Origin of the sequence: Bradyrhizobium monzae (assembly GCF_021458635.1) — a bacterium.
Taxonomy (GTDB): domain Bacteria; phylum Pseudomonadota; class Alphaproteobacteria; order Rhizobiales; family Xanthobacteraceae; genus Bradyrhizobium.
In genome coordinates this window covers 571,584-616,952 of the sequence record NZ_JAIRDQ010000004.1, presented here as the reverse complement: position 1 = coordinate 616,952, position 45,369 = coordinate 571,584, and the positions used below count along the sequence as shown (strand labels likewise).

The window sequence follows — 45,369 nt, the reverse complement described above, 5'->3', positions numbered from 1 at the left end:
TGTCTATCCGCGAATTCAAATGAGCGTTGGAATCGTGGAGAGATACCCCTCACCCGTCTCGCCGCTTTGCGGCGAGCCACCCTCTCCCACAAGGGGCGAGGGTTTGCACCGTCTACGCGGCAGGCCTACTCATGCCGATGCCCGTGCTTCCGCACCTTGGCCGGCTTGCCCTCTCCGGTCGGGATCATCACCACACGTCCATAGCGCACGCCGCGCTCGGCGATGATGCGATCGGCAAAGTGCCTGACCTCTGCGGCATCGCCCTTCAGCGCCGTCATCTCCATGCAATTGTTGTCGTCGAGATGGACGTGAAGCGTTGCCAGCGCGAGGTCGTGATGGCCATGGAATTCCTGCACCAGCCGCTTCGAGAGATCGCGCGCCGCGTGGTCGTAGACATAGACGAGACCGGCGACGCAGGGGCCGCTCTGTGCCGTGTTCTCACTCGATTGCTGCAGCCCGGCGCGGGCGAGGTCGCGGATGATTTCGCTGCGGTTCTGATAGCCGCGGGCTTCGGCTGCGGCGTCGATCTCCGCCAGCAAATCGTCCTCGATCGTGATGGTAATCCGCTGCATCAGGTCTCCTCCGCGTACCGCCGAACGAACCTGTTCTACACGGATTTCGTCACCCTCACAGCCGCGTCGCGCGCAGCCGCAGCGCATTGCCGACCACGCTGACCGAGGACAGCGCCATCGCGGCCGCCGCGATGATCGGCGACAGCAGCACGCCGAAGGCGGGATAGAGGATGCCGGCGGCGATCGGGATACCGGCGGCATTGTAGATGAAGGCGAAGAACAGGTTTTGCCGGATGTTGCTCATCGTCGCCTGCGACAGCTTTCGCGCACGGACGATGCCGGTGAGATCACCCTTCAGCAGCGTGACGCCGGCGCTTTCCATCGCCACGTCCGTGCCCGTGCCCATGGCAATGCCGACCTCGGCTGCCGCCAGCGCCGGTGCGTCGTTGACGCCGTCGCCGGCCATCGCGACGCTGCGGCCGGCCCTTTGCAGCTTCGTCACCACCGCGCTCTTCTGGTCCGGCAGCACCTCGGCCTCGACATCGGCGATGCCGAGCCGGCGCGCGACGGCTTCGGCCGTGGTGCGGTTGTCGCCGGTCAGCATGATGACTTTGATGCCTTCGGCGGCGAGCGCCTTCAGCGCCTCCGGGGTCGAAGCCTTGATCGGGTCGGCGATGGCAAACAGGCCGGCGAGGTTGCCATCGATCGCCATGTTGATGACGGTGGCGCCGTCGCCACGCAGCCGCTCAGCCTCCGCGCCGAGTGGCTCGGTATTGATGCCGATCGAAGCGAAATATTTGGCGTTGCCGAGCACGATGACCTTGCCGTCGACCTTGCCGGTCGCGCCCTTGCCCGTCGGCGAATCGAATTGCTCGACCTGGCCGAGGCCAAGCTGCTTCTCCTCGGCCGCGCGCACGACCGCGTCGGCGAGCGGATGCTCGCTGGCGCGCTCGACGCTCGCTGCAAACCGAAGGATATTATCCTCGGCAAAGCCGGCCGCAGGCACGATCGCGACCACCTTGGGTTTGCCTTCGGTCAGCGTGCCGGTCTTGTCGACCACCAGCGTGTCGATCTTCTCCATCCGCTCCAGTGCCTCGGCGTTCTTGATCAGCACCCCGGCCTGCGCCCCGCGGCCGACGCCGACCATGATCGACATCGGGGTCGCCAGCCCCAGCGCGCAGGGGCAGGCGATGATCAGCACGCTGACGGCGGCGACGAGGCCGAAGGCGAGCCGCGGTTCCGGCCCGAACCAGGCCCAGGCAGCGAACGCAACGATGGCAACGGCGATGACGGTCGGCACGAACCAGCCGGCGACATGGTCCGCCAGCCGCTGGATCGGCGCGCGCGAGCGCTGCGCGTCGGCGACCATCTGCACGATCTGCGACAACAGCGTCTCGCGCCCGACCTTGTCGGCGCGCATGATGAAGCTGCCCGACTGGTTGAGCGTGCCGGCGATCACCTTGGCGCCAACCTCCTTGGTGACGGGCATGGATTCACCGGTCACGAGCGATTCATCGAGCGAGGAACGTCCCTCCAGAATGACGCCGTCGACCGGCACTTTCTCGCCGGGACGTACGCGCAAGGAATCTCCGGCATGGAGCGTATCGATCTCGACTTCGTGTTCGTTGCCATCGGCATCGACGCGCCGCGCGGTCTTTGGGGCGAGCTGCAACAACGCCTTGATCGCACCCGAGGTCGCATCGCGGGCGCGCAACTCCAGAACCTGCCCGAGCAAAACCAGGACGGTGATGACCGCGGCAGCTTCGAAATAGACGGCGACTGCGCCCTCATGGCCGCGGAACGTGGCAGGGAAAATCTGCGGCGCGATGGTGCCGATCAGGCTGTAGACATAGGCAACGCCCGTGCCCATCGCGATCAGCGTGAACATGTTGAGGTTGCGCGTCAGCAGCGACTGCCAGCCGCGCACCAGGAATGGCCAGCCGGCCCAGAACACCACGGGCGTGGCGAAAACGAGCTGGATCCAGTTCGACAAAGTCGGGTCGATCCAGTTGTGTGGACCTGCGAGATGGCCCCCCATCTCCAGCACCACAGGCGGCAGCGCCAGCGCGCCGCCGATCCAGAACCGCTGCGTCATGTCGGCGAGTTCCGGATTGGGCCCGGTCTCCAGGCTCGCGACCTCCGGCTCCAGCGCCATGCCGCAGATCGGGCAGCTGCCGGGTCCGACCTGGCGGATTTCCGGATGCATCGGGCAGGTGTAGATCGTGCCCGCCGGCATCTCCGGCTCGGGCGCGTTTTCTTTTGCAAGATACTTCGCAGGATCGACTGCGAACTTGGTGCGGCAGCCGGCCGAGCAGAAATGGAAGGTCTCGCCGTGATGCTCAAAGCGGTGCTTGGAGGTCGCGGGATCGACCGTCATGCCGCAGACGGGATCGAGGACCTTCGTCGCGGCTGCACCAAGGTCATGGGCGTGGTGATGCGCGTGATCGCCGTGGCCGCCGCAGCAGGACGAAGCCGCAGGCTTCTTAGCGGGCGCCGCGGTCTTGGCGGCGCAGCCGCATCCGGAATGCCTGTCCCCGTCGTGATGATGGCTGTGGTCCGCGTCGTTCATTCCTGCGCTCCGGCCTTGTAACCTATACCCGGTAGGGGTATATAGGCGTCATGCGCAAGGACATCAAGGCATCCGTCGGAAAACGTCTCGGCCGGATCGAGGGCCAGGTTCGCGGCCTCTCGAAAATGGTCGAGGATGACCGCTACTGCATCGACATCGTCACGCAGATCTCGGCGGTGCGCGCTGCGCTGCGCCGGGTCGAGGAAGAGGTCTTGAAGGATCACGTCGCCCATTGCGTCGAGCACGCGATCGCCAGCGGCGACAAGTCGGATCAGCGCGAGAAGATCGCGGAGCTGATGGCGGTGATCGGGCGGGCCGAGCGGTAGGTTCTTCGTCATTGCGAGCGCAGCGAAGCAATCCAGAATCCCACCATAGTGACAGTTTGGATTGCTTCGTCGTTTCGCTCCTCGCAATGACGGTGGCGAGAGTGATGCCTTAAGCCGCGATCTCCTGCGTCTGCTTTTGCGCGCGACACATCGCGAGCTCTTTCAGCAGTACAAAATGCTCGGAAGAGGTGACGTCTATCTCCGCAGGTTGCGCGCTTACTTGCTTAGCCGAAGCCGGCGCCTCTTCGTCAATCGCTTCAGGAACGAGCGGCGGCGCACGGAGCGTTTCTGGAAACACACCGAATGAGCCCGCTACCTCCTCGAGCGGCTTTTGCTTGTCGGCCCAGTGCAAGGCTGTGTAGTCGAAGCCATGCACGATGGTGGGTTTGACCACTTCGAAATAGGGCGAGATGTCGAAGTCGCGGGGCATATAGAGCGAGGAATCGCGGATGTGCAGGATCTCGCGGCGGGCGGCGCGGCTGCCGGCCTTGGTGATCTTCGGCAGGATCGGATAGCGCACCGCGTCGAACGCCTGCGCGATCAGCGCCGAGCAGATGATCTTGGTCGGATCGCCCGAGCCGATCGCGATCATGCGCCGCCGCCAGCGCTGCGGGATCGGCAGCGGAAACAGGAAACGCATCAAGTCGATGATGTTCTTGGTGTCGTAGCCGAAGCCGATGCGGTTGATCGCATAGCGGCACACCGTGGTGCGGTCCTCATAGGACAGCCCGACCGGGCGGCACACGCGGGTGTGATAGGGAAAATATTTCGACAGCGGCGCGGAGGTGACGCCTTCGCCGATATTGGCCTCGATCAGCACATGCGGCTCGCCGTCGGGCTCCTGTGCGCCCTCGACCGGACCGACGTAGAGCGCGGCATGCGACCAGGTCGACTGCGTCAGATATTTGATGATGCCGGAGATGCGGTTGTTGCCTTCGACCAGCATCACGTCGCCGGGCTGGATCACGCCGCGCAGGTGCTCGGGATCGCTCGGCGTGAACGGCTCGTAGCCCGGCACCTCCTTCGAGAGGTACGCGGCTATCACCTTGCCGACTGAATCTAGAACCGTCCCCATGAACTCCCCCGGGCCTTTCTGGCCGTCTTTTTTTCCATCTGTATCATGGTCGAAACCTGTTGCAATTCGGTTCATGGGTCTGTGAGGTCGCGCACGATTGATTCACCATGATGGTTGCTGTGCAACATCAGATGCGGCAAGGTTCGTGGGCTGTTCCCGTTCGTCGCAAGTCCCCGGAAACCATGCCATGACAATCACGCGCCGCGGCTTCCTATCGGCGTCGGCAGCCTTTGCCGCAGTGCCGGTCCTGGGCGCAACTGCCGCACCGCTGCCGCGCGAGGCTGACATTGTCGTGATCGGCGCGGGTGCGGCCGGCATCGCTGCAGCGCGGCGCGTCATGGCGGCCAATCGCAAGGTCGTCGTGGTGGAGGCGGCGTCGCAAATCGGCGGGCGCTGCATGACCGACAGCACCACCTTCGACGTGCCGTTCGATCGTGGCGCGCGCTGGATGCACAATCCCGACACCAACCCGATGATCCGGCTCGCGCGCAGTGCCGGGCTCGATGTCTCCCCGGCACCGTCGGGCCAGAAGATGCGCATCGGCCGCCGCAATGCGCGCGCGGGCGAGACCGAGGAGTTTTTGGCCGCGCTGGTGCGCGCCAACCGTGCCATCGACGAGGCCGCGCGCGGCAAGCTCGATACGTCCTGCGGGTCGGTGCTGCCAAAGGATCTCGGCGATTGGGCGGGCGCCGCCGAGTTCGTGCTCGGTGCGAGCTTCGCCGGCAAAGACCTGAAAGAGCTGTCGGCGATCGACAAGGCGCGTGCGCAGGATCGCAACGCCCCGATCGCCTGTCGCCAGGGTCTGGGCACCTTGATAGCCAAGCTCGGCGAGCAGGCGCCCGTCGTGCTTTCGACCCCGGCAAGCCGGATTGTGTGGAGCAATCGCGACGTCAGCGTGGAGACGCCAGGAGGCAAGATCGCCGCGCGCGCCGCCATCATCACCGTCTCGACCAACGTGCTCACGAGCGGCGCGATCAAGTTCGCGCCTGACATCCCCAAGCGTACGCTCGATGCCGCGTCGAAGCTCGGTCTTGGCAGCTACGATCACATCGTGCTGCAGCTGCCGGGAAATCCGCTCGGGCTGTCGCGCGACGACATCCTGATCGAGCAGAGCAACTCCACGCGCACCGCACTGATGTTCGCCAATATCGGGGGATCCTCGCTGTGTTCGATCGACGTCGGCGGTTCGTTCGGCCGCGATCTCTCCGAGCAGGGCGAGAAGGCGATGGCGGCCTTCGCGAAGGAGTGGATTACCAAGCTGTTCGGCAGCGAGGTGGCTGCGAATGTGCAGAAGACCGCCGTGACGCGCTGGAACGCGTCACCCTATGTGATGGGCGCGATGTCGGCAGCCTCCCCCGGCGGGCAGTTGTCGCGAAGAGTCCTGACCGAGCCGATCGGCAACATGTTCCTCGCCGGTGAAGCCACGCACGAGACGCTCTGGGGCACGGTCGACGGCGCCTGGGAAAGCGGCGAGCGCGCCGCGGACGCCGCGCTCCGCAAGATCGGTGCGCTGAAGGATGAGCCGGCCGAGGTGCCGAGGCCGTCGACGAAGCGGCGTCGCGCGCCGCGGCCGTAGGCGAACTAGCGCAAAATACCGTCCAGCACCGGCAGTCCGGCGATCACCGCGATCGCAATCAACGCGTAGCAGATGCCGCGGAATACCGCTTCGCTGGCGCGGCCGAACAGTGAGGCGCCGAAGGCCACGCCGATCGCGTAGACCGGGCCGACGATGAGCGAGAGCAGCAGCGACTCGCGCGAGATCAGGCCCGTCGTGGCATAGCTGACCATCGAGAAGAAATCCGAGGCGCCGAAGAACAGCAAGATGTTGGCGCGCGCCACGATCGATTCGATCGGACGGCCGAGCCAGTAGCCGACAATCGGCGGCCCGCCGGTCTGCGCCAGTCCGCTGCAGAAGCCGGAGAGGCCGCCGATGCCGACCGAGAGCCAGGCGTGGTCCTTGCCGCGATAGCGCCAGCCCGACAGCAGCAGCAGAAGAAGCGCGGCGACGAAGCAGGAGATGATCCAGCGCGTGGTGACGGGTTCGAGCACGCTGAGGAAATAGGTGCCGACGGGCACGCCGACCAGTGCGCCCAGCACGATCACGGCGGTCGCCTTGCGGTCGGCCTTTCGCCACGCGTCGGGCAGCAGCGGTGCGGCCGCGACGAAATCGATGACGAGCAGAAGTGCGGCGACCAGCCGTGGCCCGGCGATACTGCTCGCCAGGGGCATGAAGATCAGCGCGGAGCCGAAGCCGGAGAAACCGCGCGCGGTGCCCGAAACGAAAGCGATGGCGCAGAGCGCCATCGCAATGGTGAGGCTGACGTCCTTGGGAAGGAAGTCCGTAAAGCTCATCCCCGCAACGTGCCGCCGGTCTTCTTCGTGACCTCCGCCACGATCCTTGCGGCGACGGCCTCGATCTCCTGATCGGTCAACGTCTTCTCGCGCGGCTGGATCGTCACCGCGATGCCGATCGACTTCTTGCCGTCGTCGATGCCCTTGCCCTCGTAGACGTCGAACACGTTGACGCCGGTGATCAGCTTCTTGTCGACGCCCTGCGCGGCGCGCACGATGTCGCCGGCTTTCAAGGCGCGATCGACGATGAAGGCGAAGTCGCGCGACACCGGCTGGAATGTCGAGAGCTCGATCAACGGCTTGGCGCGAGTCGGCTTCTTCTTGGCCTCCGGAATGCGGTCGAGGATCACCTCGAACACGACAAGCGGGCCGTCGGCGCCGAGCACTTCCAGCGCGCGGGGGTGCATCTCGCCGAAAGTGCCGAGCACGTTCTGCGGACCGATCTGGATCGTGCCGGAGCGGCCCGGATGCAGCCAGGCAGGACCGCCGGCGACGATCTGGAGCGCCTGCATCGGCGCGCCGGCGGCTGCCAGCACCGCGAGCGCGTCGGCCTTGGCGTCGAACACATCGGCCTGCGCCGAGCCCGACCAGTGCCGTCCCAATCCGTCCGGCGACGCAAGGCCGCGGCGCACGCCGCTCGCCGCCATGAACTGATCCTGCGGGCGATCGCCCTTGAACACCTGACCGACCTCGAACAGCACGACGTCGCCAAAACCGCGGTCGGCATTGGCCTGTGCGGCTGCGACCAGGCCCGGCAGCAGGCTCGGCCGCATGTCGGAAAGATCGGCGGCGATCGGGTTGGCGACCTCGAGCTCGCGCTGGCCGCCGCCGAACAGTTTTGCTGCAGGCTTCGTGATGAACGACCACGTCACGGCTTCGGTCATGCCGCGGCTCGCGAGCGCGCGCCGCGCGCGGCGGGTGCGAAGCTGCAGCGGTGTCAGCATGGGTTTGCGCGCGTCCTCGCCGCGCTCGAACGGCGTCATCGGCACCTTGTCGACGCCGTAGATGCGGACGACTTCCTCGACGATGTCGGCCTTCCCATGCACGTCGGAGCGCCACGACGGCACCGCGACCTTCACGACGGGACCCGGACCCGCCATCATGAAGCCGAGATGGGAGAGGATACGCTTCATCTCGACCTGCGGCACTTCGATGCCGGAGAGACGCTTGACCTCGGTGAGCGGGAAATCGATCACGCGATCGTCGCCGAAAGTCTTGCCGACCACGACGTTCTCTGACGGCATGCCGCCGCACAGCTCCAGCACCAGCTTGGTGGCGAGCTCCAGTCCCGGCACCATGAAGGCCGGATCGACGCCGCGCTCGAAGCGGTAGCGCGCATCGGAGTTGATGCCGAGCTTGCGGCCGGTCTGGGCGACGTTGATCTCGTTCCACAGCGCCGATTCGATCAGGACATCTGTGGTGTTTTCGTCGCAGCCCGAGGCTTCGCCGCCCATGATGCCGGCGAGCGACTCGACGCCGTGCTCGTCCGCGATCACGCAGATCGAGGGATCGAGATTGTAGGCGCGACCGTCGAGCGCGAGCAGCGCCTCGCCGCTGCGGGCGCGGCGCACCACGAGATTGCCCACCACCTTCCTGGCGTCGAACACGTGCAGCGGACGCGCGCGGTCGTAGGTCATGAAGTTGGTGATGTCGACGAGCGCATTGATGGGGCGCAGCCCGATCGCGGTCAGTCGCTTCTGCAGCCATTCCGGCGACGGGCCGTTCTTCACGCCACGCACGAGGCGCAACGCAAAACCCGGGCACAGCGCGGTGTCCTCGACCGTGACCTTCACCGGGCAGGGGAATTCGCCCTTGATCGGCTTGATCGCGGCGTCCTTGAATTTGCCCATGTCGGCGGCGGCGAGGTCGCGCGCGATGCCGTGCACGCCGGTGCAGTCCTGCCGGTTCGGCGTCAGATTGATCTCGATCACGGGATCGCCAAGGGCTGCCCATTCGGCATAGCCGGCGCCGATCGGCGCGTCCGCCGGCAATTCCATGATGCCGTCGTGGTCGTTGGAGATCTGCAGCTCGGCCGCCGAGCACAGCATGCCGCGGCTCTCGACGCCGCGGATGGTGCCGATGCCGAGCGTGATGTCCTTGCCGGGAATGTAGGTGCCGGGCGGCGAGAACACGCTGACGAGCCCCGCGCGCGCATTCGGCGCACCGCACACGACCTGCACCGCCGCGCCACCGTCACCGGTGTCGACCATGCAGACGCGCAGCCGATCGGCATTGGGGTGCTGCTCGGCCGAAATCACCTTCGCAATGCTGAAGGGCTTCAGCGCCCTCGCCTTGTCCTCGATGTTCTCGACCTCGAGCCCGATCATGGTGAGCTTGTCGGCAAGCTTTTCCAGGGGCTCGTCGGTGTCGAGATGATCCTTCAGCCAGGAGAGGGTGAATTTCACGAGCTCAGCCCTCCGGCAAGTGTCGGCACTTCGAGCGGTTTGAAGCCGTAATGGTTGAGCCAGCGGACGTCGCTGTCGAACAGTTGGCGCAGATCGGCGATGCCGTATTTCAGCATGGCGATGCGGTCGATGCCCATGCCCCAGGCAAATCCCTGGTACTCGTCGGGATCGATGCCGCAGGCGCGCAGCACGTTCGGGTGCACCATGCCGCAGCCGAGGATCTCCATCCAGTCCTCGCCCTCGCCGAAGCGGATCTCGTTCTTGTCGCGGCGGCATTGCAGGTCGACTTCCAGCGACGGCTCGGTGAACGGGAAGAACGACGGGCGGAAGCGCATGTTGATGTGATCGACCTCGAAGAACGCCTTGCAGAACTCGTGCAGGATCCATTTGAGGTGGCCGAGATGCGAGTGCTTGTCGATGACGAGGCCTTCGACCTGGTGGAATTGCGGCGTGTGGGTCGCGTCCGAATCGATGCGGTAGGTACGGCCCGGGCAGATCACGCGGATCGGCGGCTTCTGGGTGAGCATGGTGCGCACCTGCACCGGCGAGGTGTGGGTGCGCAACAGCATGCGCGAGCCGTCCTCCTTCGGATGGAAGAAGAACGTGTCGTGCATCTCGCGCGCCGGATGGCCTTCCGGAAAATTCAGCTTGGTGAAGTTGTAATCGTCGGTCTCGATGTCAGGACCTTCGGCGACCGAGAATCCCATGTCGGCGAAGATCGTGGTCAGCTCGTCCCAGACCTGGCTCAACGGATGGATGCGGCCGGCTTCGGCCTGGGCATCGCGCAGCGGCAAGGTCACGTCGACGGTCTCGGACGCCAGCCGCGCATCGAGCGCCGCGGACTTCAGCAGGTCGCGCCGTGCGGCGAGCGCCTCGGTGACCTTGTCCTTGGCCTGGTTGATCGCGGCGCCTTGCGTCTTGCGCTCGTCGGGCGACATCTTGCCGAGCGTGGCGAGCAGCGCCGAGATCGAGCCCTTCTTGCCGAGGGCTGCGACGCGCACCGCTTCGAGCGCGGCTTCATCGCCGGCGGCGGCGATCTGGTCGAGGATGGATGTTTCGAGCGTTGCGAGGTCGGACACAGTCAAATCCTTGCTGCCAAATTCGGCTGGGTTGTCGCCGCCCGAAGGCCGTAACGTCAAGCAAAAAGCCGGTCATTTCGGGCGTAGGACCAGCTGGGTTGAACCTCGCGCGGGGGCCGGGCACCAAGGGGATACGAGGAGACCTTTGCGATGCTTTCGAAATCCTGCTTGGCCGCTCTCGCCATCGTTCTGTCGGTCGCAGCCCACCCGGCGCGCGCCATGGTCTGCATGGACAAATCCATGACGCTGGACGAGGTCGCCGACACCATCAGCGCCCAGAAGAGTTGCGAAAGCGCGATGAAGGTCTTCAGGGATTGCGAGCTGACCGCGAGCGGCGACGTCGAGCTCGGTGCCGCCGTCGAGAAGAAATGCGAGGCGGATTTCAAGCCCGGCCTCAACGCCGCCGAGAGGCAGGCCTACAAACGCGAGATGCGGGTGTGCGACGGCAAGTACCGGAACAAGTCCGGCACCATGTATCTCTCGTTCATGGCATTCTGCCGGGCGGAGGTCGCCCAGCGTTACTCGCAACGCGCGCTGAAGGCTGCGGGCCGGAAGGCCCGCTAGCGCAGGCCTTAGGCTGCGAGCGCAGCTTTGGCCTTCTCGGCAATCAGCTGGAACGACGCGGGCTCGTTGATCGCGAGATCCGACAGCACCTTGCGGTCGACCGTGATGCCCGACTTGGCCATGCCGTCGATAAACCGGCTGTAGGTCAGGCCGAACGGACGAACGGCAGCGTTGATGCGCTGGATCCAGAGCGCGCGGAAGGTGCGCTTCTTGCGCTTGCGGTCACGGAAGGCGTACTGCATCGCCTTGTCGACGGCCGGCTTGGCGGTGCGGATCGTGTTCTTGCGGCGGCCGCGGAAACCCTTGGCGGCCTTGTAGACTTTCTTGTGCTTGGCGTGAGCGGTCACACCGCGTTTGACGCGAGACATGACAAAAATCCTTCAGAGATGACTTGGTTTTCGGATCGCCGCGAAAGACGCGACGCGGATGGCAATGATCGTGGACGCGATCAGGCGTTCGGCAAGAAGTACTTCTTGACGTTGTCGCCGTCGGTCTTGAACAGCACAGCAGTGCCGCGGAGCTGACGGATCTGCTTCTTCGTCCGCTTGATCATGCCGTGACGCTTGCCGCGATGGGCGAACATCACTTTGCCGGTGGCAGTCACCTTGAAGCGCTTTTTAGCGCCCGATTTGGTCTTCAGCTTGGGCATTTGGCTCTCCTAATGGCCACAGAGTTCCGCCCGCGAAGGCGGCTGGCCGTCAAAAATGCTCGTTAGAGCGTTGATTGTGCTCAGGTTTTGCGAACAAGCGAGAAACCCGCACAGAACACCGCCACGGCAGCCCTTAATCAGCCGGGCGATGAAGGTCGGCCTTATGGCAGAGGACGAGCCAATTGGCAACGATGAACCGCCAGAACCTGGCCGCCGACTATTGGGGGTTACCACCTCATTGTTCACGCCGTCCCGTCCGGAGCAGGACCAAAATGGCCCATTTTTCCCAATCGCTCTTGTCTGTCGTCGCCCGTCCGCGCCACCTGGCGCTGTTCGCCATGCTCGCTGCCACCGCCGTCCCGTCGACGGCCGATGCCCGCATCAGCGGCTATGACGGCGTCTGGAATGTCACCTTCGCCACCACCCGCGGCAATTGCAGCTCGGGCTACAGCGTCCCCTTCACCGTGACCGGCAGCCGGGTGTCGTCCGCCGGCGGCGGCCGGGTGTCCGGCAGGGTCAATCGTGGCGGGGCCGTTGCGGTCCAGGTCTCGGTCGGCGCCTCCCACGCCAGCGGCGGTGGCCGGCTTGGCGGCGCGGCCGGGGGCGGCTCGTGGAAGGGCATCATTTCCGGTGACCAGTGCAGCGGCACCTGGCAGGCGACGCGGACCTGAAAACAAAACGGCCCGCCGGAGATCCGGACGGGCCGTTAAAATTTCAGCTGTAACGAGCCGTCGTCAGCGCGGCGCCAGGACCATGACGACCTGACGGCCCTCGAACCGGGCGTCCTGCTCGACCTTGGCGAGCTCGGCGACGTCGGTCTTGATCTTGTCCAGCAGCTTGGTGCCGATCTCCTGGTGCGCCATTTCGCGGCCGCGATAGCGCAGGGTGATCTTGACCTTGTCGCCCTCTTCGAAGAACCGCAGCATCGCGCGCATCTTCACGTCATAGTCGTGATCGTCGATCATCGGGCGGAGCTTGATCTCCTTGATCTCGACGGTCTTCTGACGCTTGCGGGCTTCGGCGGCTTTCTTCTGGGCGGAATACTTATACTTCCCGTAGTCCATGATCTTGCAGACGGGAGGGCTGACATTTGGCGAAATCTCGACCAGATCCATGCCCGCTTCCTGGGCCAACTTGATAGCCATCATCGTCTCGACCGTGCCTTTGTTGTCACCGGTCTGGTCGATCAGCTGGATCTGCGCATTGCGAATATCATCATTGATGCGCGGCCCGTCTTTGCTGGCAACGGGCGGGGCTCTATTGGGACGGCGAATGGGTGGTTCTCCAAGGTTGTGGAAGGAAGCGGCTATTTTGAAGGAAGATGCGTTTGCCGGCAAGCAACTCGCTCGTGCGAGAGGCGAAAAACCCTCAAATGCGAGACATTTTGGCCACGCCCATCGGCACGGTGCTCGACATAGACACCTTGCCCCTGTTCCGCAAGCGTCCCAAAGGGACAATGCCAACATAGGGTTGCGTCGCGGGGCGCGCCCGAACAGCTCAAACCGCACAACCAGAGTAAACGTTCCATGACCCCAGCATTTCCCGATGCCGTGCTCGACTTTATCGATGTGGGCGAGGGCTCGTCAGCGCGCCGGATCGCGGTGCGCCGTCGCGCCGGCCAAGGGCCCGGCCTGGTCTGGCTCGGCGGCTTCAAGTCGGACATGCAGGGCGGCAAGGCAGTGGCGCTCGACGGCTGGGCCGGCGAGCATGGCCGTGCCGCGGTCCGGTTCGACTATTCCGGTCATGGTGAATCCGGCGGCGATTTCGCCAACGGAACCATCGGAAGCTGGCTCGAGGACAGCGTCGCGGTGTTCGAGCGGTTCTGCACCGGTCCGCAAATCCTGATCGGTTCCTCCATGGGCGGCTGGATGGCGCTGCTGCTCGCGCGCGAGATCAGGAAGCGGCAAGACAATCAGCAAGAGAATCAGCAAGCGAAATCCTCGCTCGCCGGTCTGGTTCTGATCGCGCCGGCGCCGGATTTCACGGAAGAGCTGATGTGGAAGACCTTTTCGCCCGAGGTGAAGAAGGAGATCGAGACCAAGGGGTTTTGGCTGCGGCCGTCCGAATATGGCGACGGCACGCCCTATCCGATCACGCGCAAGCTGATCGAGGAGGGGCGCAACCATCTCGTGCTCGGCAGCGCCATCGATCTCGGTTGCCCCGTCCGCATCCTGCAAGGCGCCCAGGATCCCGACGTGCCGTGGCAGCATGCGTTTGCGCTGACGCATCGCCTGCCGGCCGACGACGTCGTGCTGACCATGATCCAGGACGGCGATCACCGCCTGTCGCGCCCGCAAGACATCGCGCGCATTCTTGCCGCGGTGGCGGAGATCGGGTGAAGTGGGCCAACAAGAAACACCGGGAGGCAATGCAATGACCACCACCGCGATGCTGCGTGCTTTTTGTGATGCCGTCGAACAACGCAACGGCCGTGCCTTTGCCGACCTGTTCACCGAGGACGGCGTCTATCACGACGTGTTCTATGGCGCGTTTGCGGGCCGCGACAAAATCGCAGCGATGGTCGACGACTGGTTTTATCGCACGGCGACGGATTTCCGCTGGGACATGCATGATCCCGTCAGCAACGGCGCCACGCTCTATGCGCGCTACACCTTCAGCTACAAATCGACCCTGCCGGAAGCGAACGGCGCGCGCGCGATGTTCGAGGGCGTCGCGATCATGACGCTGCGCGACGGCAAGATCGCCGGTTATCACGAGGTCGCCAACACCGCGCCGGCGTTTGTCGATCTGAAGTTTGCGCCGGAGCGGATTGCGAAGATCGTCGGCAAGCAAGGTGCGGAACTGAAGGCGCGGCCGGAGATGAAGCGGCATTTGGGCTGACGGCAGAGCCCCTACGGCGGCGGTGGCTTCGCCATCGGCTTGCGTTGCGCCAGTGCTGCGACCGTCGCGGTGCCGATCGCGCCCTGCTCGTCGTAGAGCCAGCATTCGCCGATCGCGACGCCGTCGGTGGCCTGGTGGTTGACCACGTCGAAACCGATCCAGTTCGTCACCGGCAAACGGTGCAGATAGATCGTCACGTCGCTGTTGATGTAGCCGAGCCCCTTGTCGCCGGCATTGGCGAATGGGCTCGCGAAATCGGCGCCGGTGGCGACGTGGACGAACGGCGTCATCGGCACGCCCGCCACGAGCTCGCGCACCTCGCTCATCCAGAGCCGGCGCGGTCCGAGCGAGCCCATGTGGCCGACGATCGGCCGTGTCGTCCATTTGCCGTTCATGCCGAGCCTGGGATCGGTCGGCTTTGGAATATCGTCCGGCTTCGGCACGTCCCAGTTCGGCGGCGACCAGACATTGCCGTCGGGGTTTTGCGTCCGCCGCAATAGCTGGCACGAGGCGCGCGCCATGCTGACGCCGCCGGAGACGAACTCCGCCTCCACCACGCGGATGCGCAGGCCGTCGCGGACCAGCCGCGTCGTCACTTCGATCGGCTTGTCGATCGTCGGCAGCCGAAACATGTCGACGGTCAACCGCGCTGGCACGAATTCAGGCCCGGAATGGCGCTCCTCGATGGTGAAGCCGAGCAGGCCGATGATGACGCGTCCGTGCAGCGATTTCGGATCCCACGGACCGTTGGCCACTTCCGTCGGATGGAATGTATCGCCGTCGCGGGTGAAGAAAGGCATGTTTTTCATGACGCGCGACCTTGAAGGAATGGGTGGGGAAATCAAGCCCGCCACTCCTCGCGCACGCTCTCGTCTTGCTCACTGCTCGCCGCAGTCAGCTTCATCGCGTCAAACTCATCCCGCGACAGCAACTGCGCCAGCGCCCACACCGCCGCCCCGCGCACCAGCGGGCTCGCATCAGCCAGCAATCGACGCGCTTCCTCCGCCAGCGCCATCTCGCCGGAGTTGCCGATCGCGATCAGCACGTTCCGCAAGAAGCGATCGCGACCAATCCGCTTCACCGGGGACTTCGCGAACAGCGCGCGAAAGGCGGCTTCGTCGAGCCGTGAAAGTTCAGCAAGACCGGGCGCACGCAATTCATCACGCGCGGCGAGTTTTGCTTCGCGTCCTTCCTGCGCAAACTTGTTCCAGGGACAGGCGGCGAGGCAGTCATCGCAGCCATAGATGCGGTTGCCTATCGCTTTGCGAAACTCGCGCGGGATCGGCACCTTGTTCTCGATGGTGAGATAGGAGATGCAGCGCCGCGCATCGAGCTTGTAGGGCGCGGGGAACGCCGAGGTCGGGCAGATGTCGAGACAGGCCTGGCACGAGCCGCAATGATCGATCTCGGCACCGTCGCGCGGCAGTTCGAGTGTGGTGTAGATCGCGCCGAGAAACAGCCATGAGCCGAACTCGCGCGAGACCAGATTGGTGTGCTTGCCCTGCCAGCCGAGATGGGCCGCTTGCGCGAGCGGCTTCTCCATCACCGCCGCGGTGTCGACGAATACTTTCACTTCGCTCGGTGCGGTCGCGACCAGCCAGCGCGCCAGCGCCTTCAGTCGCTTCTTGATGAGGTCGTGATAATCGTCGCCCTGCGCATAGACCGAGATCGCCGCGCGCGTGCGCTGTGTCAGGATCGCAAGCGGATCCTGGTCGGGGCCGTAATTGACGCCAAGCATGATCACGCTGCGCACGTCGGCCCACAGCCCGCGCGGATCGACCCGGCGCTCCGGCTGGTTCGCAAGCCAGTCCATGTCACCATGGCCGCCGGAGGCGATGAATTCGAGGAAATGCTGTCCAGCGTTCTCGATCGTGCCGGGCTCGGTGATCCCGATGCAGTCGAAGCCGAGCGCACGCGCTTCGCGTGCCAGCGCCGCCTTCAGTTCGGTCGGATCGGAGTTCAGAAATCCAGGTCCACGTAGGTCCGCGACGCCGGCACGCCCGCCAGCCATTCGCTCAGCAGCGGACGGAACGACGGGCGGGATTTCACCCGCGCGTACCACGCCTTTGCCGCGTCGTCCTCGCTCCATGGCACGTCGCCCAGATAGTCGATCGCCGAGAGATGCGCCGCGGCGGCGAGATCCGCGTAACTGAGCCGGTCGCCGGCGAGGAAGTTACGCGTCTGCGCCAGCCAGCCGATATAGGCGAGATGATAGCGCACATTGGCCTTGGCGGCGCGCATCACGTCGGGTGAGGGCGGTCCGCCGCCATTGTCCTCGCTCATGAAGCGCTTGTAGATGCGCTCGGTGACGAGCGGGTGGGAGACCTCCTCGAAGAATTTTTCGTTGAACCAGGCCATCAGCCGGCGCACCTCGACGCGCTCGGCGATCGTCTCCGGCATCAGGCGCTTGGGGCCCATCTCGGCGCCATAGGCCTCATCGAGATACTCGGCAATAATGGCCGCGCCCGGAATCGGCGGCTGCTCGTCGTCCACCAGCACCGGCGTCGTGCCGGCCGCATTGAGCAGCAGAAATGCCTCGCGCCGTTCCCAGCTGCGCTCCTCGGCCAGCTTCAGTTCGAGCCCGTATTCGCCCGCGATCAGGCGGATGAAGCGCGAATGCGGACAGAACGGATGATGAAACAGCGTAAACATGAAGCCTTTGACTATTTGATGGTGCTTAAGAATCCATCAATGTTTGTGCGGCGCCACACTAGTCTTTCAAAACCGCGAGGCAAGGGCGCGTTAGCGCATTTTGCGATTGCGAGCGAGGGGCGAATAGGCGAGAAGAGCCCCGCTTTTCCAGCGGAAATGGACCGTAAATATGTCAGATACAATACGGGCAGTGATCCTCGGCATCATCGAGGGTGTGACCGAGTTCCTTCCCGTTTCCTCGACTGGCCACCTGCTGCTTGCGGAGCGCTTCTTCGGCCTTGGCGAGGGCGCCTTCTGGGATTCGTTTACGGTTTTGATCCAGCTCGGCGCGATCCTCGCGATCGTCGTGCTGTACTTCAAGAAACTGTGGGACGTCGCGATCGGCATGTTCACCGGCGATGCCTATGCGCGCCGCTTCGTGATCGGCGTGCTGGTGGCGTTCCTGCCTGCGGTGATCGTCGGTCTCGTCGCCGGCAAATACATCAAGAGCATGCTGTTCAATCCCTGGGTCGTGTGCTTCTCGCTGATCGTGGGCGGCGCCATCCTGTTGTGGGTCGATCGGCTCGATCTCAAGGCGCGCGAGCATGACGCCACCAGGTTTCCGCTGCTGATGTATCTCTATATCGGCATCGCCCAGTGCGTCGCGATGATCCCGGGCGTGTCGCGCTCCGGCGCCAGCATCGTCGCCGCGATGTTTCTGGGGGCCGACAAGCGGGCGGCGGCGGAGTTCTCGTTCTTCCTCGCCATCCCCACCATGATCGGCGCGTTCGCCTATGATTTCTACAAGAACCGCTCCGAGATGACGATGGACCATATGGGCATCGTCGCGATCGGTTTCGTGGTGTCGTTCATCACCGCCATCATCGTGGTCAAGGCGTTCCTCGGATACGTCACCCGCCACGGCTTCGTGGTGTTCGCCTGGTGGCGCGTCATCGTCGGCACGCTCGGCCTGATCGCGCTGGCGCTCGGCCATTAACCTTTGTTGACGCGCCTCAACGCAATATCAGCTTTTGACCGCTAGGCAGTGTCCGGAGCGGGATGGCCCGCAGGCGGAGCTGAACGATGACCCTCGTCAGCGGCTGGGGGCGGTTCCCGGTCGTCGATAGCGAAGTGCTGCGGCCGCGGTCGTTCGAGGCCGTGGGCGCGGCTGTCGCCCAGGTGACCGGCTCCGTGGCCCGGGGCAATGGCCGCGCCTATGGTGATGCCGCGATCGGCGTCAGCCGGACCATCGCGATGACCGGGTTCGACCGGGTCAGGTCGTTCGATCGGGCGACGGGCCGCATCCGCCTCGAGGCCGGCGTGCTGCTGTCCGACCTGATCGACACTTTTGGCCCGCGCGGTTTCCTGCCCTTCGTCGTACCCGGCACGCGGTTTGTGTCGGTTGGCGGCGCCATCGCTGCCGATGTGCATGGCAAGAACCATCATGGCGAGGGCGGCTTTGGCCGCTATGTCGACAGCATTCTGCTGCGCACCGGCGCGGGCGAGACGATCGAGGTCTCGCGCGTACAACATCCCGATGCCTTCTTCGCGACCGTCGGCGGCATGGGCCTCACGGGTGTGATCCTCGAAGCCACGTTGCGGCTACGCTCCGTGGAGACCGGCTGGATCCGCGAGCGCGTGATCTCCGCATCCGATCTCGACGCCGCGATGCGCGCGCTCGAGGCGAGTGTGTCCGCGACCTATTCGGTGGCGTGGATCGATTGCGTGGCACGAGGGCGCGACCTCGGCCGCTCGCTGATCTATCTCGGTGAGCACGCCCGCACCGACGAGCTTGCCGAAGGCGCCGCTCGCTTTCCCGCCGGCAAAAATCCCGGGCTCGGCGTGCCGATCGATCTGCCGTCGATGACGCTCAATCGATACAGCATCCGCGCCTTCAACGAGCTCTACTACCGTATGGGCGCAAGGCGCGCCGGCGGCGACCATGTGGTCTCGCTCTATCCGTATTTCTTCCCGCTCGACAGCATCAGTGACTGGAATCGCATCTATGGACGGCGCGGCTTTCTCCAGCATCAATGCGTGATCCCGGAAGCTGGCGCGCGCGCCGTACTCGGCGACATTCTCGATCGTGTTGCGAGGCGCGGTGATGCCTCCTTCCTCGCGGTGCTGAAGAAGCTCGGCCATGGCGACGGCCTGTTGTCGTTTCCGCTGCCTGGCTACACGCTGGCGCTGGATTTCCCGGTGAAGGGCGACATCCTGAATTTCCTCGACGAGATCGACCGCCTCGTCGTCGCCGCCGGCGGACGGCTTTATCTCGCCAAGGATGCGCGCCAGTCGCGCGCGACGTTCGAGGCCGGCTATCCCGCGCTGTCGCGCTTCAACGCGATCCGCAAATCGCTCGATCCCGCCGGAAACATTCGTTCGAGACTTTCGCAACGCCTGTTCGATGAGGTTTAAACCGTGACATCACGCAAGACCGTTCTGGTGCTCGGTGGCTCCTCTGATATCGGCCGCGCCGCGGCACGTGCCTTTGCCAAAGCAGGCTACGATGTCGGCGTCGCAGGCCGCGATGCCGCCGCGCTGGAGCCTGACGCGGCGGATCTGCGCGCGCGCTACAATATCGAAGCGAGGACGTGGACATTCGACGTGCTCGACACCGCCTCGTTCGACGGCTTTGTCGCGGGCCTTCCCGTGTTGCCCGACGTCGTCGTCTCGATCATCGGGCTCCTGGGCGTGCAGCCAAGCGCCGAGAGCGATCTCGCGCACGCCACGGCGATCATGCGCTCGAACTACGAGGGTCCGTCACTGATCCTCGGCCTGTTCGCCGAAAAGTTCTTAGGCCGCGGCAATGGCACGATTGTCGGCGTGTCGTCGGTCGCAGGCGATCGTGGCCGCGCCTCGAACTATGTCTATGGCTCCGCGAAAGCCGGCTTCTCGGCCTTCCTGTCGGGCCTGCGCGCCCGCGCCAGCCGCGGCGGCGTGCATGTCGTCACCGTGAAACCTGGCTTCGTCCGCACCAAGATGACGGAAGGCATGAAGCTGATCGGCCCACTCACCGTCGATGCGCCGGTCGTGGGTGATGCGATCCTCGCAGCCGTCGCGAAGAAGACGGATGTCGTCTATATCAGCGGCAAATGGCGTCTCGTGATGCTCATCATCAAGACGCTGCCGGAGGCGGTGTTCAAGAAGCTGAAGTTTTGACGTTCTTGCGGCTCACACCACTGTCTCGTCATGCCCGGCCTTGTGCCGGGCATCCACGTTCTTGGCGTCCGCATTAAGAAAGACGTGGATGGCCGGGACATAGGCGAGCGAAGCGACGCCGTCCTTCGGACGGCTATGCCCGGCCATGACGGCGGAGAGAACGAGCCCTCACGCGCTCTTGCGCTGGAACTGGCCCTGCGGGCGGAAACGCCACAGGTACTGCGGGGCGACCGCTTCCAGCGAATCGGCGGCGATGCCGAGGCCTTCCAGCGTCAGCCCGGCGGCCTTGGCCGCATCCGACACGACATTGTCGCGCTCGAGCAGCGTCACCTGGTCCGGCGTCAGCTTCAGCGCGCCCGGGGCGAATTGCAGCAAGGAGGCGTTGAGGCGGGCGAGGCCGAACGACAGCGGCGCCAGCGTCGGCTTGCGATCGGCGATGGCGACGATGGCCTCGATGATCTCGCGCATCGTCAGCACTTCCGGCCCGCCGAGCTCGTAGGTGGCGCCCGCCTTGGCCTTGCCGTCGACGGCATCCGCAATCGCGGTGGCGACGTCGCCGACATAGACCGGCTGCATCCTGGTCTCGCCGCCGATCAGCGGCAGCACCGGCGACAGCCGCGCCAGCGCCGCGAAGCGGTTGGTGAACTGGTCCTCGGGGCCGAACATCACGGAGGGACGGAAGATCGTGGCCGACGGCACGGCCGCGATCACCGCGGCCTCGCCGGCTGCCTTGGCCTTGGCATAAAGCGAGGGCGATTCGGCGTCGGCGCCGATCGCCGAGACGTGGATCAGCCTCGCGCCGACGGCGGCCGCCGCCCTGGCGACGGTCTCGGCGCCCTTGGCCTGGACGGCGTCGAAGGTCTGCCCGCCGCCCTCGGTGAGGATGCCGACCAGATTGATCACCACATCCGAATCGCGCACCGCCGCCTCGACCGAGGCCGGATAGCGCAGATTGGCCTGGATGGTGTGGACCTGGCCGACCTTGCCGGAAGGCTGGAGGTATCCGGCCAGTTCCGGCCGCCGCACCGCGACCCGGACCCGGTAGTCCCGCCGGCACAGCGCGCGGACGACATTCCGGCCCAAAAACCCCGATCCGCCGAAAACCGTGACGAGAGTTTCCAGATTCGATGCCATTAGAATTGTCCTGGGTCCGATCCTGCAGGAAGAGTGCGTGTTATCAGGCTTGTATCGGCCCGGTTTGCAATGCGCAATCGGCAAGCCGAACCATGAATTGACAACCGCGTCACTGAACCGTAGTAACCGCCTCCGTGCCCCAAACGGCATGCCCAGGTGGTGGAATTGGTAGACGCGCTGGCTTCAGGTGCCAGTGGCTTAACGGCCGTGAAGGTTCGAGTCCTTTCCTGGGCACCATTTTGCGGGATTTGGTCCCCAAATAGGCCTGCTTCCAATCATCGGAGCTAGCCGGACCGCGATCTTTGCATCGCCGCTGCGGGATGGCTGATGGGACCAAAATCCCTCACACCACGCTCCTCCCCGCCCTCTCCGCCACCGATTTCTGCACAAAATACATCATCAACAGCGTGATCATCGTCGTGGTGACGACGACATAGCCGATCCGCTCGAAATGGAGCAGCGAACCGTCCGGTTGTTGCGAGATGATCGCGGCCGCGAGCACCGAGCCGAGCCCGCCGGAGAGCTGCTGGAGCGAGGCGCTGACCGCGCTGAACGAGCCGCGCTGGCTCGGGTCGGGGATCGCCGACATCAGCGCCTGCGACGGGATCATGCGCGAGAAGATGCCGACGAACATCAGCACGTTGACGACGATCGCGGTCACCAGCGAGACGTGGCCGAGATGGGTGTAGATCAGCACCATGATGGCGGTCATCGCGCAGCCGAACACGAAGGTCGGATATTTGCCGAAGGCGTCGCTGGCGCGGCCGACCAGCGGTCCGGTGACGATGCTGAACAGGCCGGAGACCAGATAGATCGTCGGCAGATGCACGATGTCGATGCCGATATTGTTGACGGTGAAGGCGCTGGAATACGGCATCAGCATGTAGCCGCCCGTCGCCAGCAAGGTCGTGACCGCGAAGGCCAGCGTGTAGCGCGGCTCACTGACCGTCGCGACCAGATGGTGGAACGGGTTCCTGTCCTGCTTCAGCTTCAGATGCGCGTCGACCGGCTCCATGGCGAAGGCGATGATGGCGATCGCCAGGATCGACAGGCCGATGATCGCAAAGAAGCAGACATGCCAGCTCCAGTGATTGGCGAGAAACAGTCCGGCCGGAACGCCCAGCACCTGGCTCGCGGCGAACGCCGTCTGCACGAATCCCATGACGCGGCCGCGCAAGTGTAGCGGAAACAGATCGGTGACGATGGCGAGCACGATCGAGCCGATCACGCCGCCGAACAATCCGGTCACGATCCGGCCGAGCAGCAGCACGTGGTAGGTCTGCGCCAGCGCGCAGAGCAGCGTTCCGAGCGTGAAGCCGACATAGAAGAACAGCAGCAGCCGCTTGCGGTCGAAGCGGTCGGCAAAGCCGGCGGCCAGGATGCCCGATAGTCCGGCGCTGAACGCGTAGGCCGACACCGCGACGCCGAATTGCCCGGCCGTGATGTTGAGCGAGGGCATCAGGATGGCGCCGAGCGGCGACATGATGATGAAATCGAGGATGATCGTGAACTGTGCGAACGCGAGCAGCGCCACCAGGAGTGACTGGTAGCGCGAAAAGCCGCGCTGGCGTTCCTGCTGATCGTCGATCGGCGCGGCGAGCGTCTGGTCTGTCATGGCACCTGATGCATGTGAGAAGCCGGGCTCAGATAGGGTGGGCGCGGGCGATTTCCACGGGCGCGGGCCTCAAGTTCCGCTGGTATATCGAGCGCGCGCCGGATTGTGGGATCCCTGCAACAGCCTGGCGGCGGGCCCTCTCAGCCGCCGTTCCGCCGGCCGAATTAAGCCGCCCTTAGCGAATGCTCCCTAGGCTCGCGGGCGTCCATTTTCCTGCTCCCGGCCTCCCCAGAACTTGGGCCGGCCGTGTCGCGGTCAGACAGAGCGTTTTCGGATGGAGCAGCCCGTCAGGCAGTACGATCGGAGCGAAGCCGCGCCGCAGGCGAATTCGGCGCCCGCCCGCACCCTCGTCATCGATCTCGAAGGCGCTCTGCTGCGCTCTGAATTATTGATGGAGGCGCTGTTCTCCAGTCCGGCGCGCATGCTGGCCCGCTTTGGCGCCGGCGGCCGCGCAGGCATGGCAGCGCTCACGGATATTCTGGCGTGCGCCGAGCTCGACTACGCCCACCTTCCCTACGATGCCGACGTGCTGAACCAGGCGCTGGTGGCACGCGCGCGGGGCGAGAGGATTTTTCTGGTCGCGCGCCGCTTCGCCGATCATGCAGCCGGCATCGCCGCGCATCTCGGCTTTGACGGCGTCGTGACGCCGGCCGATCTTGCCGCGGGTGAGCATCTGCCGTTCGATCGCGCCGCGATCGAGCGCATCGCGCACCGAAGCCGCGGCCGCGCATCTCTCAAAACCTGGGCGAAGGCGCTACGGGTCTATCAATACGCCAAGAACACGCTCGTGTTCGTACCCGTCATCACGGCACATCAGATGAACCTCGCCACGCTCGGCACCACGCTGCTGGCGTTCCTGGCATTCTCGGCCTGCGCGTCGGGTGCCTATCTGATGAACGACCTGCTCGACCTCGCCGCCGATCGCCAGCATCCGACCAAGCGCCATCGCGCGCTCGCGGCGGGTGACCTGCCGATCTCCTCGGCGCTGTCAGCGATCCCTGCGCTGTGGCTGGTCGCCGTCGCCGCCAGCCTCTCCATCTCCGTAACCTTCCTCGGCGTGCTCGCCGCCTATCTCGCCACCACCATCGCCTATTCGCTCGTGCTCAAGCGCAAGATGCTGGTCGATGTCGTCACCCTCGCCGGGCTCTACTCCTTGCGCATCGGCGCCGGCGCGGTCGCGGCCGGTGTCGTGCTGTCGGAATGGCTCATGGTGTTCTCGCTGTTCGTGTTCACCTCGCTCGCGCTGATCAAGCGCTTCAGCGAGCTCAGCATGCGCCAGGGCGAAGGCCTCGCCGATCCCTCCAACCGCGACTACCGCATCAGCGATCTGCACATCATCGCCGCGATGGCGGCCGCGAGCGCCATGAATGCGGTGACGGTGTTCGCGCTCTACGTCTCGTCCTCCGCGGTGACGCCGCTCTACAGCCGGCCCTGGATGCTGTGGCTGCTCGCGCCCTTGCTGTTGTACTGGTTCGGCCGCGCCCTGATGATCGCGCATCGCCGCGAGATGCCCGACGATCCCATCATCTACGCCTTCCGGGACGGCGCGAGCCGCGTCGTCGTGGCGGCGATGGTCTGCATCATGCTGGCGGCGATCTGATGAGCCTCGCGACCTCGAGCCTGGGTACGGCGAGCCGGAAGAGCTTGCGGGCGCTCTCGCCTGCGATCGTCGATACGCTGGTGATTGCGGCGTTCGCGGCCGTGGTGTCCCTGCTGCGCACCGGCTTCGTCTTCGGCATCGAGAACAACCTGTTCCATCTTCCGATCGTCGCCGGGCTCGGCAACGAGCCGCAGTTTCACGATGACGCCTTCATCCAGTCCCTGCGCTATTTCGCCTCTGGCGTCTGGATCCTGCTGAACGACACGCAGAAGGATTTGGGGCAGACGGAAGTGCTGTTCTTCGTTCTGAATTATCTGTCGCGCCTGTTGTCTCTGATCGGCTTCCTGTGCTGCGCCTCGCTGCTCGGCGTCGTCACGCGGCGTGACAAGATCGTCTTCAGCCTGATCCTGTGCGCGATCGCGTTCCTCGACGGTTACAGCCCGGTCGGCATGGGCGGACTGTTCGTGAACTATTTCACGCATTCCGAGATCGCCAACGGCACCGTCCTGCTCGCAATCTATTTCGCGGCGCGACGATGGTTCATGTCGGCGGCCATTGCCTGCGGTGTCACCTTCTTCGTCAATGCCTTCGTTGCCGTCTGGCTGGCACCGCTGCTGGTTCTCGTCGCGGTCACCTCGATGCTTCGAGGCGAGACGCCACTGCGGACCGTCTGCTGGCGGACCTTCGCCGGGGTCGTGATCTCGCTCCCCATTGCCTATCCGGTCCTGCATGCCGTGCTCGGCAATCCCGAGTTCGGCAAGCCGCCCGGCTTCGACTATCCGGCCTATCTCCATGAATATTATGCCGGCCATTCGCTGATCACGGCGGCCGATCTCGACAGCATCCTCGCGACGGTCGCGGTGATCGCTGTCGGCGCCGCCGCGTTTGCGTGGTTCGGCGCCCGGGCGCGCGCGTTGCAGGCGGCCTATCTCGGCGCGATCCTGGTCTATGCGGTCGGTATCGTCATTCCATTCGTCTCCGGCGCGAATCTCGTTCTCAATCTTCAGCTGCTGCGTTCGGGGACGCAGATCTATCTTTTGGCCGGACTTGCCGTGGCGGCGCTCACGACCAACTGGCTGAGCCGTGACCGTGCGATGGCCTTCCTCCCGGGGTGCCTGATGGTGCTTTGCCTCGGCATCGACGGCATCGCGATCGCGCTCATCGTTCCGCTGGTTGTGGGCGTGGTCCTGGCCACGCGCGTGACGGACGACGCGCCCGCCTCGCATCGCCGGTTCGGCTATGCGGCGTTGGCGCTGGTGGGTCTGGTTCTATGGCCGCTTGCGGTCTGGCAGAACGTCGCCGTCAACCGCCTCTTCAACGATGGGGTCGGTGAGTGGCAGGACGTCGGCAATTGGGCGCGCGCTGCGACACGGGCCGATGCGATCTTCCTGCCGCTACCCCATCGCCCGGAAACCACGCCGGCGGATCCCGCGGACCTCGCGCTCACGCGGACGACCATCTTCGAATTCGTGGCGCATCGCCGCATCTGGGTCGACCACAAGCGCGGCGCCGCCGCGATGTGGACGCCGTCCTACTACTGGATCTGGCACGAGCGGATGACCGAGACGGAGGCGCTGGCGTCCCACGCCGCACGATTGGCCTATGCCGCGGGGCACGGCATCGGTTACGTGGTCGATCGCTGCGAGACATTGTCCTCGCAGCATGACGTGGTGTTCCGGACCAGACGGCTCTGCGTCTCGGCCGCCGGACGCGCGCCGGCCGGTTGAAATACGGCCGCGATGCTTGCGCCGACCGTGGCCAGCAGCTACATCGCGGCGCGCAAGGCTGCTGGCGGATCTTCGACCCGGCCGGCCCTCGCCAGTTGCCGCTTCAGGCATTAATTTGATCTAGCGCCGATTCGATCGAGGGTTTGAAACGCCATGACCGTACGCCTGCATCGCGGCGACCTGCCTGACCTCACCCGCTACACCGGCGCGGTCGCGATCGACACCGAGACCATGGGGTTGAACCCGCACCGCGACCGGCTCTGCGTGGTCCAGCTCTCGCCCGGCGACGGCAGTGCCGACGTGGTGCAGATTCCCAAGGGTCACACCGACGCGCCGAACCTGAAGGCCCTGCTGGCCAATCCCGCCATCACCAAGATCTTCCATTTCGCGCGGTTCGACGTCGCGGTGCTCTACCAGAGCTTCGGCGTGATGACCGGGCCGATCTACTGCACCAAGATCGCCTCCCGCCTGACCCGCACCTATACCGACCGCCACGGCCTTAAGGACCTCGTCCGCGAGGTGCTCAATGTCGACCTCTCCAAGCAGCAGCAATCCAGCGACTGGGGTTCCGACAGCCTGACCGAGCCGCAGCTCGCCTACGCCGCCTCCGACGTGCTGCACCTGCACGCCCTGCGCGAGCGGCTCGACGCCATGCTGGTCCGGGAAGGCCGCACCGCGCTGGCAAAAGCCTGTTTCGACTTCCTGCCGACCCGCGCCCTGCTCGACCTCCAGGGCTGGGAGGAAGAGGACATTTTTGCGCATTCCTGAGCCCGCTGCAGGCTGTTGGGTTCAGGTTGCCGCCCCGTTTCGGACACTTTCGTAACGGCCTGTCCAAGGCTGATATGTCCAAGGCTGATATGTGCAAGGCTGCATAATTTGGCGCTTCCGGGTACAATGGCACGCCCGCGATCGGACAAGGCGAGCGACACCCTGGAGCAGCGGTGAATTCGGCCCAGTTTTCCACCTACGACGCCGCGCTCGCGGCGAAGTTTGCCAGCGCGGCGCGCCACAGCCGCCTGGTGCGGATTCTGCGCATCGCGGTGCCGGTGACCGTGATTCTCGCCATGGCCTCGATCGTTGCGGTCTCCACCTTCCTCAACCCCTTCACCATGATCCCCGTGAAGGTCGATTCCGGAAACCTGGTGGTGACGGGTACCAAGATCACGATGGAATCGCCGCATCTGTCCGGCTTCACGCCGGACCAGCGGCCCTACGAGCTCTGGGCCAAGACCGCGACGCAGGACATCACCGATCCCGACCATGTCGACCTCAACGACCTCAAGGCGAAGGTGCTGATGGAAGACCAGTCGACCCTACTGCTCGATGCCCGCACCGGCCGGTTCGACAACAAGCAACAGCAGCTCGATTTGCACAAGGACATCTTCCTGCGCACCTCGACCGGCTACGAGGCGCGGTTGAACTCCGCTTTCGTCGACATGGGCAAGGGCACGGTCTCCTCGGACGATCATGTCGACGTCAAGCTGACCAACGGCACGCTGACCGCCGATCGCTTGCGCATCACCGAAGGCGGCGACGTCATTCGTTTCGAAGGCAATGTCGTGATGTATCTGGACAAGATCAGCACGGATGACGCTGCGCCCGCGCCGGTCGAGCAGCCCGCGCCGGCGCCTGTGCCTGCGAAGTCCAGGAACAAATCTGCGAACTCAAAGTGATTTTCATGGCTCATTTTTTCCCGCGCAACGACAGCAAGCGTCGCGCCATCGTCGCAGCGGTTTGGCTTGGCGGCGCTGCGCTGATTGCGACCGGTGCGGCGGTCGCGCAAAGCACGATGCAGGGCGTGCCCAATGCGATGCAGGGCTTTTCGCAGAACCGCGATCAGCCGATCCAGATCGAGGCCGCCTCGCTCGAGATGCGCGACAAGAAAAAGGAAGCGACCTTCGCGGGCAATGTGAAGGTCGTGCAGGGCGACACCACCATGACCTCGAAGACGCTGGTGGTGTTCTACGAATCCAGCAGCGACAAGGCGGCCGTGCCGCAGGCTGAGCCGGCCAAGGGCGCCAAGGCGACCAAGGGCGCGCCGATGCAATCGGCGACGCCGGGGCCGGGCGGCGCCTCCTCGATCAAGCGGCTGGAAGCGCGCGGCAATGTCGTCGTCACCCAGAAGGACCAGGTGGTGACCGGCGAGACCGCCGTGTTCGACACCAAGACCAACCTCATCACCATGCTCGGCGGCGTGGTGCTGACGCAGTGCCAGAACGTGCTGCGCGGCGACCGCCTGATGGTCGACATGACCACCGGCGTCTCCCGGGTGGAATCCGACAGCGGCAAGGTGCAGGGCCTGTTCATCCAGTCCCAGGGCGGCGCGAACGGCAAATGCGGAACGCCGGTCGCCCCGGGTGCGGGCTCGCCCTTGCAATTGCCGGGCTCAGGTAAACAAAAGTAAATTCAAGAGCTTGGCTCAGATGCAGCCGATCCGAGGTTGAAGCTTGCCCGGCGAGACTGTATCTAGCGGCAGGGCTTTCGAAGCGGGGTCCGCCGCTTTTCGGGCGTGTTTCACTGGGCATGAGACATCCCTACATTCATGCTGCGTCGGCGAAGTAACAGGCTGGCGCGGCAGACCGCGCGAGGACCGCGCAGGATCCGTAGCAGGCTAGAAGGCGGGGATGGTCGATCTGTTCAGCATGTTCCGTCGGCGCCCCGCCAAGCGCGGCCGGCCAGGATTTGCCCGTCAGGACATCACCGCGCTCGGTGACAGCGTCGGCGGCCTGGTGGCGAGCCCGGTGCGCGATGCGCCGCCGATTGCCCGGGAGCAGCCGATGCAGGCCTCGGACCCCTATGGCGTCGAGGCCCCGCCGCGGGCGCGGCCGGCGGCGGCTCAACCGCCCAAAGCCAAACCCAGCGCGAAGCCCGTTGCAAAGTCCAACGGCACGGGCGGACCGCAGCTGCTGCGGCGGCCGGGCTTCCTGGCTGTGCATAGCGTGGAAAAGAGTTTTGGCAGCCGCCAGGTCGTGCGCGGCGTCAGCATCTATGTGCGGCGCGGCGAAGCGGTCGGCCTGCTCGGCCCGAACGGCGCCGGCAAGACCACCGTGTTCTACATGATTACCGGCCTGATCAAGGCCGATCGCGGCGCGATCGAGCTCGACGGTCACGACGTCACCAAGCTGCCGATGTATCAGCGCGCGCGGCTCGGCATCGGCTATCTGCCGCAGGAAGCCTCGATCTTCCGCGGCCTCACCGTCGAGCAGAACATTCGCGCCGTGCTCGAAGTGGTCGAGCCCTCGCGCAAGAAGCGCGAGCAGCAGCTCGACTCCCTGCTCGACGAATTCAACATCACGCGCCTGCGGAAATCGCCGTCGATCGCGCTGTCCGGCGGTGAGCGCCGCCGCGTCGAGATCGCGCGCGCGCTCGCAACGCGTCCGAACTACATGCTGCTCGACGAGCCCTTCGCCGGCATCGACCCGATTGCGGTCGGCGACATTCAGGACCTGGTTCGCCATCTCACCAATCGCGGCATCGGCGTGCTGATCACCGACCACAATGTGCGCGAGACGCTCGGCCTCACCGACCGCGCCTATATCGTCTATGCCGGTGAAATCCTGACGGAGGGGAGCCCGGACGAGATCGTCGCCGATCCGGATGTTCGCCGCCTTTACCTTGGCGAGGAATTCCGCCTCTAGCCCTTTTTTCCATTTCGTCAAGGCGTGTACATCGGGCCAGGACTAAGATAAGCAAGAATCGGACCAATTTTCGGGAACGGTTCTTATTAGATGGCGCTTACGCAGAGATTAGAGTTCCGGCAATCGCAGTCGCTGGTCATGACGCCGCAGCTGATGCAGGCGATCAAGCTGCTGCAATTGTCCAATCTCGATCTCACCACCTTCGTGGAAGAGGAACTCGAGCGTAATCCACTGCTGGAGCGGGCCAATGACGAGGCCCCCGGCGGCGAGGCCCCGGCCGAGGCCGGCCAGTTCAGCGACCATGATGGCGAAGATTCAGGCAGCCAGGGCGACGGTCATGGCGCCGATGACGGCTTTGGCGGCAGCGGCAGCGCCTTCGAGCCCGGCCAGGAAGAATGGATGAGCAAGGATCTCGGCACCCGCGCCGAGATCGAGCAGACCCTGGACACCGGCCTGGACAACGTCTTCTCCGAGGAGCCCGCCGAGGCGGCGGCGCGCAACGCCCAGGACGCAGCGCCGACCACCTATACCGAATGGGGCGGCGGCGCCTCCGGTGACGAAGACTACAATCTCGAAGCCTTCGTCGCGGCGGAAACCACGCTTGGTGACCATCTCGCCGAGCAGCTCTCGGTCGCCTTCACCGGCGCGGCCCAGCGCATGATCGGGCAATACCTGATCGACCTCGTCGACGAAGCCGGCTATCTGCCGCCCGATCTCGGCCAGGCCGCCGAGCGGCTCGGCGCGACGCAAAAGGACGTCGAGGACGTTCTCGCCGTGCTGCAGAAATTCGATCCGCCCGGCGTCTGCGCGCGCAATTTGAGCGAATGCCTGGCCATCCAGCTGCGCGAGCTCGACCGCTACGATCCTGCGATGCAGGCGCTGGTCGAGCACCTCGACCTCCTCGCCAAGCGCGACATCGGCGCGCTTCGCAAGCTCTGCGGTGTCGACGACGAGGACATCGCCGACATGATCGGCGAGATCCGCCGCCTCAATCCCAAGCCCGGCATGAAGTTCGGCTCGGCGCGCATGCAGACCATGGTGCCGGATGTCTATGTCCGCCCGGGTCCGGATGGCGGCTGGCATGTCGAGCTCAACAGCGACACCTTGCCGCGCGTGCTGGTGAACCAGACCTATTATTCCGAGCTGTCGAAGAAGAAGGGCAAGGACGGCGACAAGTCGTATTTCACCGACGCGCTGCAGAACGCGACCTGGCTGGTGCGCGCGCTCGACCAGCGCGCCCGTACCATCCTGAAGGTTGCGACCGAGATCGTGCGTCAGCAGGACGGCTTCTTCACCCATGGTGTCGCGCATCTGCGGCCGCTGAATCTGAAGGCCGTCGCCGACGCCATCCAGATGCATGAATCCACGGTGTCGCGCGTCACCGCCAACAAATACATGGCGACAAATCGCGGCACATTCGAATTGAAGTATTTCTTCACGGCCTCGATCGCCTCGGCCGACGGCGGCGAGGCGCATTCGGCCGAAGCGGTGCGTCATCACATCAAGCAGCTGATTGATTCGGAGCTGCCTGCCGCGATCCTGTCGGATGATACCATCGTGGAACGCTTGCGCGCTTCGGGCATTGATATTGCCCGCCGCACGGTCGCGAAGTACCGCGAAGCCATGCGCATTCCGTCCTCGGTGCAACGCCGTCGTGACAAGCAGAGCGCTCTTGGTAACGTCCTTTCCACCGCAATGCCGGATCGCTCCCGCAACACCGAACCGGCCTGATTGCGCTGGCGCGAAATCGCGCTACTCTCATCCCCCAATTCGCGACCGATCCAAGCTGGGCAAGCAAACCAAGCGAGGCATCACATGACTCTTCGGATTTCGGGCAAGAGCGTTAGCGTCGGTGAGGCCCTGCGCGGCCGGGTCACCGTCCGGACCGAAGAGGTCCTGCGTAAATATTTCGACGGCAACTATTCCGGCCACATCACGCTCAGCAAGGACGGCCTCGGTTTTCGCACCGACTGTGCGCTGCATCTTGATTCCGGCATTACGCTGGAAGCCGATTCGAACGCGCAGGACGCCTATGCCAGTGCCGACCAGGCGCTGATCATGATCGAGAAGCGGCTCAAGCGCTACAAGAGCCGGCTCAAGGACCGTTCCGCACGCAAGGCCCATGTCGCCTCCGCGGCGCTGGCTGCGCTCGACGCGACGGCTTACGTGCTGGAGGCACCGGGCGAGGGCGACGACGAGGACGAGGTCACCGGCTACAGCCCCGTGATCATCGCGGAGGCCACGACGTCGCTGAGGCAGCTGTCGGTCAGCGAAGCCGTCATGGAACTCGACCTCAGCGGGGCACCCTGCCTGGTATTCCAGCACGGTTCCTCGGGCCGGGTGAACATCATCTACCGCCGGGCCGACGGCAATGTCGGCTGGATCGACCCGCCGGGCGCCAAATCGGATGGCTAGGCGGCCCCCGTATCAACCACAGGTCTTAACAATGACCGGGGCAAAGCTGCACGCGGGAGTTGGCACCGGGATTGCGTTGGAGTAGAAGCGCCCCACATCAGGATCGGGGCTAAGTCCGCCTCCTGCTTCACCTTCTCGACGCCGGCCGGGCTCGATCTGATCGAGCCGGTCAATTCGGAACCTGACGGTTTAATTCACCTCGGAACACTTCCATGCCGATTACCGATCTGGTCGCGCCCGAGGCGATACTTCCGGCATTGAAGGTCAACAGCAAGAAGCAGGCGCTCCAGGAACTCGCGGCCAAGGCCGCCGAGCTGACCGGTCAGAACGAGCGCTCCGTGTTCGAGGTGCTGCTCCAGCGCGAGAAGCTCGGCACCACCGCGGTCGGCTACGGCGTCGCCATTCCCCACGGCAAGCTGCCCAAGCTGGAAAAGATTTTTGGCCTGTTCGCCCGGCTCGATCGCCCGATCGATTTCGAGGCGATGGATGGCCAGCCGGTCGATCTCGTCTTTCTGCTGCTCGCCCCCGAAGGCGCCGGCGCCGATCATCTCAAGGCGCTCGCCCGCATCGCCCGCCTGCTGCGCGACCAGGACATCGCCAAGAAGCTCCGCGCCTCGCGCGACGCGCAGGCGATCTATTCGGTGCTGGCGCTGCCGCCGGCGACCGCGGCGTAGTCGTCGTTAGGCACGCCGTAGCCTCACACTCCGTCATTGCGAGCGAAGCGAAGCAATCCAGAGTCTCTCCGCGGAAGGATTCTGGATTGCTTCGCTGCGCTCGCAATGACGCGGAGAGCGCGGTCGATCCATCGCATTAATGAAAACGATCACGCCTTCGCGGGCGCCGCGCGTGCGCTTCAGCACACCGTCGGCAGCAGGCGCCGGACTTCGTCGAGCAGTTCGCGAATCGCCGTCTTGTCACCGGCGAGATGCTTGAGCAGCGCACTTTGGAACAGGCCGTCGAACAGCGCATAGAGCGCAGCCGGCGATGACACCGGCCGCTTGCTGCCGAGCTCGGCATAGCGGGAGGCGATGCGCCAGATCATCGCTTCCAGGCTCTTGTCGATCTCGAGCACATCCTTGCGAAACGCCGCCTCGAACATCGCCTGCGCGCGCAAATCGTACCAAAGACGGTGCATGCGGGCATCGGTCTGCAGCGTTGCTGCGAGCTTGGCGAGGAAACCCTCCGTCAATTCGTCGCGGCTCGTTGCTGTCGCGACGACCTCGTCATATCGCGTCACGCACTTCGCCTTGTAGTGGCGGACGCAGCAGCAGATCAGGTCGAGCTTGTCGCTGAAATAATAGTGGAACACGCCGTGCGTGAACGCCGAGTTCTGCGCGATTTCACGCAGGCTGGTGCGTGCGAAACCGAGCTCTCCAAGCGTTTCGAGCGCGGCCTCGGCAAGCTCGATGCGCCGCGCGTTGAACTTCTCGTCGCGCAGCACCTCGGCCGCATCAGCCACACGCCGGGCCGCTCCCGTCACCTGCCGCGCCATTTCGTCCCTTCCTCAGTCCCGTTCTTTCAGGGACTTATACCGCGTCGATCGCGGAATGCTCCATCCCCTCACAACCACTTCCTTTGACAACTGTCAAATTCGTTCTTGACAAGTGTCAAGATTCTGGCGGAGGTTCGCACCAAGAATTTGGACAGTCGTCAAGACGTCCGGCCATGGAGGAACGCTTCGCTGGGTGCAGCCCAAAAGGCTTGCGCCCATCGACCTGGTGCGCGCCGACCGGCGCAGCACGAAAAGATCGATCACCAGCAACGGAGGAGTGCGTCATGAGTGGGAAGAGCCTTGCAGGCAGGAAAGCCCTGGTCACCGGCGGTGCCCGCGGCATCGGCGCGGCCATCGCGCAGGCGTTGGCGCGAGCCGGCGCCTCGATCATGATCGCCGACATCCTGGAGGAGACCGGCCGCGCCAGCGCAGCGACGATCGCGAAGGAAGACGTCGCCACGGGCTTCGTCCAACTCGACGTCACCGACGACGCGCAATGGGAGCGGGCTGTCGCCGCGACGGTCGCAACCCTCGGCGGCTACGACATCCTGATCAACAATGCCGGCATCGAGATCACGTCGCTGATCTCCGAGGTGAAGGCTGAGGACGCGCGGCGGATGTGCGACGTCAATATCGTCGGCACCGTGCTCGGCATGAAGCACGCCTTCCGTGCCATGCGCCCGGGCGGGCCGGCCGGCAAGGGCGGCGCCGTCGTCAACATCGCCTCGGTTGCGGCGACGATCGCCTTCCCGAGCATCGCGGTCTATTCGGGCACCAAATCCGCGGTCGACCGCATGACGCGGGTCGGAGCGATGGAAGCCGGCAAGCTCGGTTTCGGCGTGCGCGTGAACTGCATCTATCCGGGCCTGATCCCGACCGACATGGGCCTGCAGCTCGCCAACGACATCGTCAAGGTCGGGCTCGCGGCTGACGTCAACGCCGCGGTCGGCTCGGTGGTGGAGCAAACCCCGCTCGGCCGTCTCGCCGAGGTCACGGACATCGGCGATGCCGCGGTATTCCTGTGCTCGAACGCGGCGCGCTTCATCACCGGCATCGGACTGCCGGTCGATGGCGGCATGGGCATGTAGCAAAGAATCTGACAACGAACATTTCGGAGGAACGCAATGAGTGCGAAGAAGCCCGTCATCGTCTATGGCGCTTCCGGCTATACCGGCCGGCTGGTCTGCGAATACTTACGCGAATACAACATCCCCTTCATCGCCGCCGGCCGCAGCAATGAGAAGCTCAACGCCGCGATGAAGTCGAACGTAGCGGGCATCGAGACCGCCGACTACGAGGTGGTCAAGGTGCCGCACACCGTAGCTGCGCTGACGGAATTGTTCAGTGGCGCCTCGGTGGTGCTCAACACCGTGGGCCCCTTCGCCAAGTTCGGCGGCGAAGTGGTGCAGGCTTGCCTCGCCTCCAAGTGTCATTACACCGACACCACCGGTGAGCAGGACTGGCTGATCACGCTCGAGCAGGAGTGGGGTCCGAAGTTCGCCAATGCCGGCCTGCTGTTGGCGCCGGGCATCGCGCAGATGTACACCACCGGCGAGATCGCAGCCCAGCTGTGCCTGGAGACGCCCGGCCTCGACACGCTTGATATCGCCGTGTTCTGGGGTGGCAGCCCGACCATCGCATCGACGCAGACCATCCTGGTCAACGCCGCGATGGCCAAGGCCTACTATCTGGAGCAGAACAAGTATGTCGAGCATCAGCCCGATGCCGGCCTCTACAACCTCGCCATCCCCGGCCAGCATGAGCTGGCGCTGGCGCTGCCCTGGGGCGGCACCTCGCATCCCGTGTGGTTCAAGCGCGATCCGCGCGTGGCCAACGTCAAGGTGCTGGGCGGCGTGTTCAACCGCGGGCTGATGCTGGCCGTGCCGCAGATCGTTGCCGCCGCGCTGGATGCGACCAAGGACATGAAGCCCGACGACCGCTACACCGCGCTGGCGCAGACCGCCGCCGGCGTGATGAACACCATGCCGCCGCGTGAGAACCCGCGCGTCAACAAGTCCCTGGATTCGGTGCATGCCTCAGGCCCATTGGGGCGCGCGCACTGCGTCATCTATGGCAACAGCAACTACAAGCAGACCGGCTTGCTGCAGGCCTATGCCGCGGCGCATTTGCTGCAGCAGCCGCCGAAGCGCGTGGGGTTCGCCTCCGGCTGCCAGGCGTTCGGCCATCACGAGCTGCTCGGGCAATTGCGCAGCTTCGGGCTCGTCGGCAAGCCGATTTTGACCGTGCACGATTAAGTCAATCGCGGGTGGCGCGGTCCTCCGCGTCGCCCGCTGCCGCTTCGGGTGTTGATCATGCGCTTCATCGATTACCTGGACAAAGGCGCCTCGCTCGGCGCTGATGCGCCGTGCCTGACCATGGACGGGCGCGATCTCAGCTATCGCGAGGTGCAGTCGCTGAGCTACCGAATCGCGCGCGGGCTCGCGCGATCGGGGATTGCTGCCGGCGAGAAGGTCGCAATCCTCTCCGGCAACGATCCGGTCGCGTTTGCCTGCGTCTTCGGCATTTCCCGCGCCGGTGCGGTCTGGTGCCCGATCAATCCGCGCAACGAGGCGGCCGAAAACCGGATCATCCTCGACCAATTCGACTGCAGCCTGCTGCTGTTTCATTCGAGCTTCGCGCCGATGGTCGAGGCGGTGCGTGCAGAGCTGCCAAAGCTGCGCGCCCTCGTCTGCCTCGATGCCGAGTTACCCTTCGCACCCTCGTTCGACAGCTGGCTCGCAGGCCTCGCCGACGACCCCTATCAACGCGAGACGGTCGACGATATCGCGATGATCCCGGGCACCGGCGGCACCACCGGCAAGCCGAAGGGGGGTCATGCTGTCGGGCCGCAATATCGAGGCCATGACGGCACTGACGCTGATGGGCTATCCCTTCAAGGGCCGTCCGACCTATCTCGCGCTCGCGCCGCTGACCCACGCGGCCGGCGTGCTGTGTTTCCCGATCATGGCGCTCGGCGGCCGCATCGTGATCATGCATCACCCCGACATCGCCGAATTTCTCGATCTGATCGAGCGCTATCGCGTCACGCACACCTTCCTGCCGCCGACCGTGATCTACATGCTGCTCGATCATCCGAAGCTCGATTCCGCGAAGCTCGGGTCGCTGCAATGCTTCTGGTACGGCGCGGCGCCTATCTCGGCCGCGCGGCTTGCGGAGGCGCTCCGGCGTATCGGGCCTATGGCGCAGTTGTTCGGTCAGACCGAAGCGCCGATGATGATCTCGATGATGGCGCCGCGCGAGCATTACAATGCCGACGGCACCATCGCGATGGAGCGTCTCGCCTCGGCCGGGCGGATCAGCCCGCTGGTGCAGGCCGGCATCATGGACGGCGACGGCAATTTGCTGCCATCAGGCGCACGCGGCGAGATCGTGGTCCGCGGTTCGCTGGTGATGGAAGGCTATTACAAAAATCCCGAGGCCACGGCGGAGGCCTCCGCGCATGGCTGGCACCACACCGGCGACATCGGCTATCTCGACGACGACGGCTACCTCTATATCGTCGATCGCGCCAAGGACATGATCATCACCGGCGGGTTCAACGTCTACTCGATCGAGGTCGAGAACGCGCTGCGGGCGCATGAGGCGGTGCAGGATTGCGCCGTGATTGGCCTTCCGGACGAGAAATGGGGTGAGCGGATCGTCGCCGTGGTGCAGCCCCGTGCCGGCCATCAGATTGACCCCGCGGCGCTCGCCGTCTTCGTCAAGGGACAGATCGGCAGCGTCAAGACACCGAAGCAGATCGAAGTCTGGGACGATCTGCCGCGCTCCAAGGTCGGCAAGGTGCTGAAGCCGGACATCCGCGCGCGGCTGGCGGGGCGGTCGGGCGGCTAGCAAACGCCTGTCAGGCGCCAAAAAATGCGCGGGCTGCCTTAAAGCATGCCCGCGTATTTGGATTCGTCAGCCAAGCGCGAACGCGCTCGCGTGCTCAGTGAACGCTCACCGCCTGCATCTCGTTGTTCCAGGCATTCGCCACTGCGGCTTCGGTCAGCGGCGTAAAGTGTGATCCGGCCCACCCACCTCCTTGACGAAGGCGAGCAGGAGCGTGCTGAGCCGAACCGGCTGCTCCTGTTGGATCCAGTGACCGGCGCCGTCGATCAGCTCGATGCCACCCATCCTCGTCGCCGCCTTCGTCCTCATAAGATCGAGTGCGCCCGGCGCCGCATAGGTGCCCCAATCGCTTTTGCCGCCGATGAAGAGCGACGGGACATCGATCGTTCTGCCCGAAAACAGGCGCAACTCGGCGTTCAGGTCAGGATCGGAAAAGACGCGATAAGCCTGCAGGGCGCCTTGAAACCCAGTGCGGCCATACTCCTCCGTGTAAACGCCAAGTTCCGGCTCGGTAAGCCATTTGCAGGCCAGGACCTCGGCGGCGGAAGGTTGGAATGGAGCGACGGTCTCGGGCATCGTCTTACCGAGATCCATGACGTAATAGGTGGGCATTTGTGCAAGTTCGATGGCGGTTGGGGCCTTCAGCGGATGCGGCTTGTTTCCTGGCCAGTCGCCGCTCTTGACGTGGAAAAATGCACGAAGAAACGCATGTAGGCCTTGAGGGGGGTGCCACATGTCATCGTTCGCCTCCCGTGTGCTCAGATATTGTTGATAATGCACTCTGGGCGGATCGAGCGCCGCCAGTGCGGCCGCCAACTTTTGATTTTGAGAGTTCGGTTGAGCCGCCGATGCCTCGCTGTCCGCGGTGTTGAACGGAAGTGCCGGCGGACCGGGGAACGCTGCGCTCATCAGCACCACCGAGGGAAAGACGTCAGGCCGGGCCAGCGCACAATAGGCCGCCACGGGCGAGCCGAAGTCGTGTCCGACGAGCATCGCTGTACGCCGATATCCCAACGCCGAAACCAATCCGAGGGCGTCGCGTGTCATGTTCAAGAGACTGAAGGGCGCGAGCGGGGCGTCATAGCCGTTCACCCAACCGGTGGTGCGGCCAAAACCCCGCTGGTCGGGCGCCACGACGTGGTACCCGGCGTCAGCCAGAATTGGGATCAGGTGTCGCCAGCCGTAAGCCAAATCCGGAAAGCCGTGCAGAAGCAGCGCGAGCGGCCGGCCGGGGCTTTCGTAACCGGCCTCGAGAATATGGACATCGAGGCCGTTGACGCCATGGATCATGCGCGAACGAACCCCCTTGGGAAGCGTTCCGTCGCCATATGTTGATGTGGCCAAATCAGTTGCTCCTATGGGGTTTGCGCGGACCGGTCGAAGTGAAGCCGCAACCAGGCTGGCCGCGCCCATCGCCAGGATGGCTCGTCGGGACGCCGATGGCTTGAAACTCACTGGACGACTCATGACGGAACGCGTCGTCGGTGGGGCATCACCGGACTCCTTCTATGGTGATCGCCATAGTATGGCGATCACCATAGCGACGTCAAGCGCGACGTGTTATGTCCACGGCATGCCACGTAAGACTGACGCCCGCGCTCGCGCGATTGCCACGGCCGAACGACTGTTTCGCATCCAGGGCTACACGGCGACTGGATTGACCCAGATCATTGAAGAGAGCGGTGCTCCCAAGGGATCGTTCTACTTTCACTTTCCGCGCGGCAAGGCACAGCTCGCAGAGGAAGCAATCGATCATTACGTTGCGAGTAGAATGGCCGTATTGCGCAGTATCTCGGCGGATACGACGGGGGATGCTCTGAATTTTGTTCGTCAGATTTTCGGCACGTTCGCGGCCGAGATGGTCGCCTCCGATTTCCAGTATGGATGTCTGATGCAAAATCTGGCGAATGAGCTGCCCGCGCTCGACGCTGAGCTGACCAAACGGGTTGCGCGCGGATTTGTCGATTCGACCGCGATCGTTGCAGAGCATTTCAGGGGCTGTGGTTTCGCTCCTGCGCGCGCATCCTCTACCGCAGCGGCATTGGTAGCCGCGCTCGAAGGCGCGCGAACGATCGCCCGCCTGGAACGCACGCCGGCTATATTCGAGGCGCTGGCGGATGTCAGTGCCCAGAGGTGGGCTGCCTCTGAAGGGTGATCCGGAACCATCATCCCTCAAAATGAAAACGGGCACGCCTTCATGTGAAGGCATGCCCGCTCAAAACTTCATTCGTGCGAAAGCGCGTACGCTTAGTGCACGCTCATCGCCTGCAACTCGTTGCTCCAGGCATTCGCGACTGCGGCTTCGCGGCTGTCGGTCAGCATGATCGGCGTGCCGTCGGCGGCGTGGAGCGCGAACAGCTTGAGGCCGGGCGCAATCTTCGGGGCTTCGGGAAACAGGCCGGGCACATCCTCGGAGCGGATCTGCTTCACATAGGCGATATGGCCTTCGCCGAGGGTTGCCAGCGTCTCGGGTGAGACGGCCTTGGCTTCGTATTCGAACGCAACGTGACCTTCACTCATGGTCTCGACTCCTTCACAGAAACTAAGCGGTCGAGTCCGCTACTCGTTCCATTATTCGTGCTCATTGATAGCGATTGTCTTAACGATCCTCTCCGGTTCAGGCCGGGCCAGATCGACCGACAACAACCCGTTCTTCAGATCCGCACCCAGCACCAGCATCCCCTCCGCCAGCACGAAGGTGCGCTGGAAGTGGCGCGCGGCGATCCCGCGATGGATGTATTGCCGGGTCTTGTCGTCCTGCTGTCGCCCGCGAATGACGAGCTGGTTTTCCTCAATGGTTACATCGAGTTGGTCGCGGGTGAATCCGGCCACCGCCAGCGTGATCCGCAAGCGCTCGGGCTGGCTGTCCGCGCCGCTGCACTTCTCGATATTGTAGGGAGGGTAGCCGTCGGCGCCTTTGACGACGCGATCGAGCACGCGCTCGATTTCGTCGAAACCCAGAAGGAACGGACTGGAAAGCGTTGGAACACGAGACATAGTTTACAAAGTCCTCTCGAAGCGACTTTGGCATTTCAGGGCCCGGAACCGGCGCCCCTTGGTCAGCAATATGGGCATATCCCCGTGGGGGTTCAAGCACCTAGCAGGGGGCTGTGGATTCACTGCTTCGCCGTCGCCCGGTCATGGTGAATCTGCCGGGTGATTTATCCCAATGAAAACAGAGCCCCTCCTACTGTGCATGGGGTTGTTTTCGCGACTTCGGCCGGAACCGGTCAGGCCTCGATCCGCGTACGCCCGTCGCCGCTGAACAAATGCAGCTTTTGGCGTACCGCCGCGACGCGGATCTTCTGGCCGATCGGCGGTGCCTCGGAGCCGGGGATGCGGACGATGATCTCGCCCGGCGGCAGTTCGCCGGGCGTAGCGGCGACGCGCTTATCGTCCTGCTGGCGTGAGCCGTAGACGAAGGTCTCGGCGCCGACACGTTCGATCGCTTCGACCGTGAGCGGCAAAGCGACGCCGCCGGCCGGGGTCTGGTCGGTGATGACGAAATCTTCCGGACGGATGCCGAGGATGCCGGCGTCGCCAGCGCCACCGAGCTGGGACTTGATCTCGTCGGGGCGCGTCGACATCAGGTTCATCGGCGGCGCGCCGATGAAGGAGGCGACGAAGGTCGTGGCCGGCTTCTCGTAGATCGCGAGCGGATTGCCGATCTGCTCGACCTGGCCGCCATTCATCACGACGAGGATGTCGGCGAGCGTCATCGCCTCGAGCTGGTCGTGGGTGACGTAGATCGACGTCGTGTTCAGCCGGCGCTGCAATTTGCGGATCTCGACGCGCATCGCGATGCGCAGTTTTGCGTCGAGGTTCGAGAGCGGCTCGTCGAACAGGAATACCTTTGGCTGGCGCACGATGGCGCGGCCCATGGCGACGCGCTGGCGCTGGCCGCCGGAGAGCTGGCGCGGCTTGCGGTCCAGCATCGGCGCGAGCTCGAGCACGCGCGCGGCTTCCTCGACGCGGGCCTTGATCTCGGCTTCCTTCATGCCGCGATTGCGCAGGCCGTAGGCCATGTTGTTGAACACGCTCATATGCGGATAGAGCGCGTAGTTCTGGAACACCATCGCGATGTCGCGATCGGCGGGCTCGACCTGGTTGACGACCTTGCCGCCGATGTCGATCTCGCCGCCGGTGACGGTCTCCAGCCCCGCGACCATGCGGAGCAGCGTGGACTTGCCGCAGCCGGAGGGGCCGACCAGCACGCAGAACTGGCCGTCGCCGACATCGACGTTGACGCCCTTGATGGCCTCGAAGCCGCCGGGATAGGTCTTGCGGACGTTGCGCAGGGTGACGTTGGCCATGTCTCTCTACTTCTCCGTCTCGACCAGGCCGCGCACGAACAATTTCTGCATGGCGACGACGACGAACACCGGCGGCAGCATGGCCAGCACGGCGGTCGCCATCACGATCGGCCATTCGGTCAGCGCATCGTTGGTGGTCATCATCTTGCGAATGCCGATCTGGATGGTCTGCATGTCGTCGCGGGTGGTGATCAGCAGCGGCCAGAGATATTGATTCCAGCCGAGGATGAAGAGGATCACGAACAGCGCGGCCATGTTGGTGCGCGACAGCGGCAGCAGCGTATCCCAGAAGAAGCGCAAGGGGCCGGCGCCGTCGATGCGCGAGGCCTCCAGCAATTCATCCGGCACGGTCATGAAGAACTGCCGGAACAGCAGCGTCGCGGTGGCGGATGCGATCAGCGGCAGCGCGAGACCGGCGTAGCTGTCGAGCATGTGCAGGTCAGCGACGATCTTGTAGGTCGGGTAGATGCGCACCTCGACCGGCAGCATCAGGGTGATGAAGATGATCCAGAAGATCGGCATCCGGAAGGGAAAGCGGAAATACACGATGCCATAGGCCGAGATGATCGAGATCGCGATCTTGCCGACCGCGATCAACAGCGCCATCACCAGCGAGTTCAGCATCATGTTGGCCACGGGCTCGCGGGTCGAGCCGCTCGTGCCGACGAAGATGGTCTGGTAGTAGACCTCGAAGAAATGGCCGCCGGGCAACAGCGACATCTGCCCGTTGGCGATCAGCGCGTTGTCCTGGGTCGAGGCGACGATGGCAACGTAGACCGGGAAGGCGACGATCGCGATCCCGATCCAGAGCACGATGTGGGCGACGTAGCGTCGAAAGCCCTCTTGCTCGACCATCAGTAGGTCACCTTGCGTTCGACGAAGCGGAACTGGATGCCGGTGAGCACGATGACCATGACCATCAGGATCACCGACTGCGCCGCCGAGCTGCCGAGGTTTCCGCCGATCAGGCCGTCGTTGTAGACCTTGTAGACCAGCGTCTCCGTCGACTTGCCGGGACCGCCGCGTGTCATGGTGTCGATGATGCCGAAGGTGTCGAAGAAGGCATAGACGATGTTGACGACCAGCAGGAAGAAGATGGTCGGCGACAGCAGCGGGAAAGTCACGGTCCAGAACCGGCGCATCGGGCGCGCGCCGTCGATCGCGGCGGCCTCGAGCACGCTCTTCGGAATGCTCGCGAGTCCTGCGAGGAAGAATAGGAAATTGTAGGAGATCTGCTTCCAGGCGGCGGCGAGGATGACCAGCGTCGCGGCCTGGTTGCCGTCCAGCAGCGGATTCCATTCGATGCCGGCGGCGCGCAGATAGCGCGAGAGCACGCCGAGCGAGGGATGCAGCATGAAGACCCAGATCACGCCGACCACGGGCGGCGCCACGGCATAGGGCCAGATCAGCAGCGTGCGATAGACCGCGCCGCCGCGTAACGGCTTGTCCGCCATCACCGCGAGCAGCAGCGCCACGGATAGCGAGGACCCCGCGATCGCAAACGAGAAGAAGAAGGTTCGGATGATCGTCTCGAAATAGGCGGGGTCACTGAACAGCTCGAGATAATTCTCGAACCAGACGAAGCTCGTCGAGAGGCCGAAAGCGTCCTGCAGCAGGAACGACTGGATGACGGCCTGCACGGCCGGCCAGTAGAAGAAAATCAGAACGATCGCGAGTTGCGGCGCAACCAGCGCGAAGGGCAGTAGCTTTGACTGGAAAATCGCTTGCTTTTGCATGATGGGGTGGCGCCGGCGGGCCGCTGATCGTGCGGCCCGCCGACGCCTGCGCCTTATTTTACGGCGGTCTTTTCGAACTGGCGCAGCATCGTGTTGCCGCGCTCGACCGAGGCATCCAGCGCCTGCTTGGCGGTCTTCTTGCCGGCCAGCGCCTGCTCGATCTCTTCCGCCCAGACGTCACGCAGCTGAACCATGTTGCCGAGGCGCAGGCCGCGCGAATTCTCGGTCGGCTCCTTGTTGGTCAGCTCGAGCAGCGGGGTCTCGAGATAGGGCTGATCCTTGTAGAAGCCCTCGGCCTTGGCCTTCTCATAGGCCGCCTTGGTGATCGGCAGATAGCCCGAGGCCTTGTGGATGTAGACCTGACGATCGGTGTCCGAGAGGAAGGTCAGGAATTTGGCGACGCCCTTGTATTCGTCGGCCGACTTGCCGCCCATCACCCAGAGCGAAGCACCGCCGATGATCGAGTTCTGCGGCGCGCCCTTGACGTCCGGATAATACGGCATCGGGGCGGCGGTGAAGTTGAACTTGGCCTGCGCCTTGACGTTGCCGAAGAAGGCCGACGAAGTCAGGTAGATCGCGCACTCACCCGAGGTGAAGCGGCCTTCGCCCTGGTTGGTGCGGCCGGCGTAGTCGTAGGTCTTGTCCTTCTGCAGCTCGACCAGCTTCTCGAGATGCTTCTCTTGCAGCGGCGCGTTGAACTCGAGCTTGGTGTCGAAGCCGTCGAGGCCGTTGGCCTTGCTGGCGAGCGGCACGTTGTGCCAGGCGGAGAGCTGCTCGAGATTGACCCAGGTGACCCAGGAGTTGGAGAAGCCGCAGGTCGGATGACCGTTGTCGTGCAGCTTCTTGGCGACCTCGAACACTTCGGGCCAGGTCTTCGGGATCTCGGCGTTGACCTTCTTCAGCTCGTCGAGATTGACCCACATCACGGTCGACGACGAGTTGAACGGGAAGGACAGCATCTCGCCCTTCGAGGTCGAGTAGTAGCCGGTGATGGCGGGCAGGTAGATCTTCGGATCGAACTTCTCGCCGGCGTCGGCCATCAGCTTGTAGACGGGCTTCACGGCGCCGGTCGCGGCCATCATGGTCGCGGTGCCGACCTCGAACACCTGCATGATGTGCGGGGCGTTGCCGGCGCGGAAGGCCGCGATGCCGGCGTTCATGGTGTCGGGATAGCTGCCCTTGTAGGTCGGGACGACCTTGTAGTCGCTCTGCGACGCATTGAAGTCGTTGGCGAGCTTGACGATGACGTCGTTGTTCGCGCCCGTCATCGCGTGCCACCACTGGATTTCAGTCGCGGCCAGCGCCGGCGAAGCCGTCATGCCAACCGCGATTGCAACAGCGGCAGCCGCTCCAAAATGTCGAAGAGCCATTAAGTAACCTCCCTTGGCCGTTCTCTTGGCCGTCAAAAAGAAGCGCTTGCGCTAGCAGCGCCATATGACGTTCACATGACTGTGTAAGCGGCCGAAACGAAAGCGGCAAGCGCTGGAAAAGGGAAGCCATCAAATAGGCGAACGCGACGCGGGCAGCCTCCTCCATTCGCGGTGCACACCAATGCCCGCGCCGCAGTGCGGCATTTGCTTAGGTGAGGAGGCGAGGCCCTAGCGCTTGCGCTCGGGCCCGCAGACCACGCCGTTCCCGACCATCGCGTCGATCTCCGCCTTTGAGTAGCCGAACTCGCCCAGCACCTC

46 protein-coding genes, 1 tRNA gene and 1 pseudogene (1 of these 48 cut by a window edge) are annotated in these 45,369 nt (G+C 64.4%); 24 read left to right on the top strand and 24 right to left on the bottom strand.

What is annotated here, in order from left to right; genetic code table 11:
• Nucleotides 1-125: 125 nt before the first annotated feature.
• Both nikR and K3F49_RS19230 read right to left on the bottom strand, forming a co-directional pair.
• Nucleotides 126-572 (bottom strand): nickel-responsive transcriptional regulator NikR, encoded by a 447-nt coding sequence (gene nikR, locus K3F49_RS19235; RefSeq protein ID WP_234682507.1) that lies wholly within the window; start codon nt 570-572, stop codon nt 126-128.
• A gap of 55 nt (nt 573-627) precedes the next feature.
• On the bottom strand, nt 628-3,081 hold the full coding sequence (locus K3F49_RS19230) for a heavy metal translocating P-type ATPase (RefSeq protein WP_234682506.1): 2,454 nt from the start codon (nt 3,079-3,081) through the stop codon (nt 628-630).
• Nucleotides 3,082-3,131: 50 nt separating this feature from the next.
• On the opposite strand from K3F49_RS19230, the gene K3F49_RS19225 reads away from it, so the two are divergent.
• Nucleotides 3,132-3,407 carry a metal-sensitive transcriptional regulator gene (locus K3F49_RS19225; RefSeq protein ID WP_234682505.1) on the top strand — a complete coding sequence of 92 codons (276 nt, stop codon included), beginning with the start codon at nt 3,132-3,134 and terminating at the stop codon, nt 3,405-3,407.
• A 109-nt stretch (nt 3,408-3,516) separates the two neighbouring features.
• Here K3F49_RS19225 and K3F49_RS19220 read toward each other — a convergent pair whose 3' ends face one another.
• The gene (locus K3F49_RS19220; RefSeq protein WP_234682504.1) at nt 3,517-4,482 is read right to left on the bottom strand and encodes a YiiX/YebB-like N1pC/P60 family cysteine hydrolase; all 966 of its coding nucleotides are present in this window, start codon (nt 4,480-4,482) and stop codon (nt 3,517-3,519) included.
• Between the two features lie 187 nt (nt 4,483-4,669).
• Between K3F49_RS19220 and K3F49_RS19215 the strand changes: the two genes are divergently transcribed.
• Nucleotides 4,670-6,058, top strand: a complete 1,389-nt coding sequence (locus K3F49_RS19215) for a flavin monoamine oxidase family protein (protein WP_234682503.1) — start codon at nt 4,670-4,672, stop codon at nt 6,056-6,058.
• A 5-nt stretch (nt 6,059-6,063) separates the two neighbouring features.
• Here the strand turns inward: K3F49_RS19215 and K3F49_RS19210 are convergent, their stop codons facing one another.
• The 3 genes from K3F49_RS19210 to pheS are packed head-to-tail and all read right to left on the bottom strand — an operon-like array spanning nt 6,064 to nt 10,318.
• Nucleotides 6,064-6,834 carry a sulfite exporter TauE/SafE family protein gene (locus tag K3F49_RS19210; RefSeq protein WP_234682502.1) on the bottom strand — a complete coding sequence of 257 codons (771 nt, stop codon included), beginning with the start codon at nt 6,832-6,834 and terminating at the stop codon, nt 6,064-6,066.
• The gene (gene pheT / locus K3F49_RS19205) at nt 6,831-9,239 is read right to left on the bottom strand and encodes a phenylalanine--tRNA ligase subunit beta (RefSeq protein WP_234682501.1); all 2,409 of its coding nucleotides are present in this window, start codon (nt 9,237-9,239) and stop codon (nt 6,831-6,833) included. The genes K3F49_RS19210 and pheT overlap by 4 nt, the downstream gene beginning before the upstream one ends.
• Nucleotides 9,236-10,318: a phenylalanine--tRNA ligase subunit alpha gene (gene pheS / locus K3F49_RS19200; RefSeq protein ID WP_234682500.1), complete on the bottom strand. Its 1,083-nt coding sequence runs from the start codon at nt 10,316-10,318 to the stop codon at nt 9,236-9,238. The genes pheT and pheS overlap by 4 nt, the downstream gene beginning before the upstream one ends.
• Before the next feature lie 150 nt (nt 10,319-10,468).
• Between pheS and K3F49_RS19195 the strand changes: the two genes are divergently transcribed.
• The gene (locus tag K3F49_RS19195) at nt 10,469-10,882 is read left to right on the top strand and encodes a hypothetical protein (protein ID WP_234682499.1); all 414 of its coding nucleotides are present in this window, start codon (nt 10,469-10,471) and stop codon (nt 10,880-10,882) included.
• An 8-nt stretch (nt 10,883-10,890) separates the two neighbouring features.
• On the opposite strand, the gene rplT is transcribed toward K3F49_RS19195, so the two are convergent.
• Both rplT and rpmI read right to left on the bottom strand, forming a co-directional pair.
• Nucleotides 10,891-11,250, bottom strand: coding sequence for a 50S ribosomal protein L20 (gene rplT, locus K3F49_RS19190; protein WP_234682498.1), 360 nt, complete (start codon nt 11,248-11,250; stop codon nt 10,891-10,893).
• 80 nt (nt 11,251-11,330) lie between these two features.
• Nucleotides 11,331-11,531 (bottom strand): 50S ribosomal protein L35, encoded by a 201-nt coding sequence (gene rpmI / locus K3F49_RS19185; protein ID WP_008143958.1) that lies wholly within the window; start codon nt 11,529-11,531, stop codon nt 11,331-11,333.
• A 272-nt stretch (nt 11,532-11,803) separates the two neighbouring features.
• Between rpmI and K3F49_RS19180 the strand changes: the two genes are divergently transcribed.
• The gene (locus K3F49_RS19180; RefSeq protein ID WP_234682497.1) at nt 11,804-12,202 is read left to right on the top strand and encodes a hypothetical protein; all 399 of its coding nucleotides are present in this window, start codon (nt 11,804-11,806) and stop codon (nt 12,200-12,202) included.
• Nucleotides 12,203-12,265: 63 nt separating this feature from the next.
• On the opposite strand, the gene infC is transcribed toward K3F49_RS19180, so the two are convergent.
• Nucleotides 12,266-12,805, bottom strand: a complete 540-nt coding sequence (infC, locus tag K3F49_RS19175; protein WP_234682526.1) for a translation initiation factor IF-3 — start codon at nt 12,803-12,805, stop codon at nt 12,266-12,268.
• 252 nt (nt 12,806-13,057) lie between these two features.
• On the opposite strand from infC, the gene K3F49_RS19170 reads away from it, so the two are divergent.
• Nucleotides 13,058-13,870: an alpha/beta hydrolase gene (locus K3F49_RS19170; protein WP_234682496.1), complete on the top strand. Its 813-nt coding sequence runs from the start codon at nt 13,058-13,060 to the stop codon at nt 13,868-13,870.
• Between the two features lie 34 nt (nt 13,871-13,904).
• The gene (locus K3F49_RS19165; RefSeq protein ID WP_234682495.1) at nt 13,905-14,372 is read left to right on the top strand and encodes a nuclear transport factor 2 family protein; all 468 of its coding nucleotides are present in this window, start codon (nt 13,905-13,907) and stop codon (nt 14,370-14,372) included.
• A gap of 11 nt (nt 14,373-14,383) precedes the next feature.
• Here the strand turns inward: K3F49_RS19165 and K3F49_RS19160 are convergent, their stop codons facing one another.
• Genes K3F49_RS19160 through K3F49_RS19150 form a run of 3 tightly spaced genes read right to left on the bottom strand, consistent with a single transcriptional unit; the run spans nt 14,384 to nt 17,024 of the window.
• Nucleotides 14,384-15,181: an acyl-CoA thioesterase domain-containing protein gene (locus K3F49_RS19160; protein ID WP_234682494.1), complete on the bottom strand. Its 798-nt coding sequence runs from the start codon at nt 15,179-15,181 to the stop codon at nt 14,384-14,386.
• 32 nt (nt 15,182-15,213) lie between these two features.
• Nucleotides 15,214-16,383 carry a tRNA epoxyqueuosine(34) reductase QueG gene (gene queG, locus K3F49_RS19155; RefSeq protein ID WP_234682493.1) on the bottom strand — a complete coding sequence of 390 codons (1,170 nt, stop codon included), beginning with the start codon at nt 16,381-16,383 and terminating at the stop codon, nt 15,214-15,216.
• Nucleotides 16,332-17,024 (bottom strand): glutathione S-transferase family protein, encoded by a 693-nt coding sequence (locus K3F49_RS19150; protein WP_234682492.1) that lies wholly within the window; start codon nt 17,022-17,024, stop codon nt 16,332-16,334. The genes queG and K3F49_RS19150 overlap by 52 nt, the downstream gene beginning before the upstream one ends.
• A gap of 169 nt (nt 17,025-17,193) precedes the next feature.
• Between K3F49_RS19150 and K3F49_RS19145 the strand changes: the two genes are divergently transcribed.
• The 3 genes from K3F49_RS19145 to K3F49_RS19135 all read left to right on the top strand — a co-directional run bounded on the left by K3F49_RS19145 (nt 17,194) and on the right by K3F49_RS19135 (nt 20,162).
• The gene (locus tag K3F49_RS19145; RefSeq protein WP_234682491.1) at nt 17,194-18,000 is read left to right on the top strand and encodes an undecaprenyl-diphosphate phosphatase; all 807 of its coding nucleotides are present in this window, start codon (nt 17,194-17,196) and stop codon (nt 17,998-18,000) included.
• A gap of 86 nt (nt 18,001-18,086) precedes the next feature.
• On the top strand, nt 18,087-19,418 hold the full coding sequence (locus K3F49_RS19140; RefSeq protein WP_234682490.1) for an FAD-binding oxidoreductase: 1,332 nt from the start codon (nt 18,087-18,089) through the stop codon (nt 19,416-19,418).
• 3 nt (nt 19,419-19,421) lie between these two features.
• Nucleotides 19,422-20,162 carry an SDR family oxidoreductase gene (locus K3F49_RS19135; protein ID WP_234682489.1) on the top strand — a complete coding sequence of 247 codons (741 nt, stop codon included), beginning with the start codon at nt 19,422-19,424 and terminating at the stop codon, nt 20,160-20,162.
• A gap of 12 nt (nt 20,163-20,174) precedes the next feature.
• Here K3F49_RS19135 and K3F49_RS39200 read toward each other — a convergent pair whose 3' ends face one another.
• A complete protein-coding gene (locus K3F49_RS39200; protein ID WP_276575397.1) occupies nt 20,175-20,309 on the bottom strand; it encodes a hypothetical protein in 135 nt (44 codons plus the stop codon).
• 21 nt (nt 20,310-20,330) lie between these two features.
• Nucleotides 20,331-21,296 carry a complex I NDUFA9 subunit family protein gene (locus tag K3F49_RS19130; RefSeq protein WP_234682488.1) on the bottom strand — a complete coding sequence of 322 codons (966 nt, stop codon included), beginning with the start codon at nt 21,294-21,296 and terminating at the stop codon, nt 20,331-20,333.
• 150 nt (nt 21,297-21,446) lie between these two features.
• On the opposite strand from K3F49_RS19130, the gene K3F49_RS19125 reads away from it, so the two are divergent.
• Nucleotides 21,447-21,533: transfer RNA gene (locus tag K3F49_RS19125), tRNA-Leu, on the top strand.
• 106 nt (nt 21,534-21,639) lie between these two features.
• On the opposite strand, the gene K3F49_RS19120 is transcribed toward K3F49_RS19125, so the two are convergent.
• Nucleotides 21,640-22,911 (bottom strand): MFS transporter, encoded by a 1,272-nt coding sequence (locus tag K3F49_RS19120; RefSeq protein ID WP_234682487.1) that lies wholly within the window; start codon nt 22,909-22,911, stop codon nt 21,640-21,642.
• Nucleotides 22,912-23,185: 274 nt separating this feature from the next.
• On the opposite strand from K3F49_RS19120, the gene K3F49_RS19115 reads away from it, so the two are divergent.
• The 9 genes from K3F49_RS19115 (at nt 23,186) to ptsN (ending at nt 32,965) form a co-directional block, all read left to right on the top strand.
• A complete protein-coding gene (locus K3F49_RS19115) occupies nt 23,186-24,511 on the top strand; it encodes a UbiA family prenyltransferase (protein ID WP_234682486.1) in 1,326 nt (441 codons plus the stop codon).
• Complete coding sequence (locus tag K3F49_RS19110; protein ID WP_234682485.1) at nt 24,511-26,238, top strand: hypothetical protein; 1,728 nt, start codon at nt 24,511-24,513, stop codon at nt 26,236-26,238. The genes K3F49_RS19115 and K3F49_RS19110 overlap by 1 nt, the downstream gene beginning before the upstream one ends.
• A gap of 153 nt (nt 26,239-26,391) precedes the next feature.
• Nucleotides 26,392-27,006 carry a ribonuclease D gene (locus K3F49_RS19105; protein WP_234682484.1) on the top strand — a complete coding sequence of 205 codons (615 nt, stop codon included), beginning with the start codon at nt 26,392-26,394 and terminating at the stop codon, nt 27,004-27,006.
• A gap of 173 nt (nt 27,007-27,179) precedes the next feature.
• A complete protein-coding gene (gene lptC / locus K3F49_RS19100) occupies nt 27,180-27,911 on the top strand; it encodes an LPS export ABC transporter periplasmic protein LptC (protein ID WP_234682483.1) in 732 nt (243 codons plus the stop codon).
• A 5-nt stretch (nt 27,912-27,916) separates the two neighbouring features.
• Nucleotides 27,917-28,642, top strand: coding sequence for an LptA/OstA family protein (locus K3F49_RS19095; protein WP_234682482.1), 726 nt, complete (start codon nt 27,917-27,919; stop codon nt 28,640-28,642).
• Between the two features lie 220 nt (nt 28,643-28,862).
• Entirely contained in the window at nt 28,863-29,876 is a 1,014-nt protein-coding gene (gene lptB / locus K3F49_RS19090; RefSeq protein WP_234682481.1) for an LPS export ABC transporter ATP-binding protein, read from the top strand.
• 90 nt (nt 29,877-29,966) lie between these two features.
• Nucleotides 29,967-31,607, top strand: coding sequence for an RNA polymerase factor sigma-54 (rpoN, locus tag K3F49_RS19085; protein WP_234682480.1), 1,641 nt, complete (start codon nt 29,967-29,969; stop codon nt 31,605-31,607).
• Nucleotides 31,608-31,691: 84 nt separating this feature from the next.
• Entirely contained in the window at nt 31,692-32,291 is a 600-nt protein-coding gene (gene hpf, locus K3F49_RS19080; protein WP_234682479.1) for a ribosome hibernation-promoting factor, HPF/YfiA family, read from the top strand.
• 212 nt (nt 32,292-32,503) lie between these two features.
• A complete protein-coding gene (ptsN, locus tag K3F49_RS19075; RefSeq protein ID WP_008141251.1) occupies nt 32,504-32,965 on the top strand; it encodes a PTS IIA-like nitrogen regulatory protein PtsN in 462 nt (153 codons plus the stop codon).
• Between the two features lie 179 nt (nt 32,966-33,144).
• On the opposite strand, the gene K3F49_RS19070 is transcribed toward ptsN, so the two are convergent.
• Nucleotides 33,145-33,783 carry a TetR/AcrR family transcriptional regulator gene (locus K3F49_RS19070; RefSeq protein ID WP_234682478.1) on the bottom strand — a complete coding sequence of 213 codons (639 nt, stop codon included), beginning with the start codon at nt 33,781-33,783 and terminating at the stop codon, nt 33,145-33,147.
• 284 nt (nt 33,784-34,067) lie between these two features.
• Between K3F49_RS19070 and K3F49_RS19065 the strand changes: the two genes are divergently transcribed.
• The 4 genes and pseudogenes from K3F49_RS19065 to K3F49_RS19050 all read left to right on the top strand — a co-directional run bounded on the left by K3F49_RS19065 (nt 34,068) and on the right by K3F49_RS19050 (nt 37,635).
• Complete coding sequence (locus tag K3F49_RS19065; RefSeq protein WP_234682477.1) at nt 34,068-34,871, top strand: SDR family NAD(P)-dependent oxidoreductase; 804 nt, start codon at nt 34,068-34,070, stop codon at nt 34,869-34,871.
• 36 nt (nt 34,872-34,907) lie between these two features.
• Nucleotides 34,908-36,038, top strand: a complete 1,131-nt coding sequence (locus K3F49_RS19060) for a DUF5938 domain-containing protein (RefSeq protein WP_234682476.1) — start codon at nt 34,908-34,910, stop codon at nt 36,036-36,038.
• Between the two features lie 57 nt (nt 36,039-36,095).
• A pseudogene (locus tag K3F49_RS19055) lies at nt 36,096-36,554 on the top strand (AMP-binding protein); the annotation flags it as partial.
• Nucleotides 36,555-36,618: 64 nt separating this feature from the next.
• The gene (locus K3F49_RS19050; RefSeq protein ID WP_234682475.1) at nt 36,619-37,635 is read left to right on the top strand and encodes an AMP-binding protein; all 1,017 of its coding nucleotides are present in this window, start codon (nt 36,619-36,621) and stop codon (nt 37,633-37,635) included.
• Between the two features lie 153 nt (nt 37,636-37,788).
• On the opposite strand, the gene K3F49_RS19045 is transcribed toward K3F49_RS19050, so the two are convergent.
• Entirely contained in the window at nt 37,789-38,922 is a 1,134-nt protein-coding gene (locus tag K3F49_RS19045) for an alpha/beta fold hydrolase (RefSeq protein ID WP_234682525.1), read from the bottom strand.
• 283 nt (nt 38,923-39,205) lie between these two features.
• On the opposite strand from K3F49_RS19045, the gene K3F49_RS19040 reads away from it, so the two are divergent.
• Entirely contained in the window at nt 39,206-39,787 is a 582-nt protein-coding gene (locus K3F49_RS19040; protein ID WP_234682524.1) for a TetR/AcrR family transcriptional regulator, read from the top strand.
• Between the two features lie 92 nt (nt 39,788-39,879).
• Here K3F49_RS19040 and K3F49_RS19035 read toward each other — a convergent pair whose 3' ends face one another.
• From K3F49_RS19035 to K3F49_RS19005, 7 genes are all read right to left on the bottom strand, one after another.
• Nucleotides 39,880-40,152: a BQ00720 family protein gene (locus K3F49_RS19035; protein ID WP_234682474.1), complete on the bottom strand. Its 273-nt coding sequence runs from the start codon at nt 40,150-40,152 to the stop codon at nt 39,880-39,882.
• Nucleotides 40,153-40,203: 51 nt separating this feature from the next.
• Nucleotides 40,204-40,629, bottom strand: coding sequence for an Hsp20 family protein (locus K3F49_RS19030; RefSeq protein WP_234682473.1), 426 nt, complete (start codon nt 40,627-40,629; stop codon nt 40,204-40,206).
• 233 nt (nt 40,630-40,862) lie between these two features.
• Nucleotides 40,863-41,945, bottom strand: a complete 1,083-nt coding sequence (locus K3F49_RS19025) for a sn-glycerol-3-phosphate import ATP-binding protein UgpC (protein ID WP_234682472.1) — start codon at nt 41,943-41,945, stop codon at nt 40,863-40,865.
• Nucleotides 41,946-41,951: 6 nt separating this feature from the next.
• Entirely contained in the window at nt 41,952-42,800 is an 849-nt protein-coding gene (gene ugpE / locus K3F49_RS19020; protein ID WP_234682471.1) for a sn-glycerol-3-phosphate ABC transporter permease UgpE, read from the bottom strand.
• Nucleotides 42,800-43,681: a sn-glycerol-3-phosphate ABC transporter permease UgpA gene (ugpA, locus tag K3F49_RS19015; protein WP_234682470.1), complete on the bottom strand. Its 882-nt coding sequence runs from the start codon at nt 43,679-43,681 to the stop codon at nt 42,800-42,802. Before ugpA ends, ugpE begins: the two co-directional genes overlap by 1 nt.
• A gap of 53 nt (nt 43,682-43,734) precedes the next feature.
• Nucleotides 43,735-45,051 carry a sn-glycerol-3-phosphate ABC transporter substrate-binding protein UgpB gene (ugpB, locus tag K3F49_RS19010; RefSeq protein ID WP_234682469.1) on the bottom strand — a complete coding sequence of 439 codons (1,317 nt, stop codon included), beginning with the start codon at nt 45,049-45,051 and terminating at the stop codon, nt 43,735-43,737.
• A 228-nt stretch (nt 45,052-45,279) separates the two neighbouring features.
• Nucleotides 45,280-45,369 carry the 3' end of a CaiB/BaiF CoA transferase family protein gene (locus K3F49_RS19005; protein WP_234682468.1) on the bottom strand. Its footprint extends 1,113 nt past the window's final position, so the window shows 90 of its 1,203 coding nt (coding positions 1,114-1,203); its start codon lies off the right edge, out of view; its stop codon occupies nt 45,280-45,282.

Excerpts from the sequence above, each read along its gene's own strand:
- K3F49_RS19210 (WP_234682502.1), bottom strand. The coding sequence starts at position 6,834 with ATGAGCTTTACGGACTTCCTTCCCAAGGACGTCAGCCTCACCATTGCG.
- K3F49_RS19140 (WP_234682490.1), top strand. The coding sequence starts at position 18,087 with ATGACCCTCGTCAGCGGCTGGGGGCGGTTCCCGGTCGTCGATAGCGAA.
- K3F49_RS19095 (WP_234682482.1), top strand. The coding sequence starts at position 27,917 with ATGGCTCATTTTTTCCCGCGCAACGACAGCAAGCGTCGCGCCATCGTC.
- rplT (WP_234682498.1), bottom strand. The coding sequence starts at position 11,250 with ATGTCTCGCGTCAAACGCGGTGTGACCGCTCACGCCAAGCACAAGAAA.
- nikR (WP_234682507.1), bottom strand. The coding sequence starts at position 572 with ATGCAGCGGATTACCATCACGATCGAGGACGATTTGCTGGCGGAGATC.
- K3F49_RS19160 (WP_234682494.1), bottom strand. The coding sequence starts at position 15,181 with ATGAAAAACATGCCTTTCTTCACCCGCGACGGCGATACATTCCATCCG.
- K3F49_RS19110 (WP_234682485.1), top strand. The coding sequence starts at position 24,511 with ATGAGCCTCGCGACCTCGAGCCTGGGTACGGCGAGCCGGAAGAGCTTG.
- K3F49_RS19145 (WP_234682491.1), top strand. The coding sequence starts at position 17,194 with ATGTCAGATACAATACGGGCAGTGATCCTCGGCATCATCGAGGGTGTG.
- K3F49_RS19050 (WP_234682475.1), top strand. The coding sequence starts at position 36,619 with ATGCTGTCGGGCCGCAATATCGAGGCCATGACGGCACTGACGCTGATG.
- K3F49_RS19045 (WP_234682525.1), bottom strand. The coding sequence starts at position 38,922 with ATGATCCATGGCGTCAACGGCCTCGATGTCCATATTCTCGAGGCCGGT.
- K3F49_RS19025 (WP_234682472.1), bottom strand. The coding sequence starts at position 41,945 with ATGGCCAACGTCACCCTGCGCAACGTCCGCAAGACCTATCCCGGCGGC.
- queG (WP_234682493.1), bottom strand. The coding sequence starts at position 16,383 with ATGGCTGGCGGGCGTGCCGGCGTCGCGGACCTACGTGGACCTGGATTT.
- K3F49_RS39200 (WP_276575397.1), bottom strand. The coding sequence starts at position 20,309 with ATGGCCGGGCATAGCCGTCCGAAGGACGGCGTCGCTTCGCTCGCCTAT.
- lptB (WP_234682481.1), top strand. The coding sequence starts at position 28,863 with ATGGTCGATCTGTTCAGCATGTTCCGTCGGCGCCCCGCCAAGCGCGGC.
- ugpE (WP_234682471.1), bottom strand. The coding sequence starts at position 42,800 with ATGGTCGAGCAAGAGGGCTTTCGACGCTACGTCGCCCACATCGTGCTC.
- K3F49_RS19130 (WP_234682488.1), bottom strand. The coding sequence starts at position 21,296 with ATGGCATCGAATCTGGAAACTCTCGTCACGGTTTTCGGCGGATCGGGG.
- K3F49_RS19220 (WP_234682504.1), bottom strand. The coding sequence starts at position 4,482 with ATGGGGACGGTTCTAGATTCAGTCGGCAAGGTGATAGCCGCGTACCTC.
- K3F49_RS19230 (WP_234682506.1), bottom strand. The coding sequence starts at position 3,081 with ATGAACGACGCGGACCACAGCCATCATCACGACGGGGACAGGCATTCC.
- ugpA (WP_234682470.1), bottom strand. The coding sequence starts at position 43,681 with ATGCAAAAGCAAGCGATTTTCCAGTCAAAGCTACTGCCCTTCGCGCTG.
- K3F49_RS19030 (WP_234682473.1), bottom strand. The coding sequence starts at position 40,629 with ATGTCTCGTGTTCCAACGCTTTCCAGTCCGTTCCTTCTGGGTTTCGAC.
- K3F49_RS19170 (WP_234682496.1), top strand. The coding sequence starts at position 13,058 with ATGACCCCAGCATTTCCCGATGCCGTGCTCGACTTTATCGATGTGGGC.
- K3F49_RS19105 (WP_234682484.1), top strand. The coding sequence starts at position 26,392 with ATGACCGTACGCCTGCATCGCGGCGACCTGCCTGACCTCACCCGCTAC.
- K3F49_RS19035 (WP_234682474.1), bottom strand. The coding sequence starts at position 40,152 with ATGAGTGAAGGTCACGTTGCGTTCGAATACGAAGCCAAGGCCGTCTCA.
- K3F49_RS19115 (WP_234682486.1), top strand. The coding sequence starts at position 23,186 with ATGGAGCAGCCCGTCAGGCAGTACGATCGGAGCGAAGCCGCGCCGCAG.
- K3F49_RS19060 (WP_234682476.1), top strand. The coding sequence starts at position 34,908 with ATGAGTGCGAAGAAGCCCGTCATCGTCTATGGCGCTTCCGGCTATACC.
- K3F49_RS19150 (WP_234682492.1), bottom strand. The coding sequence starts at position 17,024 with ATGTTTACGCTGTTTCATCATCCGTTCTGTCCGCATTCGCGCTTCATC.
- ptsN (WP_008141251.1), top strand. The coding sequence starts at position 32,504 with ATGCCGATTACCGATCTGGTCGCGCCCGAGGCGATACTTCCGGCATTG.
- K3F49_RS19070 (WP_234682478.1), bottom strand. The coding sequence starts at position 33,783 with ATGGCGCGGCAGGTGACGGGAGCGGCCCGGCGTGTGGCTGATGCGGCC.
- K3F49_RS19040 (WP_234682524.1), top strand. The coding sequence starts at position 39,206 with ATGCCACGTAAGACTGACGCCCGCGCTCGCGCGATTGCCACGGCCGAA.
- ugpB (WP_234682469.1), bottom strand. The coding sequence starts at position 45,051 with ATGGCTCTTCGACATTTTGGAGCGGCTGCCGCTGTTGCAATCGCGGTT.
- rpmI (WP_008143958.1), bottom strand. The coding sequence starts at position 11,531 with ATGCCCAAGCTGAAGACCAAATCGGGCGCTAAAAAGCGCTTCAAGGTG.
- K3F49_RS19225 (WP_234682505.1), top strand. The coding sequence starts at position 3,132 with ATGCGCAAGGACATCAAGGCATCCGTCGGAAAACGTCTCGGCCGGATC.
- rpoN (WP_234682480.1), top strand. The coding sequence starts at position 29,967 with ATGGCGCTTACGCAGAGATTAGAGTTCCGGCAATCGCAGTCGCTGGTC.
- K3F49_RS19120 (WP_234682487.1), bottom strand. The coding sequence starts at position 22,911 with ATGACAGACCAGACGCTCGCCGCGCCGATCGACGATCAGCAGGAACGC.
- K3F49_RS19215 (WP_234682503.1), top strand. The coding sequence starts at position 4,670 with ATGACAATCACGCGCCGCGGCTTCCTATCGGCGTCGGCAGCCTTTGCC.
- K3F49_RS19195 (WP_234682499.1), top strand. The coding sequence starts at position 10,469 with ATGCTTTCGAAATCCTGCTTGGCCGCTCTCGCCATCGTTCTGTCGGTC.
- hpf (WP_234682479.1), top strand. The coding sequence starts at position 31,692 with ATGACTCTTCGGATTTCGGGCAAGAGCGTTAGCGTCGGTGAGGCCCTG.
- K3F49_RS19065 (WP_234682477.1), top strand. The coding sequence starts at position 34,068 with ATGAGTGGGAAGAGCCTTGCAGGCAGGAAAGCCCTGGTCACCGGCGGT.
- K3F49_RS19165 (WP_234682495.1), top strand. The coding sequence starts at position 13,905 with ATGACCACCACCGCGATGCTGCGTGCTTTTTGTGATGCCGTCGAACAA.
- K3F49_RS19180 (WP_234682497.1), top strand. The coding sequence starts at position 11,804 with ATGGCCCATTTTTCCCAATCGCTCTTGTCTGTCGTCGCCCGTCCGCGC.